This window comes from uncultured Sanguibacteroides sp., from assembly GCF_900543425.1.
In the GTDB taxonomy this organism is placed as follows: domain Bacteria; phylum Bacteroidota; class Bacteroidia; order Bacteroidales; family Marinifilaceae; genus Gabonibacter.
In genome coordinates this window covers 57,672-115,342 of sequence record NZ_UQRQ01000008.1, presented here as the reverse complement: position 1 = coordinate 115,342, position 57,671 = coordinate 57,672, and the positions used below count along the sequence as shown (strand labels likewise).

Sequence of the window (57,671 nt, the reverse complement as noted above, 5' to 3'; positions counted from 1 at the left end):
AATCTGTCTCCACTTTTCGAATAATTAGATTTCTTTCTCCAACATTTTTGATTATAAAAGAGACCGGAATTTTTTTATTTTTGTTAGTATTATTAAAATTGAAAGTATCTTTATATATCTCTATTATAGGTGGATGTAGTTTTTCTTCTAAGGATATCGAATCAAAATTTTCTAAAATATATGCTTGCATCTTAAGAGGGACAAATAGTATTTCTTTATTTATCATGATATGTAATCCCTTCTCGTAATTACCTAATAAATTTGTATCGCAGGGTGTAAACGTAACAAGTAAGGTATCACCTGAATGTGGAGAAAGAATTGTTCCGATTGTTATATAATTTAAAGAATCGCTATTGAATTTTGTCACTTGAAATTCAGATAAATCTGTATATATTTTGAAAGAAACTTTTTGAGAAGTAGGGTTATATACCTTTATGGTTTGTTTGTATTCTTTTTTCAAATGTATTTCACCCCATTTAATGTTTATCTTATCGAAAAGCAATTTGTCTATCCTTTCGGTGCATTCTCCGTGTTGTTTGGAAGAACAAGAGATGAGATACAAAAAAATCAATATAAATAAAATTAATTTCATTTTGGATTGATGTTTTATTTTCAATAAGAATGTAATATTGGCAAATATATAAAAAAATGCATTAATTCAAAATCATGGGAGTTAATATTGTATTAATACCTTGCTAATATAGGTATATCGTATTCTAATTCTGTATTTCTCACTTTTTGAATTTGAGTATCAAGCTTATGTTCAACAAGAAGATGATGGAAAATACTTGGATGTTGATCAGAATCGTAGACTGTCGGATCAGGAAGTGATAGAGTTGTTGGAAAAAGAATTAAATGGAAAAAGATTAACGGAGCTTTCTGTTCGAGAGCGAAAACAGGTATTGAAAGAAATAAAGCAAAATCCGAACGTTAGTAATCGGCAGTTGGCCCGGGTTGCGGGAGTAGGATTGAATATTATTCGGCGGTTGTGAAATAGCACATTACACCCGTCCCTGTGGGTTATTTTAGAGGGACGATTTCGCCAAGGGCGGGGATGTGGATATTTACCTTGTGCTTCAGAGCTTCTTCGGCGAAAACTTTAGGAGGGTCGCTTAACGGTTCGTCGGATAAATCAAAAGTTCCGTAATGCATGGGGATGGTTGTTTTAGCTCCCATTTCAGTAGCGGCCTTGATAGAGTCATGAGGTGAGATGTGGTTGGGTTGCATAAACCAACGGGGTTTATAGGCTCCGATTCCCAGTAACGCGTAATCCGGAGAACCGAAAAGTTCCTTGATTTCGGAAAAGTGTTTGGCATAGCCCGTGTCTCCGCTATAATATAGTGAAAGTCCGTCTTTTTCCAGCATAAAGGCTCCCCATAAGCGTTGTCCTCCGTCGGCAAAAGAGCGTTTGCCCCAATGCTGGGCGGGAAGGAAGGTGATTTTAAGTCCGTCGTCTTCTATTTGCTGGTACCATCCGGCTTCGATAACCTGAATGGAAGGGAACCAGGACTGAAGAAGTTCACCCACGCCCAAGCCGCAAAATACCTTCATTTGGGGATTATTTGCATACAGAAGGGTGATACTTTTTTTATCCAGGTGGTCGAAATGGTCGTGGCTTAACAGAAGATAATCGATATTTTTAAAGATTTGGGGATTAACCGGCAGATTGCTTCGCCTGCGAACAAAAGGAATATGACCGAAAACGGGATCGAACAGGAGCTTTTTTCCTCCAAACTGCATGAAAAATGAGTTGTGTCCCAACCAGACCAGAGCGTCTCCTTTTATGTTTTCCAAAGAGTGAAGAAACTTCACTTCGGGATTCCAGTTTTCTCTTCGTTTTTCTTTCCTCTGCGGATTAGGAGAGAGTCTCCATTTCAAAACACTACCTATTCCGTGTTTTACATGGTGTTGCTGGTTGATAAATTTTCCTTTGACGACGGGATTTCCTTTCCATTCTTGCTTAATAGTAGCTAATGCTTCATTCCGACGAAAAGAGATAGGTTGACTCATAATTTCATTCGATATTCTGTTACAAAGATACGTTTATCGAGGAAAAGAGAAGGAAATTTTCTGCTAAAAAATCTATTGGCAATGTTATGGTTATGTTAATTTGGTAATAAAAAGTAACGTAAGGAGACGAAGAAGGAGGAGAGCGTGATGATACATGGGAAAGGTAAGGTAAAAGCATGTGGATCGTGTTCTCTCTTCGTTTTTTTTATACCTTTGCAGGTGTAAAATCAATAAATATGTTTTTGGAAAGCGCTAATCGGGCAGGATGGATAGAGGTAATTTGCGGATCAATGTTTTCGGGGAAGACAGAGGAGTTGATTCGTCGGTTGAAGCGGGCTAAATTCGCGAACCAACGGGTAGAGATTTTTAAACCTCAATTGGATGTTCGATACTCCATGGAAGATGTCGTGTCTCACGATGCTAATACGATTCGGTCTACGCCCGTGGACTCTTCCGGTAATATTCTTTTGTTGACGGGTGATGTGGATGTAGTGGGAATCGATGAAGCTCAGTTTTTTGATGCTAATATCGTGTCCGTGTGTAAGGAGTTAGCGGATCATGGCGTGAGGGTGATCGTTGCCGGATTGGATATGGATTTTCAAGGTAATCCTTTCGGCCCTATGCCTCAACTAATGGCTATTGCTGAATATGTAACAAAAGTACATGCCATATGTGTCCGGTGTGGAAATTTGGCAAATCATTCTCATCGATTGACTTCAAATGATAGTTTGGTGATGTTGGGAGAACAGGATACTTATGAGCCTATTTGTCGGCATTGCTTTAATAAAATCATGGAAGAAGAGAAGAAAATGAAAGGATGAAGCCTATTATTTGGCTTATATGGGCTTTATATTATTAAATAATATTTATATTTGAAAGAAAAATACAAATAGTGTGTGATGCTTTTATTTATTAATCTTAATCTGTGAAATAATGGAAATAATCAGAAGAATTACCGTTTTTGGTGTAATCCAAGAGGGTATCGGTATCGGTTTAAAGAATACTTTATCTCTAATTGCCGCTGTACTTTTGTGGATTTTAACCATTTGGATTCCTTATTTGAATGTCGGAACAACCATTGCTATTATGACCATCCCTGTCGCCTTGAGTAAAGGAGAGATGATTTCTCCCCTTTTTATTTTTGAGGCCAAATACCGGAGGTATATGGGCGAATTCTTTACGTTAATCGGTTTGATGTCGCTTGCTATCATTCCGGCTCTCTTCTTCGTTATTATTCCGGGCATTGTTATTTCCATCGGCTGGTCTCTTGCAGTCTATATCTTGTTGGATAAGGGAGTTGCTCCGGGAGAGGCAATGATAGGTAGTAATCAGGCAACTTATGGCTATAAATGGACTATATTCGGAGTTCGTTTTGTTCTGGGGCTTGCGTTCTATATACTCTTTGCTATTTTTGCTTTTATTCCTTTCTTGGGGGGAATTCTGATATTTGTTCTTCTTTTAGTCTATATGGTAGCTTCATTAGGATGTACTGCCGTGATATATAGAAATTTGACGACAGAGGGACCGATTGTAACCCCTAAAGTTCCGGCGGAAGGGGTAAAAACTGAAACTCCGGCAGAGTAAAATCGCCTTGGTATCAAGATTGACTTGAATTATCTGTGTATTTAAGAGAGGAGTGGTGATAAAATTTATCATCACTCCTCTTTTTTATTTTTTTTGCCTTATAAATAAGATTAAAGTCAGGTCCAGGATATACATATCCGATAAATTTGTTAATTTTGACGAGTTTTATGGGGGATAGGAAGTTGGAGTATTTCCGGGCTTCCGGGGGGAGAGGTTCTTATCGATGATTGTATCTATAATTAAGATTTTTTTACCTAAATGGCATGAAAACAATTTTTTTATTGTTTTGTTTTGGTATGGCGTTTGCCTATATCCCGTACTGTGAAGAGAAAATTTAATTATATAAAATATAATATATGAAAATGCAGAGATTAATGACTATTTTTTCCCGACAGGTTATTTTAATGATGTTGGGAATAACTTTTTTTGCTTGTAATAATAAACAACAGTCAGGCCAACAGACCATACCGGATTATGCTGTTATGACCGTAGAGCCTCAGGAAGTTATGTTGACTTCTTCTTATCCGGCGATCATCCGGGGACGGCAAGACGTCGAGATTCGTCCGAATGTCAGTGGGTTTATTACGAAATTATGCGTGGATGAGGGAGCAAACGTACGAAAAGGGCAGACATTATTTATTATTGATCCCGTACAATATGAAGAAGCTGTAAATGTAGCTCGAGCGGCAGTAAAGGTGGCTGAAGCGGGTGTTGCGACAGCTCAGTTGACGGCCAATAATAAAAGGGAGTTGGCTAAGAAAAATATTATCAGTAGCTATGATTATCAGATGGCGGAAAACACATTGGCCTCGCAAAAAGCAGCATTAGCACAGGCTGAGGCTCAATTAGTCAATGCGGAAAAAAATCTTTCATACACGAACGTAGTAAGTCCCGTCGATGGTGTTATGGGGAGTATCCCTTTTCGGGTGGGAGCTTTGGTAAGTCCCAGTTCGGCTACTCCTTTAACGACGGTTTCGGATATTTCGGAAATGTATGTATATTTTTCGATGACGGAAAAAGAGCTGTTAAATCTGATTCGACAAGACGGTTCATCTAAGGGAATTTTGGAACGGATGCCATTGGTTTCTTTAAATCTGGCAGACGGTTCTCTCTATTCCGAACAAGGAAAGATCGAGACAATCAGCGGGGTAATAGATCAGACGACGGGTGCGGTGAGTGTACGTGCAACTTTTCGTAATCCTCAGCATTTGTTGAGAAGCGGAGGTACTGGTTCGGTAATTATTCCTTCGGATCTGAAGAATGCACTTGTTATTCCTCAAAAAGCGACTTATGAAATTCAGGATAAGAGATTCGTGTATGTTTTGCAGGAAGACGCTAAGTTGAAGAATACGGAGATAGAAGTATTTAAATTAAATGACGGAAAAAATTTTGTTGTAACTTCCGGTTTAAATCCCGGTGATAAGATTGTGGCTGAAGGTGTCGGAACATTAAGAGACGGTATGCAAATCAAACCGATTACTTTGGAAGAATCGGCCGCAAAATTGAAAGCTATGACTCGACCGAAACAAAATTAGGGAGTTAAAATTAATCTGTAATAAACAAAAAGATGAAGTTAGATAAATTTATAAACCGCCCTGTGCTTTCGACGGTTATTTCCATTTTGATCGTTATTCTGGGGGTATTGGGTTTGGTATCTCTGCCTGTTTCCCAGTATCCGGATATTGCTCCTCCTACTATTCGGGTAAATACATCCTATACGGGTGCGAATGCTCAGACCGTTTTGAATAGTGTTATTGCTCCGTTGGAAGAACAAATCAACGGTGTGGAAGATATGATGTATATGACCTCTACCGCAACCAATACCGGAGATGCTTCGATTGAGGTCTATTTTAAGCAGGGAACGAATCCGGACATGGCAGCTGTAAATGTTCAGAACCGTGTTACCAAAGCTCAAGGATTCTTGCCTTCCGAGGTTACTAAAGTCGGAGTCGTCACGCAAAAGCGCCAGACCAGTATGTTGTTGGGTTTTGCTTTTTATAGTTCCGATGATCAGTACGATAATGAATTTCTGGAAAATTATATGAATATCAATATTATTCCGGAGGTTAAACGTATTCCCGGAGTGGGTGACGCCATGGTGATGGGTACGGATTATTCTATGCGTATCTGGTTGAAACCGGAGGTGATGGCTCAATATAAATTAATGCCTGCCGACATCTCTGCGGCTTTGGCGGAACAAAACATTGAGGCGGCACCCGGACAATTCGGAGAACGAGGAGATCAATCCTTTCAATATGTGATGAGGTATAAGGGACGTTTGCAGACGACGGAAGAATTCGGGGATATTGTTATACGTGCTACTTCCAACGGGGAAATTTTGAGGTTAAAAGACGTTGCTAATATCGAATTGGGGCGGTTGACATATGGTTTTAATAACAATGTAAACGGACATCCGGGAGTAACTGCTATTATTTTCCAAACGGCAGGTTCCAATGCCACGACTATTATCAATGATATAAAGGATTATCTGGGCAGGATAGATAAAACACTTCCTCCCGGGGTGAAAGTAGAAGTATTGTTGGATGCCAATGATTTCTTGTTTGCTTCTATTCGTGAGGTGCTTAAGACTTTAATAGAGGCTTTCGTGCTGGTATTTCTCGTGGTATATATTTTCTTACAGGACTTCCGTTCTACGTTGATTCCGGCTATTGCTATTCCCGTGGCCTTGATCGGAACCTTCTTCGGGCTTTATTTGATAGGATTTAGTGTTAATCTTTTGACATTATGTGCTATGCTCTTGGCTATCGCCATTGTCGTCGATGATGCCATTGTGGTGGTGGAAGGTGTACATGCCAAGCTGGACCAGGGATATAAATCCGCCCGTCTGGCTTCTATCGATGCGATGAGTGAATTGGGCGGGGCTATTGTTTCGATCACCTTGGTCATGATGTCCGTGTTTATTCCGGTGAGCTTTATGACGGGAACTTCCGGTACTTTTTATCGTCAGTTCGGTCTGACAATGGCTATAGCGATCGGGTTGTCTGCTATCAATGCCTTGACATTGAGTCCGGCTTTGTGTGCTATATTTTTGAAACCGCATGATAAGAACGGAAAAGAGAAGAAGGTCTCTTTGGTAGATCGTTTTCATTTAGCTTTTAATGCGGCTTATGATATTACCTTGAAAAAGTACGAAAAGGGAGTAAAATTTTTCATTCATCGGAAAGTGTTGTCATTTGGAGCGGTTATCGCATCTGTGGTCTTATTGATCTTTTTGATGAATATTACTCCGACGGGGTTGGTGCCGAATGAAGATACCGGTACGATATTTGCCGTTGTGGATATGGCTCCCGGTACGGCACAGGAGAGAACCTTGTACGCCATGCAGCAGGTCGACAGTCTGATTGCCGTTAATCCGGCCGTAAAAGGACGGACACAGATTACCGGTTATAGCTTTTTGGCAGGACAAGGTAATTCTTACGGGACATTTATTATAAAACTGAAAGATTGGGACGAGCGTACCAAAGGGCAGGATATCAATACGCTTATCGGAACATTTTATATGCAGGCAAAAGCGACCGTAAAGGATGCCCGGGTGCTTTTATTTGCTCCCCCGATGATTCCCGGATATAGTGTTACGAATGGTTTTGAATTTAACTTGCAGGATAAGACGGGAGGGGATTTGAATACTTTCTATTCCACGGCACAGGATTTTCTGGCTAAATTGATAGAACGGCCTGAAATAGCTACAGCCCAGACCTCTTTTAATCCAAGATTTCCCCAGTATATGATAGACATAGATGCGGCTAAATGTAAGCAAGCCGGTATCAGTCCGAACGATATTCTGGTTACTTTGCAGGGATATTACGGAGGTATTTATGCTTCGAACTTTAACCGTTTTGGAAAGTTATATCGCGTCATGATTCAGGCAGATCCGAAATATCGTATCAATCCGGAATCCTTACAAGGAGTGAAGGTACGTAACGGTAATGAAATGGCCCCGATTACTCAGTTTATGACTTTGAATAAGGTATATGGTCCGGATAATATCAAACGGTTCAATATGTTTACCTCTATGAGTGTGAACGGGGCTCCTGCTGACGGATACAGTTCGGGACAGGCTATTAAGGCTATTGAAGAGGTGGCTGCTCAAATGCTTCCTACGGGGTATGGATACGAATTTTCCGGTATGACGCGGGAAGAACAAAATAGTAGTAGCGGCACCACGGCTATGATCTTTATTTTGTGTTTTGTGTTCGTGTATTTGTTATTAAGTGCGCAGTACGAGAGTTACATATTGCCGTTAGTCGTATTGTTTTCCGTTCCGTCCGGTTTGATGGGTAGTTTTATTTTTGCCCACATGATGGGAGTAGAGAATAACATTTACATGCAGATTGCGTTGATTATGTTGATCGGTTTGTTGGCCAAGAATGCCATTCTGATCACAGAATTCGCACTTGATCGTCGTAAAACCGGAATGAGTATTGTGGATGCGGCTATATCCGGGGCTTCGGCTCGTTTACGTCCTATTTTGATGACCTCGTTGGCCATGGTAATCGGGTTGTTGCCGTTGATGTTTGCACACGGAGTAGGAGCTAACGGAAACAGTACGTTGGGTACGGGTGCAATCGGTGGTATGTTTATCGGTATGGTTTTCCAGATATTCATTGTACCTGCTTTATTTGTTGCTTTCGAATATTTGCAGGAAAAAATTAAGCCGATAGAGTGGCATGATTTGGATAACACGGAAATTGAATCTGAAATTGAACAGTATACGAAATAGTGAAATAAAATGAAAATACAGATCATAATCTATCCGTTATGTATTGCGGCTCTTTTAAGTAGTTGTAACATATACAAAAAATATAGTCGTCCCGAAGTGGATACTCGGGGTTTATACCGGGATCCTGTTGCCGTTAACGATACGTTGGTTTCCGATACGACGAATATGGGAAATTTGCCATGGGATCAGGTTTTTACCGATCCTCAATTACAAACCCTTATCCGTTTAGGGTTAGAGAGGAATACGGATTTACAAACGGCTATGCTGAAGGTGAAAGAGGCGGAGGCAAGTTTGATGACTTCTCGTTTGGCTTATTTTCCCTCTTTTGGTTTATCTCCGCAGGGAGGAGTGAGCAGTTTCGATAAGAATCGCGGTAACTGGACGTGGTCGTTACCGGCGACGGCAAGTTGGGAAATTGATCTTTTCGGGAAATTGCTTAATACGAAGCGTGCGGCTAAAGCGGCTCTTGTGCAGAGTGAAGCCTATAAACAAGCGGTACAGACCCAGGTTATTGCTGCCATCGCTAACTATTATTACATGTTGCTTATGCTTGATAAGCAATTGGCGATCACGGAGGAGACTGCTGTTTTATGGGAGAAGAATGTAGTGACTATGAAGGCCTTGAAGGAGGCTGCCGTGGTCAATGAGGCGGGAGTTGTTCAAAGTGAAGCTAATTATTACATGATCCTTGCTTCCGTAGCGGATTTAAAGAATCAAATTCGAGAAACGGAGAATTCTTTGTCTCTGTTATTGCGTCAGGCTCCTCAGTATATAGAACGGGGAAAAATGGATAACCAGCAACTACCGACTTTGCTGAATGCCGGTATTCCCATTCAGCTTTTATCCAATCGTCCTGATGTAAAAGCCGCAGAAATGGCTCTTGCGGGTACTTACTATAATCTTAATGAAGCTCGTTCCGCTTTTTATCCCCAACTATCCATTAGCGGGACTCTGGGTTGGACGAACCAGGCCGGAAGCGTAATTGTGAACCCGGGAAAAATGATTGCTTCTGCAATCGGTTCACTAACACAACCCTTGTTTTACCGGGGAGCTAATTTAGCCCGGTTAAGGATAGCCAAGGCTCAACAGGAAGAGGCAAAACTAAGCTTCGAACAAGCTATATTGAACGCGGGAAGCGAGGTGAGTGATGCGCTTAATTTATATGTGACGGCTGAACAAAAAATAGTTCAGCGAACCAAGCAGATCAATTCTCTCGAGAAATCGGTAGATTATACACAAGAATTACTAACGTTCGGAACTTCGACCTATTTGGAAGTGTTAACCGCTTTACAATCGTTATTGAATGCTCAACTTTCGGAGGTTTCCGATCAGTTTCAACGCATGCAGGCGGTCGTGAATCTTTATCATGCTTTGGGCGGAGGAAGAACAAACTAACTTAAAGATACATTATTATGATTAGTCCATTAGCTTATGTTGATCCGCACGCGAAAATCGGGAATGGTGTTACCATACATCCGTTTGCATACATAGATAAAAATGTAGAGATCGGTGATGGTTGTACCATTATGCCTTATGTTAGCGTTTTAAGCGGTACCCGTATGGGAACGAATAATATCGTGTACCAGGGGGCTATTATCGGTGCCACCCCTCAGGATTTTAAATTTAAGGGGGATGATACGATTTTAAAAATAGGAAATAATAACACGATTCGGGAAAAAGTGATTCTTAATCGAGGAACTTACCCGACGGATTGTACGATCGTCGGAGATGGAAATTTCCTTTTGGAAGGTGTACATCTGGCTCACGATACTCATATCGGAAACAATTGTATTCTGGGAAACGGCACGAAAACGGCAGGGAATTGTATTGTAGACGATTACGCTATATTGGGTAGCGGGGTTATTCTCAAGCACGGATGCCGTGTCGGAAGTTGGAGTCTTGTAAGAGACGGATGTCGTGCCAATAAGGATGTACCTCCTTATATTGTGGCAGCTCATAATCCGATTGCCTATTACGGTATCAATGCTATTCTGTTGGCAAAAGAGGGTAAATTGTCGGAGACGACTATCGATGATATTGCTAAAGCCTATCGTCAGATTTACCAATGCGGAACCAGTCTTGAGAATGCTTTGAATCAAATACGGAGAATGATAACGATCGGTCCGGAAATACAGTACGTATTAGATTTTATCGAACAATCTTCGAAAGGCATTATAGGGGCTACCTTATAAGTGCGGCGGATAAATTTTTATATTGTTGCAACTCCTCGACGTTTTCAATGCGTTAGGAGTTGCAACAATTTGTTTTCTCCTACAAAGAATCCCGTATGGTTTCGATCAGAACCATAATAGTCCGGCTTCCGGGTTCGGATCTCCCGTCTCTTTTTCGTGATGTGTATGGTTCGTTTTGTCGTCAGGTAGTTGCCGAAGACAGAAGATTTTCTTTTGCGCCGGGAACATTTTGAAAAATAGGACGAACGATCCGGCAATTATCCAATTCGTTACAGTCTCCGCAGGTATTGAACCCTTTTTCATATACACATTGGCGGATTTCGCAATAATCGCTGCAATACGTGAATTTTGCTCCGTCTGCACGACAACCCGTACAATTTATGGTTGCTGCCGTAATCTCCGGTGCATTGTTCATTACACTCCACTTTTGGGCGGTTTTTTCTCTTAACTCATTGTCATTTTCGACAGTAGCTATGCGGGCATCGCAACTTTCGCAATCTAATCCGCAACATGCGATTAATTGTTTCATCATTTGGTTATTTCACGATGATATGAACTCTGAAATTTTTGGCAGAGATAGTCTATTCCTTCTGCTGTAAAAGGACTAAGCAATTTGATCTATTTTTGATTCTGTCATGATATTGTTAATTTTCATATGTTTACAGAAATCCATGCAAAAGCAAGATAGATATTAGTCCCGTTTTAATCTTTTGGTAAAGATAATAAATATTTACAATGTAATACGGGTTGTAATGAACTATTTTTCAGTTTATTATATTTTCTGATCCCGCTTTCCGACGAAGCTGCAATAAAAACCAGTATCCGGGTGAACAGACCGTTCCGGCTACTTACATGAACAGAGAATATCCCACCCGTATTTTTCCGGATTAAATATGGTAAATAAAAATTAAGTCGGCAAATGGTTACGATCTCGATTATGGTATGATAGGCTGATCGGGTATGTCGACTTAAAACAATAAAAAATCCCACGGTAAACGAAAATTTATCGTGGGATTTTATTGATGCTAAGACTTTATTTAAGCTTTATTTCACTTCTTCGAAGTCTACGTCGGTTACTTCCTGATCTTTTCCGCCGTTGTTCGGGGCCTGTTGTTCCGTGTGAGGAGCATCTTGCTGTCCCTGAGCTCCGGCCTGTTGTTGTGCATTGTACATCTCTTGAGATGCAGCTTGGAATACATTGTTCAATTCATCTATAGAAGAATTGATAGCAGCGATATCCTGTGCTTTATGAGCATCTTTCAGTTTCTGCAATGCAGCCTCGATCGGTTGTTTCTTGTCAGCGGGTAGTTTATCACCAAACTCTTTCAATTGTTTTTCGGTTTGGAAGATCATACTATCGGCTTTATTGATGGTATCGATACGCTCTTTCTCTTTTTTATCCGCTTCTGCATTGGCTGCAGCTTCGTCCTTCATTTTCTTAATGTCGGTTTCGGACAAACCGGAGGAAGCTTCGATACGGATGGATTGCTCTTTTCCGGTAGCTTTGTCTTTGGCGGATACTTTCAATATACCGTTAGCATCGATATCGAAGCTGACTTCGATTTGAGGTATGCCGCGCGGGGCTGGTGGTAGTCCGTCCAAATGGAAACGACCGATTGTTTTATTGTCTTTCGCCATCGCACGTTCTCCTTGCAGTACATGTATCTCTACTGACGGTTGGTTATCGGCAGCCGTGGAGAATACTTCTGATTTTTTGGTCGGAATCGTGGTGTTGGCTTCGATCAATTTAGTCATCACTCCGCCTAAGGTTTCGATACCTAATGAAAGCGGGGTTACGTCCAACAACAATACATCTTTTACTTCTCCCGTTAACACTCCACCTTGGATGGCGGCACCTACGGCGACTACTTCGTCCGGGTTTACACCTTTGGACGGAGCCTTACCGAAGAAATCTTCCACCTTCTTCTGTACGGCGGGTATACGGGTTGAACCTCCGACTAAAATAACTTCGCTGATGTCGGATGCTGTCATGTTGGCATTTTTCAACGCCCTGCGACAAGGTTCAATGGTTGCTTGGATCAGGTGATCTGTCAATTGTTCGAATTGGGCTCTTGTCAAGGTTCTTACCAAGTGTTTTGGAATTCCGTCAACCGGAAATATATACGGCAAATTGATTTCCGTTGAAGTTGAACTTGATAATTCGATTTTTGCCTTTTCTGCAGCTTCTTTCAAACGTTGGTGTGCCATCGGATCTTTTCGGATGTCGACACCCTCGTCTTTTTTAAATTCATCGGCCAACCAGTTGATGATAACATCATCGAAATCATCACCACCCAAGTGAGTATCGCCATCGGTTGATTTTACTTCAAATACGCCGTCGCCCAATTCCAGAATAGAGATATCAAAAGTACCGCCTCCCAAGTCGAATACGGCAATCTTCATGTCTTTATCTTGTTTATCCAAACCATAAGCCAGGGCGGCAGCCGTCGGTTCGTTGATAATACGTCTCACGTTTAATCCGGCAATCTCTCCGGCTTCTTTCGTGGCTTGACGTTGGGCGTCGTTGAAGTAGGCCGGTACGGTAATAACCGCTTCATTTACTTCCTGACCTAAATAGTCTTCCGCCGTTTTTTTCATTTTTTGAAGAATCATCGCTGAAATTTCTTGCGGGGAGTATTTACGATCGCCGATTTCAACACGCGGCGTGTTGTTATCGCCTTTTACCACTTTATACGTGACACGTTTAATCTCTTTTTCTACCTGATCATAGGTTTCACCCATAAAACGTTTGATAGAATATATCGTTTTCGTCGGGTTTGTGATTGCCTGACGTTTTGCAGGATCTCCAACTTTTCTCTCTCCGTTGTCAACAAATGCCACAATAGAGGGAGTTGTTCTTCTACCTTCACTATTAGGTATTACCACCGGTTCATTACCTTCCATCACTGCAACGCAGGAGTTCGTGGTTCCTAAGTCTATACCAATTATCTTTCCCATAATTATAATATTATTAATGTTATTGTTTCGTATTTAGTTTATCGTATCTTCTCTTTGAATAGTTTCAAAGAACATTTATCTTTTATCAAACGTTGTGCCATCTTCTAAAAGTCACTTTTTTTCATAAAATTGTTTCCTTAATTTTATTTTATATGTCATATTTCCTGACATAAAGTCATTTTAAAAACTCGGGTCGAGACATTTTGTTCCCGATTTCACTAAAAATTTGACACGATTCGACGATTTCATTTTTATTATTTATCATATAATCGGGAAAAATTGAAAAAAGTGGTATTTATACCCTATTTTGAAGTATCGAAATGCTTTAATTTTGTACACGGAAAGAAATGTACTAATTCATGGGTAAAAAACTATGACACGATATCAATTGGAATCAGCATGCTGCGGGACAACGTTTGAAGACAAACAATGGGAGTTGGATTGTCCGCATAAAGACGGGGCTGCTTTAATTTTTGCTAATTATGCAAAGAATCAGTTAGAGGTGAGGAATGATTTACCGGGCATCTATAAATACGCTAATTGGTTACCGATTTGTCGGACCTTGGATGGTTCCGGAGCTCCCGTAACCTATCGGAGTGAAGGATTGGCCAAATATTTAGGGTTATCGAATCTTTACATTACATTTAACGGTTATTGGCCGGAAAAAGGGGCACAGATGAATACCGGTTCTTTTAAGGAGTGTGAGGCTTATGCTGTTTGTGCTCGTACGAATCGGAATGGGGGGAAGGTGATGGTTGTGGCTTCTGCCGGAAATACGGCTCGTGCTTTTGGGCGGGTGTGTTCCGATAACCATATTCCTTTGCTTTTGTGTGTACCCGAGGATAATTTGGATTCTATTTGGTCGGATAAACCGTGGAATGATTGCGTAAAATTGATTTGCACGGAGTCGGGAAGTGATTATTTCGATTCGATACGTCTCTCTAATATTGTTTGTGAGTTGGAGGATTTTTATCCGGAAGGAGGTGCTAAGAATGTGGCTCGTCGCGACGGCATGGGAACTACGGTACTCTCTGCCGTGTTGGAGATCGGAAAAATTCCCGATTATTATTTTCAGGCGGTAGGTAGCGGAACCGGTGCTATTGCTGCCTGGGAGGCGAACAAAAGATTTATAAAAGACGGTCGTTTCGGAAAAAATCTGATGAAATTGATGGTTTCCCAGAACATTCCGTTCACTCCCATATATGACGCTTGGAGGGCCGATTCCCGGGAGATGTTGCCTTTGGATGAAAATATGGCTCGTCGACAGGTGGAGGAGATGTGTGCCAAAGTACTTTCCAATCGGAAACCTCCTTATTCTTTAAAGGGTGGTTTATATGATGCATTGAAAGCGACAGGCGGAGACGTGTTATTGGCATCCAATGAAGAAGCCCTTGAGGCGAAGGCTATTTTTGAGAAGCTGGAGGGAATTGATATCGAACCTGCAGCAGCCGTGGCTACGGCTACCCTAATACAAGCCGTGCGTGACAAAAAGGTTGAAAGTGAAGCTATTGTTATGTTAAATATTACGGGAGGAGGAATCGGACGTTATAAGCAAGAGCATACGATTGTTTTACAAAAACCGGATATCGTTTTCCCGATTGATGCGGATGCTTCCGACGTGAAAAAGAGAGTGTCCGAGTTACTGTTTTAAGGAAAGAAGAGATTGTTTATTGATAATAAAGGATATTCAAAAAAGCCCTTTTTTGAATATCTTTTTTTTTATAATTTTGAAAATTATAAAGTGGTCAGAAGGAACAAGCAGATATATAAGATATGAATCAGGTAAAAATTGACGATTGGAGGAGAAAGGTAAGAAAGATCATCCGTAATTTTGAAAATTTATCGGATCTTGATCATCATTATGCCGTGTTGAGACGGGATCGTCAGCATCGGTTTATTATCGTGGAGTTGTTACAAAAATCTTTGTCCGTATTGATTGTCTCCATCAATCGGTTTTTGAAGGATGCTTGTAACGTATCGGCTTCCGCGTTGACTTTTTATTCTATTCTTTCTTTTATTCCGATTGTTGCTTTGGCTTTTGCAATTGCCAAAGGGTTTGGAGTAGGGACTTCGCTGGAAGAATTGATTAAAGGACAGTTCCCTAATAATGCGGATCTGGCTTCTACGATAGTGGAGTATGCCAATAGTGCCATTGCCAATGCCAAAGGAGGGGTCGTTACGGGTTTTGGAATCGTTATCCTGCTCTGGGCGGTTATTAAGGTATTAAATAGTACGGAGCTGACCATGAATCGGATATGGGGGATTCGTAAAGGAAGAAGTATACGCCGGATGTTTACGGATTACCTGTCTATTATTTTTATTGTTCCGATTTTGATCATTTTAATCAGTAGTTTGAATGTTTTTATGGGAACCGACTTGAAATCGGAATTTCCTGTTTTAGGCGATTATTTGTTGCGCTTGTTTAAGTTTCTACCTTATCTGTTGGTGTGGATGTTATTTATATTTTTGTACATGTTTATGCCAGCGGCTCCCGTAAAGTTTAAGCATGCTTTTATTGCCGGAATGGTAGCGGGGACCGTTTATCAGATAGTTCAATGGTTTTATATTCGCTTTCAGATAGGAGTAACTTCTTATAATGCCATATATGGAAGTTTGGCAGCATTACCCTTATTGCTGGTGTGGTTGCAGTTAAGCTGGTGTGTTGTCCTGTGGGGAACGGAGTTGTGTTATATCTTGCGGAATCGGCATTTTATGTATAAAAACGAGTTGATCGGGGATTCCGGTTGGATGGAGACTATGGAACATGCTATCCGGGTCGTAAAGTACGTGGCAAAAGTATACGTGAACAATGAGGGGGGCCCCAGCCTGACGATGATTAACAAAGAGATGAGGATGAATACCGGAAAATTGAGATTGGTATTGGAGGAGTTGATAGATCGCCATATTCTTGTAGTTGCCAAGGAAGACGACGATTACTATTATTATCCCGCTTCAGATTTTCATAGGCTTTCCGTGGCGGAAATTATCCTGAATCTTTCAAGGGTAGAAGAGAGTAAAGACCAAGAGTGGAAAGAACAATTTTCAAAAGCGATACGTGCGGAGTTCTCCGCGAATAAATTAGCATGAATTTGTATATGTGGTAAAATTTGTATATATTGTCGGTCAAATATATATTCAGATATGAGGAAAAAAGTCGAATTAGAGTATCTTTTCTCATCATCGGTAAAGGTTTTATTCTCTCGTCTCAGTACCGCTGCAGGGTTATCCGAGTGGTTTTCCGATGATGTGAAATATAAAGGTGATCTCTTTACATTTGTGTGGGATGGTGTTGAAAGACAAGCTAAGTTGGTGGATATGAAGAAAAATGTATTTGTAAGGTTCGTGTGGGAAGATGCGGAAGAACCTGATGAATACCTCGAGTTTTCACTTCATGTGGAGCCTCTGACGGAAGAAGTGGCTTTAATTATTACTGATTTCGTGGATAATGATGAGGAAGCGGATGAGGTCGAGTTATGGAATAAACAAATCGAAATGCTCCATCGTACGATTGGGGCCTGACAGGTGATAAAAGGAAAAATAGAAAAGTGAAGGGGATGGACAGTTATTTTTTTATCTTTGTGAATCCTTTAGGGGAGTATCGGATAGAAAAGTAAATGAATCAAAATAAGGTGCTAAAGATGAAGAAGCTACACCTGTTCGTGTTAAAAAGTTATATCGGTCCGTTTGTGGCCACCTTTTTCATCAGTATGTTCGTACTGATCATGCAGTTTTTATGGCGGTATATTGATGATCTTGTGGGGAAAGGCTTGGAGTGGAGTGTTATTGCTCACTTGTTGTTTTATGTCTCTATGACTTTAGTCCCGATGGGATTGCCATTGGCTGTTTTATTGGCCTCTATTATGACTTTCGGGAGTTTAGGTGAAAATTACGAGTTGACGGCTTTAAAAGCTGCAGGAATCTCTTTGTACCGGATCATGCAACCTTTGATTGTATTGATTGTCATCTTAACCATTGCGGCTTTTTTCTTTTCGAATAACGTTTTACCATATGCTAATCTGAAAGCAGGAAGTCTTTTATATGATATCAAACGGCAGAAGCCGGAATTGTCGCTAAAAGAGGGGGTATTTATAAACGATATCGAGAATTACAGCATTAAGGTGGATAAGATAGATAAAGAGACGGGAATGATGTATAAAATGATGATTTACAATCATACCGGTTTGTCTAAAAATTACGAGGTAACCATTGCCGATTCCGGACGAATGGAGGCCAGTCCCGATGGAACTTATATGGAAGTGGAACTTTTCCATGGCAATACAAGTACCGATGAGGGGTTGAAATCGAATAACCGGGCTACATTTCCTTTTCGACGCGTAGAGTTTGATAAACAGTATTTTTCTATTCCTTTATCGGGGAATGAGTTTTCGCGGACAAATGAAGATAATTTTAGGGGTGGATATAATATGTTGAGTATAAGGCAGCTCGAAGGAACTATAGATTCGTTGCAAACGAGTTTGAAACTTCGTAAGAAGACGGATGCCAACGGTATGTTGTCTAATAGTTATATAAAAGAACGGGTAAGAAGTGCTAAGCGGGACAGTATTTTGCGGGAGGAAACGGAAGGTAAGATGCAGAGTCTGGATAGCTTATATGCTTCTTTCGATGTGAAAGAGCAGAAAAGAATGCTGGATCGTGCTTTAGAGTATGCCCGTGCTGCCAAACAGTATCATTGGAATGATTTGAATTATATTTCCGCCCGGGAAGAATCGATCCGGAGACACCAGATCGAATGGCATAGGAAATTTACTCTTTCGTTTGCCTGTTTTATCTTTTTCTTCATAGGGGCTCCTTTGGGAGGAATTATCCGTAAAGGGGGATTGGGAATGCCGGTCGTGGTTTCTATTTTCTTGTTTATCGTCTATTACATCATCTGGATGATGGGTGAACGGGCGGCCAGAGAGGGAGTATTGGAGCCTTGGCAAGGGATGTGGATCTCTTCTTTGATCCTTTTACCGTTAGGTGCATTCCTGACTTATACGGCGATGACCGATTCTGCGGTAATGAGTACGGAGGCTTATGCGAATTTTGTAAAGAAAATCGTAGGATTTTTTAAAAAGAAGAAGAATGCATAAGATGAGAATTGTATATATGGGAACTCCTGATTTTGCAGTTCTTCCCTTGAAAAGATTAATGGAAGCGGGACACCAGATTGTCGGGGTCGTAACCAACCCGGACAAACCAGCCGGACGAGGACAAAAACTTCAGGAATCGGCTGTAAAGAAATATGCTGTGGCTCATCGTTTACCGGTATTGCAACCGGAGCGTTTTCGAGATCCGTCTTTTTTAGAACAATTGCAGAGCTTGAGGGCTGATTTGCAGTTTGTGGTGGCCTTTAAAATGTTACCTGAGGTCGTATGGAATATGCCTCCACTCGGAACGGTGAATTTACATGCTTCCCTGTTGCCGGATTATCGCGGTGCTGCCCCGATCAATTGGGCTATCATGAACGGAGAACATTATAGCGGAGTATCTACCTTTTTGTTGAAACATGAAGTAGATACGGGATGTATCATTTTTCAGCAAAAAGTGGAAATCGATGAGAAGATGACAGCCGGGGAGTTACACGACCGTTTGATGGAGGCAGGTGCGGATCTGCTTTTAAAGACTGCCGATGCCATAGCCGAAGGTCATTATCCCTTAACGGATCAGGCGACTTTGTTGCAGGGGCGCGAACCCAAACAGGCTCCGAAAATTTTTAAAGAAGATATGAGAATAAATTGGTACTGGGAAGTGGATCGGATTTATAATCATATACGGGGACTCTCTCCTTTTCCTGCCGCATGGACGGAATTGCGTCATAAGGTGACGGGCGAGGTGATATCGGTAAAATTATTCGAGGTGGAACGGAAATTGCTGGAACATGATTCTCCGGTAAGTCTTGATACGGATGGTAAAAATTTTATTCGGTTCTATGTGAAGGGGGGGTATATAGAAGTGAAAGAGCTGCAACTTTCCGGGAAGAAACGAATGGCGACCGAAGAATTCTTGCGGGGATTCCGCATAGCAGATTATCTATTATAAATTAGATCGATGGGACCGGTTAGGTGTGGCAATGAGACGAATAATACAAAGCCGGAAGTTATTTCGAAAAGCGTGGATACCTATTGTCGTGATAGGAGGAGTATTTGTTGCTTTTTGGTATTTATTATTACCCGCTCCGTTGTTTACAGTTCCATACTCCACGATGGTCTTGGATCGGGAAGGAAAGGTGATGGGGATTACCGTTGCGGATGACGGCCAGTACCGGATACCGGGGAAAAATATCATTTCCGAAAAATATGTGACGGCTCTGTTAAGTTTTGAAGATAAATATTTTTTGTTGCATCGGGGTGTCGATCCGTTTGCGATCGTTCGGGCTTTATGGTTGAACGTAAAGAACGGTTCTATCGTGAGCGGAGGGAGTACCTTAACCATGCAGGTTGTCCGTTTGGCCCGTCGTAATCCTCCTCGTACGATTCCTGAAAAGATCATTGAGATGTTGTTGGCTGTTCGTTTAGAACAAAGTTGTACGAAATGGGAAATACTGAATTTATACGCGGCACACGCTCCTTTCGGAAGTAATATCGTGGGTTTGGAAGCAGCAGCTTTGAAATATTTCAATCGCAAACCTAACGAGTTAAGTTGGGGTGAGGCCTGTTTGTTGGCTGTATTACCTAATGCTCCGGCTTTAATCTTTCCTGGAAAGAATACGACTCTTTTGAAAAAGAAAAGAGATGATTTGTTACGTAGACTATACCGGGAGGGAAGGTTTAGCGGGGAGGATCTGGAGTTGGCGATAGCGGAACCTTTACCTGGAAAAATATATAACACGGAGTGTATAGCTCCTCATGTATTAACAAAAGCTTATAAATACCGTCGGGGAGAGATCGGTCGAACGACAATTGACGCGGAATTGCAAGGTCAGGTGAATGAGATCGTTAAACGGCATATTGACATACTGAAACACAATCATATTTATAATGCGGCAGTATTGGTGGGACATATACCGTCGGGAGAAGTCAGAGCTTACGTGGGGAATAGTCCCAAGGTGAGAGAAAATGGTGGTAATCAGGTGGATATTATTACTTCTAACCGAAGTTCAGGGAGTATATTGAAGCCCGCTCTATATGCTTTGATGCAATATTCGGGTGATATTTTACCAAAGACTTTATTGTCTGATATTCCTTCTCGTTTTGGAGGGTACGTGCCGTCTAATTTTAACAAAGAATTTCAAGGGGTAGTGCCTGCCGATCAGGCTTTGTCCATGTCTTTGAATATTCCGTTCGTGCGTTTACTTCAGAAGTATGGGGTCGAACACTTTTATGATAATCTGAAACGAATGGGCATCACGACACTAACCCGGAAATCGGATAATTACGGCTTAAGTTTAATCTTGGGAGGGGCCGAATGTTCTTTATGGGATATATGTAATTTATACGGGGGAATGGCTTCCATCCTGCATCATTATAATACGAACGACGGTAGCTATTACACGGGAGAGTTTGCTCGATTACACCTGTGGGCAGACGGACCTTTGGTGCAGAAAGAGGGGAGATGTGAAGTTTTGAATGCGGCTTCTGTCTGGTTGACATTTCAGGCATTACAGAATGTAGAGAGACCGGATATGGAGATAGGTTGGAAAAATTTTGCTTCATCAATGGCATTATCCTGGAAAACGGGTACCAGTTTTGGTTTCCGCGATGCTTGGGCGGTAGGTGTAACTCCGGATTATGTTATTGGGGTTTGGGTCGGAAATGCCGACGGGGAAGGTCGTGCAGGTTTGATCGGTGTACGAGCCGCCGCTCCCGTGTTATTCGAGGTTGCCGCCTTGTTGCGGAATACGGCCCGATTTTATAAGCCGCAGGAGGAGATGATACCGGTTGTTACGTGTCGTAAGAGTGGTTACCGGGCCTCCGATATATGTCCGGAGGTTGATACCCTGTGGATCGACGAAAGCGGTATGAAAACGGTATTATGCCCCTACCATCGATTGATTCACCTGGATCGAAGCGGCTCCTTTCGGGTGGATGCTGATTGTGAACCTGCTTATCGAATTAAAACGGTACCCTGGTTCGTGCTTTCTCCGGCTCAGGAATGGTATTATTCCCAGACTCATGCGGACTATCTCCGGATGCCTCCCAAGCGGGAGGATTGTAAGTCGGAAGATGAGGTAATGGAGATGATCTATCCGCAAAGAGGATTAAGAGTTTTTATTCCTAAAGACTTGGGTGGAAAATCCAAAGGGGTTGTTTTTGAGATAGCTCACCGGGAGCCTTCGATGAAGGTGTATTGGCATATTGATGACGAATACGTCGGAATGACTCGTAACCAACACCAGATAGAAATTAACGTGACTTCCGGTTATCACGTACTTTATTTGGTAGATGCGGTAGGAAACACATTGCGTCAACCTTTTTATGTTGTAAAAGGTGATGAAAATTTATGATGTCGTAAAAAATAAAACGGGCTATGCCGGGAAAGGCAATCCCGTTTTATTTTACAGGGATAATAATTATTTTCTGTTTACATCCCTGGAATTAGCCTGAGCGGTAGGCATAATTAAAATGTCGTTCAGGCATACGTGAGCGGGGCGCGTAACTGCAAATACGATTGTCTCCGCGATATCCTCTCCTGTCAAAGGAGTCATCCCGTTATATACGTTTTGGGCTGCTTTTTCGTCTCCTTTGTAACGTACGATGGAAAACTCCGTTTCCACCATTCCCGGTGCTATATTGGTTACTTTGATATTGTATTTCAACATATCGGTTCGCATAGCCCTGGATAAAGCGTCTACGGCATGTTTGGTGGCACAATATACATTACCTCCGGGATATACTTCTTTTCCCGCAATAGAGGCCAAATTTACGATATGTCCTTTTTGATTCTTTATCATAAGGGGAGCGACTTCGCGGGTTACATAAAGCAGACCTTTTACATTCGTGTCGATCATTCTTTCCCAATCCTCCACCAGACCGTCTTGAATGGGGCTGGTCCCTACTGCAAGTCCGGCATTATTCACGAGTACATCTATGTTTTTCCATGCTTCCGGTAGGGAGGAGATGGCTTGTTTTACTTCCGCCTGATTCCGGACATCGAAGTGAAGGGCTATTACCTGAACTCCTTTCTTTTGTAGTTCGTTTTCTAAAGTGTGCAGACGATCGCCTCTTCGTCCCGTAATGATAAGGTCAAAATCGGCTTCAGCTAATTTTATGGCTGTTGCTTTTCCAATCCCGGAAGTAGCTCCGGTGATTAATGCTATTTTATTCATGATATATTGTATATATTTGGTTTTATTATGCGAAGGTATGATTTTTTTAAAGTTTTGTGAAAGTTTCTCGTTATAAAATATCTATTTTCGTGCCTTTAGTGTTTGGGTAATTTATAAAATGATTTATGTATAAAGAGGTAGAATTGAGAGTAACACCGGAAGAGGCTCACGACAGGGAAAAGATACTCTATTTGTTGGTAAGCATGTTGCAGGTGGAGAGAGGGCGGATCAAGCATACGGAGGTGATTAAAAAGTCTATCGATGCCCGGCAGAAGCGAGTGATGATGCAGTTAAAACTGGGAGTTTTTATCGATGAAGTAGAGCAGCGGGAGCGACAGTTTATGCCGATGTATAAGGATGTGTCGAAAGCTCGTCCTGTTGTTGTGGTGGGAGCCGGTCCTGCCGGTCTTTTTGCTGCTTTGCGGCTGATTGAAAAAGGCATGCGTCCGATTGTGTTGGAGAGGGGAAAAAGTGTGGAGGAACGGAAAAAGGATTTGAATCAACTTTATAAAACAGGATCGGTAAATATTGATTCGAACTATGGATTTGGAGAAGGAGGTGCCGGAACTTTTTCGGATGGTAAATTATTCACTCGTTCCAAGAAACGGGGAAATGTAAACCGTATATTGGAGATTTTAGTATATCATGGTGCTTCCGAGTCCATATTGATTGACGCTCATCCTCATATAGGAACGGATAAATTGCCCGGCGTTATAGTTAATATCCGTAAGACTATTGAACGTTACGGCGGAGAAGTGCGTTTTAATAGCCGCGTAAAGGATATTTTGATTGAAAGGAATAAGGTGAAGGGAGTGTCGGTTGACGAGGGAGAGGTATTGGCCGACCAAGTTATTTTGGCAACTGGACATTCTGCCCGGGATGTATATGGCATGTTGCAGGCTCGTTCTGTTTTAATGCTTGCCAAAGAATTTGCCGTCGGACTTCGTTTGGAACATCCTCAAGAGGTCATTGACCGGATTCAATATCATAATCCTGCCGGACGCGGTGATTTCTTGCCGGCTGCAGAGTATAGTTTCGTGGCTAATATCAACGGTCGGGGAGTATACTCTTTTTGCATGTGTCCCGGCGGTGTTGTTGTTCCTGCTTGTACGGGGCCGGAGCAGCAGGTTGTGAACGGAATGTCTTCTTCGGGTCGGAATACAGCTTGGGCGAACTCTGCCATTGTGACTTCCATTGGGGAAGAAGAGTTGAAAGAGTTACGGTATACCGGTCTTTTTGGTGGTATGGAGTTTCAAAAAGACTTGGAATATCGGGCTTGGAGAGAGGGTGGGGGAAAATTAGTAGCTCCTGCTCAGCGATTGATTCATTTTATGACGAATAAAGAGAGTACATCGTTTCCTAAATCTTCTTATAAACCCGGATTGAGACCGACTTTATTCGGAGAATGGCTTCCTCGGTTGATATACCAACGTCTGCTTGCAGGTTTGGAACAATTTGGACGAAAATCCCGGGGATTTATTCATGAAGATGCTCTTCTTTTGGGAGTAGAAACCAGAACATCGGCTCCGGTGAGGATTCCCAGGTTAACAGAGCGGATGGTCCATCCGGAGATTGAAGGTCTTTATCCCTGTGGGGAGGGAGCGGGTTATGCCGGGGGAATTGTATCTGCGGCCATGGACGGAGAGGGGTGTGCGGAGGTAATTACTCTCTAAATGGGGTGATTTTAGTATATATTAACATGCTCGTGCTAAAAGTCTTTTGTTTTTTTATCAGAAAATTTGTATTCCTGCAGAAATTCCCTACATTTGTCAAAGCATAAAGATTATATTATTATTCTAATCCTAAAATTTTTTGTTATGAACAAAGCTCAGTTAATAGATGCGATTGCAGTAAAAGCAGGTTTAAGTAAAGCAGATTCCAAAAAAGCTTTGGAAGCTTTTGTTGAAACAGTTGGTCAATCTTTGAAAAAAGACGAGAAGGTTGCATTAGTAGGTTTCGGTTCATTCTCTGTATCAGAGAGAAGTGCCCGGAGTGGAAGAAATCCTCAGACTGGTAAAACGATTCAGATTCCTGCAAAGAAGGTGGTAAGATTTAAAGCTGGTGCAGAATTGGCAGAAGGCTTATAATTATTGAGAACCATAAAAAGAAGGGTGTTGGATTCAGCACCCTTCTTTTGTTTTAGAGTAGACCATATGCATACGATCAAAGAACAAGTAGAGTATTTAAGCCAGTTTGTAACAGATTATCGAAATGATTTATTCCGGCGTTTAAGTATGGAGCGGACGAGCTACATGACGGTTGTTTTGGAGAATTTGTATCAGCAACACAATTGTAGTGCTGTTTTGCGTTCGTGCGATTGTTTTGGAGTCCAGAATATTCATGTGATTGAAAATGAGAATAAATTTGAGGATAATTCCGAGATTTCTATGGGAGCGATGGAATGGTTGACGTTGCATCGTCACCGCAATACGGAGGATAATACGATGTCGGCTATCCGGACATTGAGGGAACAAGGCTATCGGATTGTGGCTACGACGCCTCACGAGAAAGATCAGTTGATTGATGATCTGGATCTGCATAAAGGAAAAATGGCCTTTTTCTTTGGAACGGAATTGACGGGTTTATCCGATAAGGTATTGGCTGAAGCGGATGAGTTTGTAAAGGTACCTATTTACGGTTTTACGGAAAGTTATAACGTTAGTGTGTGTGCGGCTTTACTGATGTATAGTGTTGTACAAAGGCTTAGAAAAAGTGATATCGAATGGCATTTGCCGGAAGAGGAGCGTTACCGGGTGTTGTTTACCTGGTATAAACATGCTGTTAAAGCTTCCGTTCAAATCTTGGAACGTTTTAATTTTCAATAATAGATAGAAAAGTAAAAATATACCAACAAAAAACAGAGACGGGCGTATATTTATAATTCATTATTAAGTAAGGTGACATGAAAGAATTTGAATTTTTTTCCGAGCAATTCGACGATATAAAGATATTACGTTATCAGGTTCCTGCCTTTGAAACATTATCTCTGGAGGAGAAATTATTTGTCTATTACTTGAGTCAAGCGGCTATTGCCGGTCGCGATATTTTATGGGATCAGAATAATAAATACAATCTTCGGATTCGAAAAGTATTGGAGAAAATATTAACGGAGTACCAGGGAGATCGATCTTGTCAGGAGTATCAATCTTTTGTGATTTATGCCAAGAAGGTTTTTTTTGCCAATGGTATTCACCATCACTATTCCATGGAGAAGTTTATTCCTCCTTTTTCCGAATCCTATTTCCGGTTGTTATTGGAAGATATTGGTTTGGAAAATGAATTTCAGGGATTGCAACGAATTATGTTTGATCCTGCCTACATGTCGAAGCGGGTTGTGTTGGATGAAGGAAAAGATTTAATTCAAGCGTCAGCTAATCATTATTACGAGGGAGTGACCCAGGAAGAGGTTGAACATTTTTATGGAAAAATGAAGGGGGCGGAAAAACATCCGGTGAGTTACGGTTTAAACTCGACGCTGGTAAAAAACAGTAGGGGGGAATTGGAAGAAGAAGTTTGGTATGCAGGTGGAAAATACGGGAAAAATATCGGGCGCATTGTCGAATATCTACAAAAAGCTTTAGCATATACCGGTAATGAACAACAATATAAGGTCGTTGAAAAGTTGATAGAATTTTATCAAACGGGAGATCTGGCTACTTTTGATGTTTATTCCATCGAATGGCTCAAAGAACATCGGGCTCGAATAGATTTTATTAACGGTTTTATCGAGGTTTACGGAGATCCGTTGGCCTATAAAGCCAGTTGGGAGTCTGTCGTACAGATCGTGGATGAGGAGGCTTGCGAACGGACGCGTAAATTGGCCGAACATGCTCTCTGGTTTGAACAGCATGCACCCGTTGACGAACGTTTTAAGAAAACGGAGGTTTCTGGTATCATAGCTCGGGTAATGCAGGTGGCGATGTTAGGGGGAGATTGCCATCCGGCTACTCCTATCGGGATTAATCTTCCGAATGCCGAGTGGATTCGCGAGCGGTACGGTAGTAAATCCGTCACGTTGGATAATATTACTTATGCCTACCACATGGCTTCTTTGGGATCAGGGGTCGTGGATGAATTCACCTGTTCCGAAGAGGAAAAAATATTGGCTAAAGAATACGGTTACCAAGGGAGTAACGTACATACGGATTTGCATGAATGTTTAGGACACGGTTCCGGTAAAATGCTACCGGGAGTCGGGCAGGAGGCTTTGAAAAATTATTACTCTACGATAGAAGAGACGCGAGCCGATTTATTCGCTCTTTATTATATTATGGATCCCAAATTGGTCGAGTTAGGAATTATCCCTTCGCTGGAAGTGGCAAAAAGCGAGTATTGCAGTTATATTCGTAACGGCTTGCTTGTACAATTGACCCGGGTAAAGTTAGGGAGTAATCTGGAAGAGTCGCATATGCGTAATCGTCAATTAATTGCTTCGTGGGCGTATGAACAGGGAAAAGCCGATGGGGTGATCGAAAAGGTGAAAAAGGAAGAGAAAACTTATTTTGTGATCCGGGATTTCGATGCTTTGCGTCTTCTGTTCGGTAAGTTGTTGGCAGAGATACAACGGGTAAAATCGGAAGGGGATTACGAGGGGGCGAAGTATCTTGTGGAGAGGTACGGGGTCGTCATTGATCGGGATTTGCATCGGGAGGTGGTGGAGCGTTACCGAAAATTGAATGTGGCTCCTTATGCCGGTTTTATCAATCCGGAATATACATTGGTAGAGGAAGAGGGAAAGATCGTGGATGTAACTATTGATTATCCGGATGATTTTCTGTCTCAAATGTTAAGATACGGTATGAACGAATAAAAAGCGCTGTCCTGAGAAGTAAGAGACAGCGCTTCGATAGAAAGGTTTGGGTGTTTAATCGATAACTTTAGCTTTATTTGTGAATTCAATCGTTGCGTAAGCCGTTGCTACTTTTACTTTGGCTTTCGGATTTTTTGTTTTTCCTATATATCCTGTAATCTGTGGGGTATAGGGATTTTGGGAATTATTGCTCTGTGTGGGATTATTTATTTCTAATTCGTTTAGAACGATTTTTCCGTGGGGTGTGGACAGATCGATTTGTGCATTGTGTTCTTGATTGATGCCCAGAGTCACATTAGAATACATCCCATCTATGTCTATGGATGAGAAGTTGGGAGAAATCGTATCAATTGAGATCGTACAATACTGCAATCTGGTACCTTCGAATTTTTGTTCAAGTTGTTGAATGTTGATCGTCGCCCATAGGTTGCTGGAACCGAAATTTACGGCGTTAACTTTTCCCAGTTTGAATCGGCTGTATTTTGTTGACGTTGCCTGAAGATTGTTAATCATATTTGAAAATAGAGAAATATATTCACCGGTTATTTTTAGGTCGGGTAATTGGTCAATGTGAACCTCACCTCCTTTCATGTTCAGCTCCATGCTTCCGGATTTCAGAATCTTTATAACTCCGTAGCCTATACTGATTTTATTGTTATCTCCTTCCAGACGGTAGGCGGTTATGCTCCCGTGCTCAAGTTCGATCTCTATGGGCTTTGAAACATAATCTAAGTTTATATCCCCGTATTTATTTTTTAAGTGAAGGTATGTTGATGTGGGAACCTTGACTATGTAATGTACGCTAGTGAAACACCCTTTGCACTTCTCGTTCGGACTTGTAGCGAAATTTGTTGTAGCGAAGATCTTATCATCAGATTGTTCGAATTTTACACTGGCCCGTTTGACCATCTCTTCTGCCGTTTTTTGATTCTTGCCCCTACCGGTGATTCCTATTCCAATTTCTATTTCATTTTTATCCCATTCCTGGATGCCAATAATGCCGTATTTGTTATCGATATACAGATGGGTCTTCCCGTTTGTTTTGAATACTTTGTGGATCTCTTGGTGTACAGCTCTATCCCTGGCGCTTACAGAGCCGATGGAGAATAACAGTATAAACCCTGTCAGTAAAATAAATTTTGTTTTCATAATGATAACGGTTAATATTTGTTTTAATTCATGACCTTTGAAAGAATCTCCTGTATGGATTGCAATGATTCTATTTGAAAGTTGTAGCATTGAACGATTCGTGCAATGTGTTCCTTGTGAGACATAAGAGTGACCTCCTTTTCCAATTTATCGGATTCTTTTTCCATTTCTTGGATGTCCTCTAACAAATGTTTTCGTTCGGATTCGTCCATATTGCTTGTCTGTTGTTCAATTTTTTTCTTTTCTTTTTCCAATTGTTGACGATAATAAGCCGCTACTTCAGCAATGGATTTCTGGGAATCATCGGTTGTCTGGAAAAGATCAAGGAAATGCGCTGAAAAAAACAGGATCATACAGGCTGCAACCGTACTTATGGTTATCCATTTGGTACGAAGTTTCCTTTTGTTTTTCCGGTGAAGCACCAAACGTTGCTCGAAACGTTCGAAATGTCCGGGAGAAGGCAGGGCTCCGTCGAGGTTTTCTTTAAGTTTTTTTATCTGTTCATCTAACGAATGACTCATAGCAATAATTTTTTTTAATCAATTCAATTAATTTCTGTTTTGCTCTGACAAACTGAGAGCGGATTGTGGAAGGAGAGAGTTCCAATTGTTTTGCAATCTCGTTGTAATCGAACCCCTCGATAAGATGCAAGTTGAGTATCATCCGATACCCTTGGGGAAGTTGCTGCATCATTCGGTGGATGGCTTCCAATTGTAATTCTTCTTCTTCATTCTCTGCTTCCTCTTCGCAACAGTCTGTTGTTTCCGTTATTTCTACGAACCGGATTTTTCGTTTCCGGCATAAGTCAATGGCATGATTGATTGCAATTCGTTTGAGGATTCTTTCCATGTTCTCCGCTTCTCCTTCGTAGCGCTCTATTTTGTCGAGAACTTTTAGAAAGGTCTCCTGCATGACCTCTTCCGAGTCTTGCGGGTTTCCCAGGATACGAAAACAACTGTTGTAAACACTTTTGTAAAATAACGAGTAAAACTCCAGTTGGGCTCTTTTTTCCCGTTTTCGACAGTTTTGTAATATTGTTTTGTAATTACTCATATCATGCTCTTCTGTCTGTATGACGTTAAAGAGTGGGATTTGCTGCATCAGAATTGAATTTTCTTGTAAAAAAAATCTGTGCTTTTTCGAAAAGCACAGATTTATAAGAGTCAAATATCTTAAGATTAATGTCTTGCACGGGATTTAATGATTTCAAAGAAATCGGAAGCTTTCAGAGAAGCACCTCCAATTAATCCTCCGTCGACATCAGGTTGAGAGAAAATCTCATCTGCATTCTTCGGGTTGCAACTGCCCCCGTAAAGAATGGAGGTCTCGTCGGCAATGTGTTCTCCGTATTTTTCCTTGATGACGGAACGGATAAAGGCATGCATTTCCTGAGCTTGTTCCGGGGAGGCCGTTTTTCCGGTTCCGATGGCCCATACCGGCTCGTATGCTATAACTACATGTGCGAATTGTTCCGGGGAGAGATTGAATAATCCGTCGGTTAATTGCTGTTTTACGACCTCGAAATGCTTGTTGCTTTCCCTCTCTTCGAGTACTTCTCCGACACAGAAAATAATATTCAATTTGCTATCCAAGGCTTGCGCCACTTTTTTCACCAATACAGGACTGGTTTCACCGTAATAGCATCTTCTTTCGGAATGTCCCAGGATAACATGTTTGGCTCCTGTCGAAGCAACCATGTCGGCAGATATTTCACCCGTGTATGCTCCGGCTTTTTCCGTAGCGCAATTTTGAGCCGAAACAGAAATGCTGGGTTCGGTCAGATTATTGGCCACCTTTGCCAGGTGAATGAAAGGAGTACCTAAAATGACAGTTACACCTTCTGCGCCCTCTTTGAAACGTACATAGTCGTTTACCTCTCTTGCCAATTCGATACCTTCGGCAAAGGTTTTGTTCATTTTCCAGTTGCCTGCTACAATTTTCTTTCTCATATCTTTAATTTAATATTTTGAAATGTGTATGATCTGCCTTTTTTCTTTTTTTTCCGAGAAATAGGAAATACACTACAAAGAAAAGAAGGATTAAGGAGTAAACCAAATATTTGGACTTTAATTCTTGTTGCTCATGGACACAGAATGCTGTCAGATCTTTGTTTTTTAATTCATTGACCCGGGGAATATTATTTTTTGACCATTTACCTAAAATAGTTCCTTTGTTTAATAAAATAAGCCCCGGGTTAGACCGGATCATCGTTTTTAACTGGATCTCATCGGCCGCACAAAAGTCATAGGGAACCTGATAACGGTTTTTGTAGGCTCGGATCTCTTCCTGGGAAGATGAGGTTAAGCCGTAGAAACGGTATCCTTTGGCTTGAGCATAACGGGCTAATTCGTTGATAGCCTCTTGATGTTTCGTGGAACTCAGGTTTATGTTGTAGTTGACGACTAAAAAGGTGTAGTTGTTGTCTTTTAAAATCTCTTCCGTGATGTCTCCTGAATCGGGATGATCAATAAGCAGATCGTGGATGGGAGGAGTATAGCCTTTTTTTATCAAACGCTCGGAGGAGCTATGGTATTCCCAGGTAAGGGTATCCTGCCACGGATAATTTTGTTCCGTAAACGATTTGACCTCGCCTGTTTGTTTATTCTTGTATTTTAGAATAACTTCGTATTGATTCGGTTCAGCTCCTTCTGGTAACAACATGCCTTCCGCTATGTTTTTTCCGATGGCGTAAGGACGGAAATCCAGAATGGGGAGATGCAGGTAACAGTACAAGGAAAGAAAGAGCATGATTCCTCCTGTTAGTAGAAGAAGAGAGATTTGCCGAAACCAATGAAGCGAAGAGTGAAATTGCTTCCTGTTTAGGAATAGCGTAAGTGTCAAAAGGAGAAGAAGGATGTTTTTCCAGAACGTTTCCCAATTGCTTAATACCAGGGCATCTCCAAAACAACCACAGTCGCTAACCGGATTTGTTAAAGCCAGAACGAGTGTTAACGGAGTGAATATCCCCATGAAAATAAGAGCACCTTTTATGGCCAATCGAGTACATGCATTGAATAGCAATGCCGTGCCGACTAAAAATTCCGCGAGAGATAAAACAAAAGAGAGAAAAAGAGAGAATGTACTTGCCCATCCGATTCCGAAAGCATTAAAATAGTCCGTGAATTTGTACATCGACCCTAAAGGGTCAATACCTTTTACAAATCCGGAATAGATAAATACAATTCCGACGATGATTCTACAGCAGTTTCGAATAATTTTCATATCTCTTTTTCAACAACAAGGCGAATCAGGCCGAATACGGCGTAGTTGATCATATCGTAATAATTGGCGTCTATTCCTTCCGAGATAATAGTATTTCCCTGATGATCTTCAATTTGTTTCGTGCGGTTTATTTTCATCAGGATTAAATCGGTATAGGAACTGATGCGCATCGCTCTCCAGGCTTCGTCATAATCATGATTTTTGTCCAGCATTAATGCTTTCGCCTTTTGAAAATAGGAGTGATACAGCCGGAGTATTTCTTCCTGAGAGGTGCCGTTACCCGGTCCTAATTCCAACTGAATAAGTCCCATGACAGCATAATTTATAATACCGATGAATTCGGGTACAATTCCCTCGTTTACTTTTGAGATCCCTTTCTGTTCGATACTACGAATCCGGTTGGCCTTAATATAAATTTGATCTGTGATGGAGGTAGGCCTGAGAATTCTCCAGGCCGTTCCATAGTCCTGCATTTTTTTTACAAAAATATCTTGACAGGTATCTATCACTTTATCATATTGTTGGGCTGTGTCCGACATGTTCTTGCTATTTTTGAAATTATGATATTAAAAAAACTAATTGTTATTTTGATGTGTAAAAATAGGGACAATAGTTGAAAGTTGAAAACGGAAAGCTGAAAATTAGCAGGATCATGAGAAAATTAATTGATATCGGCGATCAGAAATTGGATTTGACAAAGCCTGTGGTTATGGGGATTTTGAATGTGACTCCCGATTCTTTTTATGATGGGGGAAAATACCTTAGCGAACTACAGGTGATCGAACGGATAAATACGATTGTAGAAGAGGGTGCGGCAATTATTGACGTGGGTGCTTATTCTACTCGCCCGGGGGCTGCTTTCGTGGACGAGAAAGAGGAGTTGTCCCGGTTGAGTTTTGCTGTAGAGTTAATTCGTAAGTACCATCCGGAAATTCCTGTTTCCATTGATACTTTTCGGGCGAATGTGGCCGAGGAGATCTTTCATTGTTTGGGACCGATTATCGTGAATGATATTTCCGGAGGTACGATGGATAATCGTATGTTCGAGGCAGTTGCAGGGATGAATGTGCCTTATATTTTAATGCACATTCAGGGAACGCCTCAGGATATGCAAAAGAATCCTCATTACGAGGATGTAGTTCGGGAGGTTTACGATTTTTTTGTCGAGCGGATTAAGCGATTGAATGATTTGGGGTTTGATAAGATTATACTGGATCAGGGTTTCGGTTTCGGAAAAACGGTGGCTCACAATTATCAATTAATGAATAAAATGGAGATTTTTTTGGAGTTGGGATATCCGTTATTAGTAGGTGTTTCCCGTAAGTCAATGATATGGCGCTTATTGGATATTACACCACAAGAGGCTTTAACCGGGACGACCGTGTTGAATACGATCTCTTTGTTGAAAGGGGCGAACATCCTCCGTGTTCACGATGTACGGGAAGCCGTAGAAACCGTTCGTGTGGTAGATGCAATGCATTGTCAGTAAGTTAGTTAAAAATATTCAAATCTACCGGTAAATACAAAATTCTTATTTCTCAATCAAAATAGAGGATAGGATGCGGGATTATTTTTTTAGTTCCTTAAATAAGGGATGAATAACTTCCCATAATACAATTCCGGCAGAAACGGAAATGTTGAATGAGTGTTTGGTGCCGAATTGGGGAATCTCGAGGCATTGATCGGAGAGATCAACGACCTCCTGCTGTACACCTTTCACTTCATTGCCGAATATGAAAGCGTATTTTCGCTCTCTGGAAATGGTATAGTCTTCCAGTGACAAACTATTTTCTGTTTGTTCCACGGAGACAATGATAAATCCTTCTTCTTTCAGTTGATGTATGATTTCCGTTGTTTCTTCAAAATATTCCCAGGCGACACTCTCTTCCGCTCCTAAGGCTGTTTTATGAATTTCACGGTGTGGCGGTGTTGCCGTGATACCGCAAAGGTATATCTTTTCCAGTCGGAAGGCATCGGATGTACGAAACACCGATCCGATATTATTTAAGCTGCGCACGTTATCCAAAACGACTACGATGGGTAGTTTTCGAGCGTTTTTGTACTCTTCTGCCGATAGACGGTTTAATTCTTCATTTAATAGTTTCCGGTGTTCCATAGGATTATTTATTTTCTAACGCTTCTCCCATAAGGGTAGCCGAGGTGCATTCTTTTACCCTGACCTGTATTAAGTCTCCGATTTTAGCACCGTTGTCGGGAAATACGATGACTTTATTCTGGCTGCTTCGTCCGAATAATTCGTCTGCTTTTTTCTTGGATGTTCCTTCGATCAGAACTTCAAATACTTTTCCTATATCTTTCCGATTACTGGCAAGAGAAAGACGGGTCTGTAAATCGATAAGTTCCTGAAGACGACGTCCTTTTGTCGTTTCATCCACGTTATCCGGCATATGTTTTGACGCTAAGGTTCCGGGACGTTCCGAATATTTAAACATGTAGGCAAGATCGAATTCAACCTCTTGCATAAGAGTAAGGGTTTCCAGGTAATCTTCTTCACTTTCGTTATGGAAGCCGACGAATACGTCTGTCGATATTCCGCACTGGGGAACAATCTCGCGTATCGCCCGGATTCGGTCGAGATACCATTCTCTCGTGTATTTCCGGTTCATATTTTTCAGTACGGCATTGCTTCCGGATTGGACTGGAAGATGGATGTGTTTGCAAATATTATCATGAGATGCGATGGCATGTAATATTTCGTCGCTCATGTCTTTCGGGTGAGAAGTGGCGAAACGGACACGCATATCGGGTACCGTAGCGGCAACCTTGGCTAATAATGTAGGGAAGTTAACTTCGATACCGTCTCCTTTCCAAAGATATGAATTGACATTTTGTCCCAGTAGGGTAACTTCCTTGTATCCTTTCGCGTGCAGGTCAAGAACTTCATTTAGGATACTATGCGGGCTTCGGCTTCTTTCGCGGCCGCGGGTATAAGGAACGATACAATACGTACAGAAGTTGTTACATCCGCGCATAATGGATACGAATCCCGATATTGCTGTTTCGTCAATCCGGGAGGGACAGATATCTTTATAGGTTTCTGTCGTGGATAGATGGATATTAATAGCTTTTTCCCCTTTTTCCGCTTGTTCGATTAAAAGGGGCAGATCCATATAAGCATCCGGTCCGACAACGATATTTACGTTTTTTTCCTGCTCGAAAAGAGCTTCACCAAGACGTTCCGCCATACAACCCATGATGCCTACCAGTACATCCGGATTTTTTTTCTTAATTTCAGAAAAACCTTGTACGCGTCCCCGTACCCGTTGTTCTGCATTTTCCCGTACGGAACAGGTATTTACCAGTATAACATCGGCTTCGTTTCTTTCGCTCGTGTGTTCAAGACCTTTACTTTTCAATATGGCTGCCACTACTTCACTATCCGCTACATTCATCTGACACCCATAGGTCTCGATATAAAATTTTTTTGCTTTCATCTACTCTTTTGTTTGGGAGGCAAAAATAATAAAAAAGGATGTAGTCCCGAGGAAAAAGAAGGTTATAATTACATATCGGAACATAATTGTTTTTGATACTACACGACGAATAGCGTTCTCTGTTGTAAAAAAAGCAGGCTCTGTCCGAATGATGGCTTATTCATATAAAAAATCGGTCGAAAGTTAAAGTTTCGACCGATTGACTGTTTCAGAATCGTATCCCGACGGTTAACCGGAATTGATTATCCTGGTATTTTGTTTGTATGACGGGGGACTCTATCTCTTTGTAAGCGTAAAAGAGACTTTGTTCTCTTGAGTATTTACGCATATATGCTAAATCCACGTATAAGGAATTAAAGTTAAATCCTAAACCACCGGAAATGGTTTGTATGTCGTTTTTTTCGTTTAATTCTCCTTTTTTATAAGGGGAGGCCGTGTAGGAGTAGCCACCTCGCAAACTCAATACGCTGGAAACCCTGAATTCCGCTCCGGCCCTGAGATTATTGGTATTCCGATATACATATTTGATCATGTCGTTAGCTCCTGGGATATAATCGCCGTTTATATCTTCCGTTCCGTAATAATTTAGTCCGTCTCCACCGCTAAACTTAGCCGAGCTATAATCCACAAATTCGTAGTCCACGCTGAGGATAGCTCTTTGGCCGAGTACGGTGGCGATGCTCGCGATAAAACGCCACGGCGTTTTCAGATTATAATCGAAAGAGGCACTGGCATGATTTCCCCATTGGGTCTTTTCTTCTCCTGCTGGTGGTTCTATAAATTGTGAATAAGCCCCGTTTATCACCTTGTCGGTTAGACTGTAATAGGTAGGAGTATGTATGGCCAGTCCCAACCGGAGTTCGGGTATCGGCCGATAAATTGCTCCGACTTTAAAGTTAATACCTACTCCGCTGGTGGTATAATCCTGTACAAAATCGAACCACATTAATTTGGAATCAATCTCTTTTCCCTCGACGGTCTCCATGTAGGTGGAATAATGTTTATAATGGATATTTTGTATACCGAGAGTTGCTCCGAAATAGAATTTGTCGTCGTAGTTAGCTCCTACCGAGAGTGCGTATTCTCCCTGAAATCCTCTTTCCCGGATGTAGTTTGATTGTCTCATACTGTCTCCTGCAACAATGGGAATTTCATATTGGTTTTTGCTTTCCGGTTGTAATTTGATCAGGTAGGCGTCGTATGCCAGACTGGTGGTAAATTCATTCAAAGAGTTCCTGTCGAGTCCGTTTGCCTCCATCAGCCATACGTCCAATAACGAATTTTTATCATTGATATACCCTCCCTGGTAAATATTCCGGTTGAAATTATTCAGGTTGGTATAGTTGAAAGCAAAATTTATGTTTTTCCACTTTTCATGTATGGGATGAAAGGCAATGACAAATCCTAAGTTACCGATGAGATAAGGATTTTTTTCCATATCCCTGTTACCGGATTTGGAGTGAGTGAAATCAAGTACCGACGTGAAACTGATTTCTGAACTCCGGAAAACCCCGATTCCCCCGGGATTCATCGTTGCAACGGAGAGATCCCCTCCCAGGGCTCCGAATGCTCCTCCCATAGCTGTAACTCTGGCACTTCCAAAAGGAAATATTCTGGAGTATCGTAAAGCGTCTGCTTCGGTTTGGGCCATAAGACCCGAGGTGCAGAGTAGTAACAGGATGGTATAATATAGTGTTTTCATATGACGGTTACTCTAAAATTATTTTCTACGTCCGGTTTCTTTATGTTCTCTCGTGCCCGTGTAGCCTCCGCTCCTTGTGGTGGAACTCTTTCCGTAGGAGTTGCTGTTGCTTCTCGAATAGCCGCTGTCGTGGCCGGAATTGGATGAAGAGGAGCCTTGATTGCGAGATCCCCAACTTTGGTTGTTGTTCCTGCCGTACGAAGAGTAACGACTGCTACGGGAGTAGGTGTTGTAACTTCGGGCATTCCGATTGTTCGTGTAGTGTGTTCTTGTCGCGTAATTCGGTCTGAGATTCGGCTTGGTAGTGTGTCCCCAATGAGGACGTCCTCCCGGATAATATGGATGCCAGTAACCGTAATCCCAATGATTATGCCAGTACCAGGGATTATACCGCCATCCGGGGTAGTATCCGTACCCCCAGTATGGAGAGTTATTCCATCCCCACGGATTGTACCAGCTGTTCCATCCCCAGTTATTTCCCCAGGAAGAGTAACTGAAGCCGAAACCGAAATTCCAGCGGGAATTCCAACGGTCCATGGCAAAACGGTCGAAACGAGGATCGTTCCACATGATTGTCCACGTAAAATCCGGATAAGTTCCGAAATGTAATTTAGAATACAATTCGATGTTGGTATTGGAGGGAAACCACCAGTAACGATTGTTAACCGTATAAACATTCCAATCCGAATCGAATGACAATCTCATGGCTATTTCGTGGGCATTCCCGAAAAAGGCAAATCCTTCCGGGTATTGGTTCATGATTCGGACACATTCATCCAAATCACGCTGATTCCCTTTGAACCCTCCGATCCAGTATCCCTGAGACTCTTCGTCGATAAGAATTGGAGTGCTGCTTTTAGCTTGGGCTTCTTCCACTTGTTTTTGCGTAGCGTAACGGGCCATCCCGATCGCCTTTGACCTTGGATTTACATTTCCGCTATTGGCTTCCGCTTGCTCTTTTGCCAGCACGGCCGGGTCTATTTCTTTGGATTTACGATATTCCTCCGTGGGATATAAGGCAAGAGTACTTCCCGTTTTCTTTTCGATTTCCTGTACCAACAGCGGTTGTTTGCCGGGTACGTAATAGATGTCATCTTCAGAAACACGGGTAAAATCTCGTGTTGTCGAACAGGCGCTTGCTAAAGCGACCAATGTCAGTATACATAGTATTGTTTTCATATTATTAGATTGACATGTTTCTTTTTTCTTATCAAAAAATATACCACATTTTCTATGTGTTATTGGGCGTTAATCAGTATCAGATATAAAAATAACCATTTCAAATCTGAATTCCTACTTTTTTGTTTAAATTTGCTGCGGTTTTATCAAAAAATAATGAGATGGCTAAGTTTTTAACAACAAGAGAAGAGAATTACTCGCAATGGTATAATGAATTGGTTGTAAAAGCCGGTTTGGCAGAGAATTCAGCAGTTCGAGGATGTATGGTGATTAAGCCTTACGGTTATGCCATATGGGAGAAGATGCAGCAACAATTGGATAAGATGTTTAAGGATACGGGACATTATAATGCTTATTTCCCGTTGTTGATTCCAAAATCATTTTTTTCAAAGGAGGCTGATCATGTAGAGGGATTTGCGAAAGAGTGTGCGGTTGTAACTCATTATCGTTTAAAGAACGACCCGGATGGGAATGGCATTGTTGTTGATCCGGATGCGAAGTTGGAGGAAGAATTTATTATTCGGCCGACTTCAGAGACCATTATATGGAATACTTATAAGAATTGGATACAATCTTACCGGGATCTTCCGATTTTATGTAATCAATGGGCTAACGTGATGCGTTGGGAGATGAGAACCCGAATGTTTTTGCGTACGGCTGAGTTTTTGTGGCAAGAAGGCCATACGGCTCACGCGACCAAAGAGGAAGCCATAGAGGAAGCAGATAAGATGGTTCGGGTATATGCTGAGTTTGCAGAAAAATGGATGGCTGTGCCCGTAATTATGGGACATAAGAGTGAGACGGAGCGTTTTGCAGGGGCTCTGGATACCTTAACCATTGAAGCCTTGATGCAGGATGGTAAGGCTTTGCAGGCGGGGACCTCTCATTTCCTGGGACAAAATTTTGCCAAAGCTTTTGATGTGACATTTGCTTCTAAAGAGGGCAAACAGGAGTATGTTTGGGCTACTTCCTGGGGAGTTTCCACTCGTTTGATGGGAGCTTTGATTATGTCTCATTCAGATGATAACGGATTGGTACTGCCTCCGAAATTAGCTCCTTTACAAGTTGTTATTGTTCCGATATACAAGGGAAAAGATGGTCTTGAAAAAATCCGGGAGAAGGTCAACGGTATAATTGACGAGCTCCGGCAATTAGGTATCAGTGTGAAATTCGATGATCGTGACACGCAGAAGCCGGGATGGAAATTTGCCGATTACGAGTTGAAGGGAGTTCCGGTACGTTTAGCCATGGGAGAAAGAGACTTGGAAAACGGAACTATCGAAGTGGCCCGTCGCGATACGTTAACCAAAGAGACTTTACCTATAGAGGGAATAGAACAACATATCGTTCGGTTATTGGAGGATATACAACAAAATATACATAAGAAAGCCTTGGATTTCCGAAGCAAGATGATCACGAAGGTGGATTCGTACGAGGAGTTTAAGACGCTTTTGGATGAGAAGGGTGGATTCTTCCTTTGTCATTGGGATGGAACTCCTGAAACGGAGGCTCGTATTAAGGACGAAACAAAGGCGACAATACGTTGTATTCCCTTCGATGCCGAAGAAGAAGAGGGGAAATGTATGGTGACGGGAAAACCTTCTCATCGTAGAGTATTAATTGCAAGAGCTTATTGATTTTAAATGGAAGATGCTGTGATCAACGATTGTGTGATTATTTATCGCAATAACCGAATCTATTCATTGAAAATCACGAAATCATAAATTGAATATATGTTGCCAGTTGTAGAGCGTTTTATTAGATACGCGAAAATACACACCCAGTCTGACCGGGAAACCGGATTGAATCCCAGCACACCGGGACAACTTGAATTTGCTTATCTCCTTTGTGATGAGATGAAAGAGATTGGTATGGAAAATGTGTCGGTAGATGAGAATGGCTATGTGATGGGATTTGTTCCTTCCAATATGGAGAAGGAGAGTGTTTCTATCGGGTTTATTGCCCATATGGATACGAGTCCGGATATGAGTGGCAAACACGTGAAACCACAGATCATAGAGAAGTATACCGGTGTGGATATCCTGCTAAGCAAAGAGAAAGGATATACCTTGTCTCCGGATGATTTTCCGGAACTTGCAAATTACGTGGGAAGCGATCTGATCGTGACGGATGGAAATACATTGTTGGGAGCAGACGATAAGGCCGGTATAGCCGAAATATTGACGGCTATGGAATATTTGATCCAGCACCCGGAGGTAAAACACGGGACCATTGCTGTTTGTTTTACTCCGGACGAAGAGATCGGCGAGGGGCCGGATCATTTCGATTTGAAGAAATTCGGGGCAAAATTTGCCTACACTCTGGATGGAGGGGAGGTAGGTGAGTTGGAATATGAAAATTTCAATGCCGCAATAGTTAGATTGGTTTTTAAGGGAAGGAATTTCCATCCCGGATACGCCAAAAATAAGATGGTCAATTCAATGAAAGTTGCCTATGAATTCATATCCAGTTTGCCCAAACGGGAAGTTCCGGAGTTGACATCGGGTTACGAAGGCTTTTTCCATCTCTATTCTATAAAAGGAACGGTAGAAGAGACGACGGTCGAGATTTTAATACGCGACTTTGATCGGGAAAATTTCGAATGGAGAAAAGGGGTAATAGAAAATGGTGTACGTGATTTTTCCCGAAAATATGAATTACCGATTCTATTGGAATTAAAGGATCAATACGCGAATATGCGGGAAAAATTGGAACCGCTTCACTACATTGTGGATATTGCCAAACAAGCCATGAACGAGTTGGAAATAAAGCCTTTGATTGTTCCGATTCGGGGAGGAACAAACGGCTCCCGCTTGTCTTTCATGGGGTTGCCGACCCCGAACCTTTCCAATGGTGCTCATAATTCGCATGGACGTTACGAGTATATTCCCGTCTCTTCCATGACAAAAGTGGTGAGTCTAATTGTCAGGATAGCAGAACTCTGTACAAAAATTTGAGATTAATATATCTGATGTGGAAGTTAGTCGAGATTATTCTCGATAAATTTCCACATTATTTATAACTATTTGTCCTATTTTTTCGTTTTACAAGGAAATAATTACTTTTGTAAAAAAATAAATACTTGTAAGTACAAATAATAAAAAATTAAAAAATGGTAAAAAGATATGTATTTGTGATTCTCTTGTTGTTAGTAGGAGGATCTTTGTATGCAGCCGAGGGGCCTGTTCGTGATTCTTCATGGAAGAAGGCCGGTTTTTTGGGACTGAAAATGACACAGGTCAGTTTAAGTAACTGGGCGGCCGGAGGTGAATCTGCATTGGCTTTTGATGCCCAGTTTACGTATAATGCGGATTATAAAAAGGATCGGAATTTGTGGCAGAATCGATTGGAGTTAGGATACGGATTAACTAAAAATGATGGGAAAAGTGCCAGAAAAACGAATGATAAAATTTATTTGGCTTCAACCTATGGTTATCAGTTGTACAAAACATTATATTGGAGTATGTTATTGAATTTTAATACTCAATTTGCTAAAGGATATGATTATTCCAACGAGGAATCAAGTTTTATTTCTAAATTTATGGCTCCTGCCTACATCGTGGTCGGTACCGGTTTGACTTGGACGCCAAAATCTTATTTTACGGCCACGTTGACTCCGGTTTCATGGAGAGGAACTGTCGTTGCCGATTCTCGCTTATCCGATGAGGGGGCATTTGGTGTAAAGGAGGGAAAGCATCTTTTATCGGAATTTGGTGCTAATTTAAGGGCTGAAGTAACTTACGAGTTTTGGGAGAATATGAAAATATATTCTCGTTTGGAGCTGTTTTCCGATTATTTGAGAAAACCGCAAAATGTAGATGTACGCTGGGAGGTTCAATTGAATATGACCGTTAATAAATGGATTTCGGCTACTGTTTCAACCAATATGCTATATGATGACGATGTGAAAGTTGCTCAAAAAGACGGTACGGCTGGTCCTCGATTGCAATTTAAGGAGGTGTTGGGTGTCGGATTGCAATTTAGTTTTTGATGTAAATGGGGAGTGATTTGCTCTTAATCATAAATTAAAAAGAACGAGACTTTAAAGTCTCGTTCTTTTTTTAATCTTGAATCAAATAACAGTCGTATTCGTATACTTGTTTATCGTAATCAATCGTTGCCACTACTTTTATGCTCACGGGACGATCAGAGATTCTGGCCGGTTCCCATTGGGTATCTTTATGAAACAAACCGCCAGCAGAGGAATGATTCCGGTAAAAAAGGGCATAATCGACCGGGTACAAGTTTTGCTTTTCCCCGAGAAGGGTAAAGTGTCCGGTTTTATCAATGATAAAACTTAATTCAAGTTTTCCTTGAATACTATCGTTCTTGGGCGAGTTGAGAGCGGTAGCTATATCGTAAATATAATGGGAGATAGTAGCACCTTTCCCTGAATTGTTTCGAGGGATAGCCTTATAATATAAAGGTTCTTTATCTAATTTTACAGGGTTTCCTTTTAATTCGAAAATAAGGGTAGTTCTGATACGGGTATTCACTTTACGTTTGTCGTGGTATCCTACGTTCCATTTGGGGGACAGGCTTAAAACCTTAACGACCTCTTCTTCGAGAATAGGAAGGTTTGTTTTTTCGACTTCTATATCGCCTACCTTTCCGTTACTCTTTACTGTGAATACAACATCTATTTTATGGTATATTTGCGAGGAATCACTAAAAATAAAAAAATGATACGGAGAAGATCCTTCCGAAGGTTTGTATTGGAAAGGTATCTCTTTATGATTGATCTTATTTACTATCCATTGTGAAAATGAGGTGTGTCGGTCGATTCTTAATGTCGGTTTCACGTCGACCTCTTTATAAGAAAATAAATTGTTTTTGGAAAACTCCTGTGAAAAAAGGGGTTGGGTAAAACTTATTATAAATACAAACGAGGAGGTTAGTAACCATTTAAATAACATGTTGCTTTGTGCCATATATTGCCTTACTTATTTAAGTAACAACCATGTAAATCATTTAATGGTTTACATGGTTGTTGTGATTGAATTTCATTGCCAAATATAGTGAAAGCCGAGAACAATTGAAGGAAAATCTGCTTTTCGGACAATTGTCGAGGCGTATCCCATATTCCACAAATATAGCTAACATTTTGTGAATATTATGCTGAGCTTATATGAAAAATTAATTTGAATTGGAATTTTATAGGGGTTTAGTGGGTTGTTGACTGAGAAAAGACATTGATGATGACGACTCCGGCAATAATCAAAGCTAATCCGATAATGGCGGGTAAATCAAGAGATTGTTTAAAAAAGAAGTATCCGATGAATGAAATGATGATGATGCCGATCCCTGACCACAGGGCGTAGGCGATACCGACGGGAATGGATTTTAGAGTTAAACTTAAAAAATAAAAAGCTCCGATATAGGCAATGATCGTTAAGAGGGTCGGGAATAATTTAGAGAATTGTTCACTCATTTTCAGCATGGAAGTTCCGACCGTTTCGAGTAAGATCGCAATAAATAAAAAAGCAAGGTATTTCATATGACTTCATTTTTTATTGCAAATGTAGCGGCTGATTGTAATGAAATAGTTATCCTATGATAATTAATCAGGAAATGTGAGCTCTTATACGGCTTAATGTTTGTGGAGTAATGTTTAGATAAGAGGCGATCTCTTTCAATGAAACACGTTGTAATAATTGAGGGTATTCTTTTATGAGTTTTAAGTATTGAGTTTTTTTATCTGTCCAAAAATAGTCCAGAAAGTAATGTTCGTATTCGAGTAAGTTTTTTTCGACTAACAAACGCCCCCAATTGGCCAGTTCAATGGAGTGAGAAAAAAGAAGTGCCATTTCTTTTCTGGGGATTTTCATTAAAACGCTGTTTTCAAGCGTTTCGAGGGTTCGTTTGGAGATTGTGTTATTCGAATATCCGGGTACTGTTGCGGCCATATCTCCTTCGAAAGCAAATGATAATGTTACCTGTTTCCCGTTCCGGAATGAATACCCCCGGACGGAACCTTGTTCAACGAAATAGATATAATGATCTCTTTCTCCTTCCCGGACGACAATCTCTTTTTTGAGATAGGTTATCCTTTCCATTTTTTCCAGGATAAGTTGAAGGCTTGTGTCCGATAATTGGTAATTTTCCCGTAATCTGCTTTTTATTTCCATACTGCCTTTTATTTGGGTTGTATAAAAAAAGCGAGGCTTCATAACCTCGCTTTTTTGTTATAAGGTAAAAATTAGTTTTCTTTTTGTTTGGCAGCAGCCTCTGCAGCGGCTAATTGTTCCTCTGATTCGCGGGTTACTTTTTCAAGACGTCCCATGATAGAGAAGATAAAGATTGCAGAGATAGCGCAACAACCGATAAGAATACCCCAAAGGGCAACCAAACTTACTTTTTCCCAGAAGTATCCGATGATACCTACTAAATAGTTACCGATAGCAGTAGCGGCAAACCATCCTCCCTGCATTAAACCTTTGTACTTGGGAGGAGCAACTTTTGACACAAAAGAGATTCCCATCGGGCTTAAGAATAATTCGGCACAGGTTAAAACAAGGTAAGTATTGATCAACCAGTAAGGAGAAACCATATCGCTTTCAGACATCGGATTGGCTTGTAGATCGGCAGGAGCAGTTAATCCGAACGAGCCGAACAGAAGTACAAGGAAGCCTAACGCGGCAATGATCATACCGATCCCGATTTTACGCGGGGCAGACGGTTCTTTTTTCTTGCTGTTTAACCAACCGAATAGACCCACGAACACGGGGGTTAATATGATGATGAACATCGGATTGAATTGCTGGAAGATTTGCGGTGTGATCGGTGTTACGACATCTGCAAATTTTGTCTGGTAAACAAAATAGAGTACTAAAATGAACACGACAGACATGATTCCGCCAATAGGTTTCACTTTTTTCTCCCCGGTAATAACCATAAACAGCCCATAGAATAATAGTATGATAGGTACCAAGCCATAAAGAGAAAACAGAAGACTGGAGTAACCTGTTACGTGAGAAACCGTGTAGTCACGAGCAAAGAGCGTCATGGTCAAACCGTTCTGGTGGAATGACATCCAAAAGAAAATAACCACGGCAAAAACCAATCCTAAAGCAATCAAACGCTCTTTGGTTTGTTTGGGGGTCAATTCAATGACAACAGCATCTTTAGCTCCTTTACCTTGAGCTTTTTCCTTTTCGGTAGCATCGGCGGATTTGTAAAATTTGCGGAAGCCTAAAAATATGGCTAACGATACGATCAAACTAATACAAGCTACACCGAAACCGTAATTGTAGGATTGGCATAGAACGTCGATGTAATTTTGAGCAAAGGCCTTTAATCCATCGAGGCTGCTAATGGTTTGTCCCTGAGATGCGGCGAAGTTAACCAATTCGGTATACCCGGCAGAGGCCTGGTTAATGGTTCCGTCGATTAGCTGATGTGCTAATGCCGGTATTTTTCCGGAATATTCCAGACCGGATTTTCCCATGATGGAGTTTGTGATGGCTTCTGCCATACTGGGAGCGAAGAAGGCACCGATATTAATACACATGTAGAAAATACTGAATGCCAAATCCCGGTTTTTGCTGTATTTGGGCGAATCGTAAAGATTACCCACCAATACTTGTAAGTTTCCCTTAAAAAATCCGGTACCCAGGGCAATAAGGCCTAATGATATAAACATACTGGCCAGACCGCTTCCGAATGCAAGTAAAGCATAACCGAAAAACATGATGACAGTACCGAGTGTAATTGTTTTACCGTAGCCTAAATATTTATCGGCGATAAAACCCCCGAATACGGGTAAGAAATAAACAGCAGCGAGGAAACCACCAAAAACTTGTCCTGTGGCTGCAGATGTCCAACCATAGCGGGCTTGAAGATACAGTGTAAAGATGGCCAACATGGTATAGTAACCGAAACGTTCTCCCATGTTAGCAAACGCCAATACAAATAATCCTCTTGGATGATCTTTTAACATACAACGTTATTTTAAAATTAATATTATAGGTTTGCTGTCGCAAAGATATAAAAAAAGCGAGGCTTTCACCTCGCTTTTGAAATATTATGCTTTATTTATTTTGCTACTCTTTCAAGCCATTTTACCATGGAAAGCATGACAATCATGGAAGCTGCGGTGGCACAAACAAATACCAGCCAACAAGCCCAAATGGGTACGGAGGTGTAAAGGAGTCCCCCGATAAATAGTAAGGCGTTTCCTACGGCCGTTGCCGCTAACCAACAACCTTGCATTAGACCTTGTAAGTGCGGAGGTGCCACTTTGGAAACGAAAGACAATCCGAGAGGAGAAATAAACAGTTCGGCAACGGTAAGGATGAAATAAAGTCCTACCATGACCCAGGGGGTGATACGAATGGCACTGATTTGTGCTTCCGTCATCGTGCTTAATGTCTCTTTTGCCGGTAACACGAAAGAGAAAATCATCAGGAATATATAGGCAAGAGCCGCAATTCCCATACCAATGGCAATTTTCATCGGCGTTGAAGGTTCTTTTCTTTGTCTCTTTAAATACCCGAACAACCACATGATCAGCGGAGTCAGCGTTACAACAAAGAAGGGATTTACTGCCTGGAATATTTCAGCTCCTTTAATTCGCGTAAATCCTAAATTAATATCTATTACATTTAAATTCACGTAATCGCGGGCAAAATAGGTTAAGGAATAACCGTTTTGGTGGAAGGAGAGCCAGAAGAAAATAACAACCCCGAATACGGCGAATAAAGCGTATATACGTTGCCTGATCTCTTGAGCGTTCATGCTAATCTCTTCTTTGCTTATTTGAGGAGTGTTTTTGGTGGGCGATACTGCTTTTTTAGCTGGATCGGGGAATTTGTGCTTGTTAACCAAATAGATTACTAAAGAGATTAACATGGCTCCGATCGCAGCCATAAAGGCGTATTGGAAGCCACGATTGAAAACGTCTAAATAGCTGTTTACAAAAGTAGGTAAATCCGTCATCGAGCCTTCCAAATAGGCAGCATTGGCATATTCTGTCAAACGGGTTACAGATTCTGCCGGCATGGAGGAGCCTTGAGCAAGGTATTGGTGGCATAACTCCGGTAACCCGGCGTTGTAATCAAAATTGTTTACTTTTAACCACCAGTTTCTAACACCGATTGCGATCCACGGGGCAAAAAAACCGCCGATATTGATAAACATATAAAATATTTGGAACCCGGAATCTCTTCTTTCGGAATATTCATTGTTATCATACATTTGGCCGACTAAAGCCTGAAGATTTCCTTTAAATAAACCGTTACCAAAAGCAATAACCAAAAGTCCCACACAGGTAATGGTTAAATAGAGTCCCATGCTGGGAACGGGTGTCGGGGTCGGTATGGCAATGATCAGATAACCGACAGCCATCAGAATCAAACCGATAAGTATAGTACCTTTATAATTTTTCGTTTTATCGGCAATAACTCCTCCTACTAATGCCAGTAGGTAAATGGAAGCATAAAAAGCCGAGTAAACGTATCCGGTTGTGGTCTCGGATAAACCGAATTTTGCAGAGATGAACAATGTAAGAATTGCCATCATAATGTAAAAACCGAAGCGTTCTCCCATATTAGCAAGGGCAGCCGCCAATAGTCCTTTGGGGTGTTTTTTAAACATAGTTTTGATATTTATAAATTAATAATGATTTAACTTTATTCGCACTCCAACCTCGCAAATATAGGATAATTTTTTATCTTTAAAACACGAAAACGTTTGAACTTGGAACCTATGAAAAAGTATAATAAGATTTTTGAAACATCTGATTTAAAAGAAATTGATAGATATACCATTGAGCATGAGCCAATAAGTTCATCACTATTAATGAAGAGAGCGGCTGAAGTTTTTACCTCCCGGCTTTTGAAAATTTTTCCGAATAATTCTATTTTTAACATAGTTTCGGGAGTAGGGAATAATGGGGGAGATGGTTTTGCTGTTGCCGGAATCTTATTGGAAAAAGGGTACGAAGTCATAGTGTATCAGGTTTGGACTGGAGCGTGTTTATCTATCGATTGTAAGAAGTATCGGGAGGATTATCTGGCCCGTTCCGGAAGGTGTTTCGATATTCGAGAGATTACCGATTTCGATATGGAACCCCAGCAGGGAATATGGATCGATGCCCTGTTCGGAGCCGGATTGAATCGTCCGGTAACAGGATGGTGTGCCGGAGTAATAGATAAGATAAATCACTCCGCTTTGCCGGTTGTTGCAGTAGATGTACCTTCCGGCTTATTGGGGGAGGATAATGCAAAGAATACGGGAAGTATAGTGGCAGCCGATTATACGCTTACCTTTCAATTTCCCAAATTGGCTTTTATGTTTCCCGAAAATTATCGCTATGTAGGAGATTTTGAGGTTTTGAATATAGGCTTGCATCCGGAGGTCTTACAGGATCTGTTTTCTCCCTATTATTATTTGACGGCGGATGTACTTGCTTCCCGTTTGCCGAAAGTAGGGAAATTCGTGCATAAAGGAGAAATGGGACATGCTTTAATGATAGCCGGGTCTTATAGAATGATGGGAGCTGCGATATTGGCTGCCGAGGGGGCTTTGCATTCGGGTGTAGGTCTGTTAACCCTTCATCTTCCTCGTTCCTTAAAAAAGATTTTGCATCTTGCCGTACCGGAAACCTTAATTGAAGAAGATGTTGATGAGGACTGTTTTACTCGTGTTTCGGATTTGTCAAAATACCGGGTCGTGGGTATTGGACCGGGAATAGGGATATCGACAGAAACGGCTCTCGGGTTGGAGTGTTTGTTGAAAGATTGGAAAGGGAGGATGGTTTTGGATGCGGATGCCCTGAATTTACTTGCCGCTGATTCCCGTTTGTTAAAATTATTGCCCGAAGGTGCAGTTTTGACGCCTCATCCCAAAGAATTTGAAAGATTAGCAGGAAAAAGTGAAAATGATTTTGATAGATTAAATAAATTGAGCATTTTTGCAGGAAAATATAATGTGTATGTTGTATTAAAAGGTGCTCATTCTGTGGTCGCTACACCGGAGGGAAAATGTTATTTTAATGCAACTGGAAATTCCGGAATGGCCAAAGGTGGATCGGGAGATGTGTTGACAGGGATTATTACAGGACTGTTGGCAAGTGGTATGCCTATATTGGATGCGACTTTGACAGGAGTTTTTATTCATGGAATGGCTGGAGATCTGGCGAGAGAGGAGATGGGAATACGCGGAATGAAATCGGGAGATATTGTCGCTTTTCTTGGAAAAGCATGGAGAAAATTGGAAACGTTAGTTTAAGGAATAGAAAAAAAGCGTGTAAGGATTCTTTTTTAAATAATAAGGAGAGAGATCATGAAAAAGATTTGTTTTATATGGGTATTGATCGGGTTCGTTTCTTTGTCGGTTTTAGGACAGAAGAAGAGAGAGTTGTCCACCCCTGTCTCGGTGAGTTATATGCTTCCTAAAGTGAGTTTTAAGGTGGAAGTGACCATGGAACGAGTGAAATTAATACCTGGTCCTTTCCGTCATTATGCCGAACAGCAGTTGGGGGTTAGGCCTGATATAGATGTGGCAGGGGAAGAGTGGGAACTTAAGGATATACGGATAACCCCGCAAGTCCTTCCCGATACTAAAAATATTTATTCCGTGACGACTACGGGAGAATACACCGGAATCTGTTTAAACCTGACACCGGAAGGTTTTTTGTCTGGAGTGAACGGTAATCAGGCCAATATGGAGTCGGAAAAAGAGGTGTTCTATATTGTACCTAAAGAAAATAAGGATCAGAAGATCGAATACGTTCGTTTTGGAGTACGTTCTACATTGAAGGAGGTTCTGGATTCTAATTTTTCCGTGATAGAGGTAGAGGGAGAGATGCGTAGGGTATGGGACCCGATTGAACGATACGTACTGAAAGAGGAGAAGGATTACGTAAAGGAAATTACAGACGAAATTTTCGATATCCGTAAAAAAAGATTGGATTTATTGTCCGGAGCAAGTAGTTCCGGACCTGCCACCCGGGAGGCATTGGGAAAGTTAGATGCTTTGGAAAAAGATTACCTGAGCCTTTTTATGGGTAAAAGGGTAAAAGAGCAGGTGAGACGGGAGTTTGTTTATATGCCGCAAAAAGCGGATGAATCGGTAACCCTCTTCCGTTTTTCGAAAACAAGCGGTATTGCCGCTAAAAATAACGTGTCGGCCGAACCCTATATAATTGAAGTGCAGAATGTGATTTTACCTCCGAAGGAGAATGATTCTGCCCATAAGCCTGTGATAGGGGTGACTTATCGAGTTCCGGCCGTTGCTAATCTGGTTTTAACTTGTGGTAATAAAAATCTGGTTACGAAACAATGTGTTATTCCGCAATTAGGGTATACAAAGATATTTCCTTTGGATGTGATTAATAACGAGGGAATGAGTCTTGAATTTTACCCCGAATACGGTTCGTTAAAGAGTGTGAAGAAGAACCGATAAAAGGAATTAGAAATATGGTTGAGTCAACTGGCGAGAAGGGGTTTCTTGGGAAATTTTTAATGTGGCGTGTGCGTAATATCAAGGAGAAGCAATTTATCGTGATATTAAGTATACTGGTAGGGGTCGTAACGGGACTTGCCGGAGTTTTGTTGAAAAATATGGTGCATTACACGCATATATTTTTTACGGAGAGAATGCAGGTCGATAGCGGTAGTCTCCTTTTTTTTGTCTACCCTTTTATCGGTATATTGTTGACCACCTTGTTCGTGAAGTATTTTGTCAAGGAGGATATCAGTCACGGGGTAACTAAAGTTTTGTATGCCATATCCCGGAGGAATAGCATGATTAAACCTCATAATAACTATTCTTCGATGATAGCGAGTACGTTGACCATTGGCTTTGGTGGTTCGGTGGGAACGGAGGCCACGATTGTTTTAACGGGAGCTTCCATTGGTTCGAATCTGGCTCGTCTTTTCCGTATGAACTATAAGGTTATGACGTTAATGGTCGGATGTGGTGCCGCGGGAGCCATTGCGGGAATCTTTAAAGCTCCTATTGCCGGTATCGTTTTCACGATGGAGGTATTGATGCTGGATTTGACGATGGCTTCGCTCGTTCCCCTGATGTTTACGGCTATTACTTCTTACGTGATCGCTTTCTTTTTTATGGGAGACGGTTTTCTGTTTTCATACCAGATTACGGATAAGTTTGCCATGGGAAATTTTCCTTATTACGTATTATTAGGAGTATGTACGGGACTTCTTTCCGTCTATTTTATCCGGATGAATCTTCGGGTGGAGCATTTTCTGAATAAGATCAAACATCCGTTTAAGAAGATGGCGATCGGAGGAGCGTTGTTGGGTGTCATTATTTTTGTTTTTCCTCCGTTATACGGTGAGGGATATACGGCCTTGGATACGATGATGGGGGGACAGCCGGATAAGTTGTTGAATAATACATACTTCTTTGATTTTCGGGATAAAATATGGATACTGCCGCTTTTTGTTATCGGTATGGTGTTCATAAAAGTTATAGCCACGGCATTGACTAATGGTAGTGGGGGGGTCGGTGGTGTTTTTGCTCCGAGTCTGTTTACGGGAGGAGTTGCAGGTTATCTGTTAGCTATGCTAATTAACCTGAGCGGTATTCGTGAGGTTCCGGAGAGTCATTTTGTTTTGGCGGGAATGGCCGGGGTGATGTCCGGAGTAATGAATGCCCCCTTGACGGCCATGTTCCTGATCGCTGAAATATCGGGCGGTTATGCGTTACTTCTACCTTTGATGTTGACTTCGGTTATGTCCTATCTGACGAGCCGCGGGATGGAACCTTATTCTATCTATGCCCGTCGATTAGCGATGCAAGGTGATTTGTTGACTCATAATAAAGATAAGGCCGTTCTGACTTTGATGAAATTGAATAAGGTGGTGGAGACGGATTTTCAGACCATCGGAATTGATGCTACCTTAGGTGATTTGGTCAAGATTGTTTCCAAGTCGAGTCGTAATCTTTTTCCCGTGTTGGATGCTGACGGACATTTGTTGGGAATTGTTTTGTTGGATGATATCCGTAAGGTAATGTTCAATCAGGAGATGTACTCCAAAACTTATGTTCGTGACTTTATGACGGCTCCTTCCGTCGTTATAGATATCGAGGATTCGATGGAGAAGGTGATGAAAAAATTCGAGGAGTCTGGAGCCTGGAATCTGCCTGTTATTCAGGAATATAAATATATAGGGTTCGTATCTAAGGCGAAGATATTTAATACTTATCGTAAAGTATTGATTCATTTCTCGGATGATGAGTAACAGGGCATGAAACTTTTGCGCTATTTTATTATGGATGAGGAGTCTATTATTTATATTTATTCTAAATAATATCTTGTAGCACGAATAGAGTTGTATTATTAGAAATAAAACATATATTCGCGGCAAAATATAGAAAATTACTCTAAAACGATATATCATGTATTGGACACTGGAACTTGCCTCTAAATTGGAAGATGCACCTTGGCCTGCATCAAAAGATGAGTTGATAGACTATGCCATTCGTTCGGGGGCGCCTATGGAAGTTATTGAAAATCTTCAGGATATTGAAGACGATGAAGAGATATTCGAAAGCATCGAGGATATTTGGCCGGATTATCCCAGTAAAGATGATTTTTTCTTTAACGAGGATGAGTATTGAAATTGTGTTGTAAAAAATAGAGAGAGCTATCTGAAAAGATAGCTTTTTTTGTTCCTACCCGAATAATTTATGCAGTCACTGGATCTTAATTTTTCTGTTGCATAGCTGTAACATTGTTGCTCTTTTTTTGTGCGAACAAAAAAAAATAAACCATGAACAAGTTATTATTATTTAAGGAACATGTATTTGTTAGAACATGTGCTGTTTTGTGTGCGTTAACGATGCTCGTAATCACGTCTTGTGAAGATGATGGTTCAACAGGGCCGGTTAATACGAAGACTTCTTTTACCATTGCTGTAATTCCGGATGCTCAAAACATGACGGACTTTAAACATCAGAAATCGAAGGGATTTGCGTTGGATTGTTCGGAATTATTCATTCAACAGATGCAATACATTGCGGATCATTCGGAGTCAAAGGGTGGAGATATCGTGTTTGCCATTTCAGTAGGTGATTTGTGGCAACATCAAACACTCGATATGGATCCGGAACATGCGGCAAGAGGGTTCAAAGCCATTTCCAATCCCTATTTTTCGACAGAGATAGAGGTTTCACCGGAAGGAGTGTATAACGTGGAATTGCCGATAGCAAAAAAAGGATTGGATATTTTGCATCAGGCATCGGTCCCTTTCGGTGCGGTTCCCGGAAATCATGACTACGATGCTATGTGGAGTGATTCGAAATGGATTCCCGTGAGCGATCCTTCTCAAATATTGGGGAATCTACCGGAATACATCGGTATGTTGCATATCGGAGGTTTGTCTAATTTCAATGCTCTTCTGGGGTGCGATACAAAGTATTTTGCGCAAAAGGATTGGTATCTTGATTCATACAACGGCGGGGCAAATTCTGTGCAAATGATTCGTGCCGGAGGATATACATTTATTCATCTGGGTTTGGAAATGTCCCCCTCGAATGATGTGCTCGCGTGGGCTCAATCTGTGTTGGACAAATACAAAGATTATCCGACCATCTTAACGACTCACGATTACCTCGATACCAAAGGACAACGTAAAGCTAATCCGATTGTCGATTTGAAACTGGCGGATTCCGATCATCATAATAATGCCGAAGAGCTATGGAGTAAATTTATTTCGAAAAATGCTCAAATCTTTCTGGTACTTTGCGGACACGAACATGGACAAAACAGGAGAATGGATAAAAACGACAAAGGGGGAGAAGTATATCAAATCTTGGCCGACTATCAGGAAAGAGGTGAAGTGGGAGTGGAGCACGGACAACCATTGAATCCTTATTTCAATACCCCGTACGGAATAGGCGACGGTTGGTTGCGTAAACTTGAATTCGAAATGGGAAGTAATGTCCCCACTTTACACGTGAGAACTTATTCTACCTATTACAAGAAATTCTCTACCGAAATAGCGGATTATGCGGCTCGCTATAAATCGATAGAGCATAAAGGTGAAAATATCAGTGATGCGGAATTTGTCGCCATGGACGATTTCGTGATTGAACTGAAAGATTTCAGAACCCGATTTGGTTTGCCTAAATAATACATTTATTTTATCGAAAACAAAGATATCTCCCCAAAATAAGGTTTTATTACTGAAATTCAGCTGATAAAACCTTATTTTTTTGGGGGGAAAGAAAGAAAACGAGATCTCTTAAAGAAATCTCGTTTTGCCTATTCAGATCTGTCTTTGTCGGACAGTCTCTTCTTATACAAAAATTTTATTGACTTTGTCTATAAATAAAATATTAGAGAGAATATGATTAATAAACTATTTTGATTTTGTAATGGATATATTTAAATTAGTCTTCTTTCCTGTAAATGAGTAGTGTTCCTTGATTTACGATAGGAGTCTTGGATAAATAAGAAAAACAACTTTTACTTTTGCCTCCTAATCCTTCTCCGCTCTGTACTTCGATTTTTAGAGGATCACTTTCTCTTGCTTCAACATTTTCCGATACTGGGCCTGGGCCTCCTGGTCCTATTACATTTTCGGCCATTACCCTAAAAACATACTTCTCTCCTTCTTCTAATTCTTTAACTTGATACTCTTGTTCAACATACTTACCGTTGATTTTTTTTACCTCAGGTCTTTCTTTTATTTCCTCCCAACGTATTTCCTGAAATTTTCTATATTCAATACGATAGCGTTTCAAAGCTCCTCCTCCCTCATTTTTCGGTGGTTTGATTCTCAAAAGCACTTTACCGTTGCCTGAGGCAAATACAATATTTGATACTAACATCAGTATCAATATAATAAAAAACTTATTTGCTTTCATATCTTTTTTATTTTATCTCTCTAATATTTATTTTTTTATAATTGGATTCCAATATTTTTCTGACCGTTAGAAATTTGATGATAAGCTTAAATGTGATTGTAATCTCTTTACCTTTTGTTCCAGAGAATATAAATACGATTATTTAATTTTAACCCATTTTACCGCATCTGCATACATGTATTGATAGCGATTGGCACCTTGTCCGGACAAAGTAATCTTTGTCTTCCCGGCATGAAATTGATATGTCCCGAGCGATACCCAACCGTGTTCTGCCTCCAACAGGGCGACTTCAACTTCTTCTTTTCCTTTGTCATGGACAAAACGATATTTTTGTATCCAAGTTTCTCTTTCTTTTCTTTTTCTAAGGTAATTTTTACTTTTTTCAAGAGGATTATAAATAAACAACTCATACTTTCCAGATTCCGGTAAATTTACTTCCCACTCGATTTCCGAATTCCCTTTTGCTGCTTTTCTGAAAAAAGTTTTGGAAACTTCTCCATAGGCATTTTCGTTGTCTAACCAATACCAACGAGTCTTGTGACTTTTGCGTAATTTCTCTATAGACCGACGATGCTCTACAATACGACACCCCGGATCCTCGTTGTCCACGATATATACGTTTGGTTCCGGGGCAAAAGCAAGGGTGTCTGTTTCAAAGATTCCATCTACAGGTTTTTCGATTATTCCTTTTTCAGGGAATTCGTTAAAAGTATAGTATGAAGGAAGATTCTGAGAATCATTCGTATATAATATAATCGTGTAACTATCCCGATCTCCCTCGAAATATATTTTGATTTCTTTACAACTTCCTTTCGGGATAAAATACTCTCTTTTCTCTATGTCATCCACATGTTTAAAAGAAAGAATTCCATTTCGTTTTCCCTTATTCCATACTTTAATACTGAACACATATCCTAGCTTTCCGTCCACAGTTTCCACGTCGTCCACTTGCGCATCTTTAAAATGGAAAGCCGGGAAACCATTTTCGTTATATAGATTCCGGGTTAGCTCCAAAAGGGGTATCCCAAATTGATTTTCAAATTCCTCACAGTATTTTTCATAACTGAAACTCTGAAAAGCGTGACTTTGGATAAAGTTGGAGTTAAAGCGTTCGAACTCCTCCGGGGAAACAGGGCGATATAAAATATACTTGAGAAAATAATATCCCCTGGCATATATTGCCTTATCCACTTCTTTTTCATCGTTTGGTTCACCTAATACTTCTGCAAGATTCCGGTCCCTAAGATTTTTCCCTATATAATAAACATTCACTCCATCATTGAAGTTTGTATAAAAACCTTGTTGCATGTAATGAAACAAACGATTTATTCCGGTAAACTCGGGAGAGGAAGAATACACGTTGTAGTGATCTTTTTGTTGTAGGAAATAAATATCACTTTCATTTTTTATTTTTTTTGTATTGTAATTTCCGGTTAAGCGGTTAAAAAACATATTCCCCATGGGAAAATCTCTTGTACCAGAAGCAAGGTAATTCATGTACCAGTCCAAGAACTGATTTTCTTGGTTACTTTTTATACTAAATGTCCAAGGAAGTAACGCTTCTCTTTCCGGACGGAGTATGATTTCCGGTTGCACTTGCTCGCTATTATTTTTCCAGTTTCTGCTGTAGGCGCAAAAATGAATAGGGGTCTCTACCAGGTTTAATTTAGTAAAAACGTATGCTTTGTCGTTATATCCGAACATCCTTTTCCAACTTTTTATAGCTTCCTCCGGAGTGATCTCCTCAGGGATAAGGTATTCATGGTCCCTGAACAAGAATATTTCATATAATATCCCATTTTTTTGTAAACTTTTTCGGGTATAGTCGCCCATGCAAAGGGTTAACCCGGGTAAGGCGATTTTATTCATAAAACGGGTGTTTTCTCCTTCTCTCGTTTCTTCTCCCTGGGATATTGCCGTTCTGGAAGGTTCTCCCTTTACCAGTAATGTGAAACGGGTGTAATCCTGGTCCGTGGAGAGGGGTAAATTGACGTTAACATTGGGTTTGCTCGTGGGATACCACAAGCATTCGGGGGTCAGTAGGGTATAGTCCGGTTGGAGGTAATAATAATTTTGTCCCATGTTGTACTGGTAATAGAGGCGGTTTTTCGCGAGAGAATCTATATCGACGATTTCCGGGTAACAAACGACGGAGGAGATCGATCCCCCATACTCTATCTCGATTTGTTTTGTTTCTCCCGGTTTCATTGATAGGGGAAGGGTTAAAACCTGATGTTCCCGTCTAAAGGGGATAGCCTTTCCTCTATATGTTAATTTTAACACTTTTAGCCCGGAGTTCAGGTATAAGATAACGGAATCTATCTTTTGATTATTTGTATTCAGTAAATTTAGCCTACTGGATGCCGAGTAGGTATATCCTTCCTGTTTAAACTCAATATTGTGATCTGTGATGCTGACTTTAGGCGTGGGTTGATATTTGGCCAATGTTTCACGGATCGTCTTTCGTTCATGATCACGCCGGATAAAACTTTCCGTGTAAAATCCGGAAAAGATTAGGCCCAGTACCACGAACCACACACCTTGTCGCCCGATTGAGAAATT

48 protein-coding genes (2 of these 48 cut by a window edge) are annotated in these 57,671 nt (G+C 41.1%); 26 read left to right on the top strand and 22 right to left on the bottom strand.

Annotated features, from left to right (window positions below):
• Window positions 1-592, bottom strand: partial view of a DUF1573 domain-containing protein gene (locus QZR76_RS06220; RefSeq protein WP_294141397.1) — the 5' portion only. The gene continues 182 nt to the left of window position 1, outside the view; only the first 592 of its 774 coding nucleotides appear in the window; the start codon lies at window positions 590-592; the stop codon falls past the left edge of the window.
• Window positions 593-788: 196 nt separating this feature from the next.
• Here QZR76_RS06220 and QZR76_RS06215 point away from each other — a divergent pair, with 196 nt between their 5' ends.
• On the top strand, window positions 789-992 hold the full coding sequence (locus QZR76_RS06215; RefSeq protein WP_294141395.1) for a hypothetical protein: 204 nt from the start codon (window positions 789-791) through the stop codon (window positions 990-992).
• A 28-nt stretch (window positions 993-1,020) separates the two neighbouring features.
• On the opposite strand, the gene QZR76_RS06210 is transcribed toward QZR76_RS06215, so the two are convergent.
• Window positions 1,021-2,010 (bottom strand): MBL fold metallo-hydrolase, encoded by a 990-nt coding sequence (locus QZR76_RS06210; RefSeq protein ID WP_294141393.1) that lies wholly within the window; start codon window positions 2,008-2,010, stop codon window positions 1,021-1,023.
• 236 nt (window positions 2,011-2,246) lie between these two features.
• On the opposite strand from QZR76_RS06210, the gene QZR76_RS06205 reads away from it, so the two are divergent.
• From QZR76_RS06205 to lpxA, 6 genes are all read left to right on the top strand, one after another.
• On the top strand, window positions 2,247-2,831 hold the full coding sequence (locus tag QZR76_RS06205) for a thymidine kinase (protein WP_294141391.1): 585 nt from the start codon (window positions 2,247-2,249) through the stop codon (window positions 2,829-2,831).
• A 112-nt stretch (window positions 2,832-2,943) separates the two neighbouring features.
• The gene (locus QZR76_RS06200; RefSeq protein WP_294141390.1) at window positions 2,944-3,594 is read left to right on the top strand and encodes a hypothetical protein; all 651 of its coding nucleotides are present in this window, start codon (window positions 2,944-2,946) and stop codon (window positions 3,592-3,594) included.
• Between the two features lie 407 nt (window positions 3,595-4,001).
• Window positions 4,002-5,129 carry an efflux RND transporter periplasmic adaptor subunit gene (locus tag QZR76_RS06195; protein ID WP_294141476.1) on the top strand — a complete coding sequence of 376 codons (1,128 nt, stop codon included), beginning with the start codon at window positions 4,002-4,004 and terminating at the stop codon, window positions 5,127-5,129.
• Between the two features lie 32 nt (window positions 5,130-5,161).
• Entirely contained in the window at window positions 5,162-8,335 is a 3,174-nt protein-coding gene (locus QZR76_RS06190) for an efflux RND transporter permease subunit (protein WP_294141388.1), read from the top strand.
• A 9-nt stretch (window positions 8,336-8,344) separates the two neighbouring features.
• Window positions 8,345-9,730, top strand: coding sequence for a TolC family protein (locus QZR76_RS06185; RefSeq protein ID WP_294141387.1), 1,386 nt, complete (start codon window positions 8,345-8,347; stop codon window positions 9,728-9,730).
• A gap of 17 nt (window positions 9,731-9,747) precedes the next feature.
• Window positions 9,748-10,527 carry an acyl-ACP--UDP-N-acetylglucosamine O-acyltransferase gene (gene lpxA / locus QZR76_RS06180; protein WP_294141385.1) on the top strand — a complete coding sequence of 260 codons (780 nt, stop codon included), beginning with the start codon at window positions 9,748-9,750 and terminating at the stop codon, window positions 10,525-10,527.
• A gap of 181 nt (window positions 10,528-10,708) precedes the next feature.
• On the opposite strand, the gene QZR76_RS06175 is transcribed toward lpxA, so the two are convergent.
• A complete protein-coding gene (locus QZR76_RS06175) occupies window positions 10,709-11,056 on the bottom strand; it encodes a DUF3795 domain-containing protein (RefSeq protein WP_294141383.1) in 348 nt (115 codons plus the stop codon).
• Window positions 11,057-11,571: 515 nt separating this feature from the next.
• Window positions 11,572-13,485: a molecular chaperone DnaK gene (gene dnaK / locus QZR76_RS06170; RefSeq protein ID WP_294141382.1), complete on the bottom strand. Its 1,914-nt coding sequence runs from the start codon at window positions 13,483-13,485 to the stop codon at window positions 11,572-11,574.
• A 373-nt stretch (window positions 13,486-13,858) separates the two neighbouring features.
• On the opposite strand from dnaK, the gene QZR76_RS06165 reads away from it, so the two are divergent.
• The 6 genes from QZR76_RS06165 (at window position 13,859) to pbpC (ending at window position 21,931) form a co-directional block, all read left to right on the top strand.
• Complete coding sequence (locus QZR76_RS06165) at window positions 13,859-15,136, top strand: cysteate synthase (RefSeq protein ID WP_294141380.1); 1,278 nt, start codon at window positions 13,859-13,861, stop codon at window positions 15,134-15,136.
• Window positions 15,137-15,258: 122 nt separating this feature from the next.
• Window positions 15,259-16,572: a YihY/virulence factor BrkB family protein gene (locus QZR76_RS06160; protein ID WP_294141378.1), complete on the top strand. Its 1,314-nt coding sequence runs from the start codon at window positions 15,259-15,261 to the stop codon at window positions 16,570-16,572.
• Window positions 16,573-16,626: 54 nt separating this feature from the next.
• Window positions 16,627-17,004 (top strand): START-like domain-containing protein, encoded by a 378-nt coding sequence (locus QZR76_RS06155; protein ID WP_294141376.1) that lies wholly within the window; start codon window positions 16,627-16,629, stop codon window positions 17,002-17,004.
• A gap of 119 nt (window positions 17,005-17,123) precedes the next feature.
• On the top strand, window positions 17,124-18,578 hold the full coding sequence (locus QZR76_RS06150) for an LptF/LptG family permease (RefSeq protein ID WP_294141374.1): 1,455 nt from the start codon (window positions 17,124-17,126) through the stop codon (window positions 18,576-18,578).
• Complete coding sequence (gene fmt, locus QZR76_RS06145) at window positions 18,571-19,527, top strand: methionyl-tRNA formyltransferase (protein WP_294141372.1); 957 nt, start codon at window positions 18,571-18,573, stop codon at window positions 19,525-19,527. Before QZR76_RS06150 ends, fmt begins: the two co-directional genes overlap by 8 nt.
• A gap of 31 nt (window positions 19,528-19,558) precedes the next feature.
• Complete coding sequence (gene pbpC, locus QZR76_RS06140; protein WP_294141370.1) at window positions 19,559-21,931, top strand: penicillin-binding protein 1C; 2,373 nt, start codon at window positions 19,559-19,561, stop codon at window positions 21,929-21,931.
• 66 nt (window positions 21,932-21,997) lie between these two features.
• Here pbpC and QZR76_RS06135 read toward each other — a convergent pair whose 3' ends face one another.
• A complete protein-coding gene (locus QZR76_RS06135; protein WP_294141366.1) occupies window positions 21,998-22,753 on the bottom strand; it encodes an SDR family NAD(P)-dependent oxidoreductase in 756 nt (251 codons plus the stop codon).
• Window positions 22,754-22,878: 125 nt separating this feature from the next.
• Here QZR76_RS06135 and QZR76_RS06130 point away from each other — a divergent pair, with 125 nt between their 5' ends.
• From QZR76_RS06130 to QZR76_RS06115, 4 genes are all read left to right on the top strand, one after another.
• Window positions 22,879-24,426, top strand: a complete 1,548-nt coding sequence (locus tag QZR76_RS06130; RefSeq protein WP_294141364.1) for an FAD-dependent oxidoreductase — start codon at window positions 22,879-22,881, stop codon at window positions 24,424-24,426.
• Between the two features lie 144 nt (window positions 24,427-24,570).
• Window positions 24,571-24,840 carry an HU family DNA-binding protein gene (locus QZR76_RS06125; RefSeq protein WP_294141362.1) on the top strand — a complete coding sequence of 90 codons (270 nt, stop codon included), beginning with the start codon at window positions 24,571-24,573 and terminating at the stop codon, window positions 24,838-24,840.
• A 66-nt stretch (window positions 24,841-24,906) separates the two neighbouring features.
• Window positions 24,907-25,578: an RNA methyltransferase gene (locus tag QZR76_RS06120; RefSeq protein WP_294141360.1), complete on the top strand. Its 672-nt coding sequence runs from the start codon at window positions 24,907-24,909 to the stop codon at window positions 25,576-25,578.
• A 77-nt stretch (window positions 25,579-25,655) separates the two neighbouring features.
• On the top strand, window positions 25,656-27,563 hold the full coding sequence (locus tag QZR76_RS06115) for a dihydrofolate reductase (protein WP_294141358.1): 1,908 nt from the start codon (window positions 25,656-25,658) through the stop codon (window positions 27,561-27,563).
• Window positions 27,564-27,617: 54 nt separating this feature from the next.
• On the opposite strand, the gene QZR76_RS06110 is transcribed toward QZR76_RS06115, so the two are convergent.
• The 6 genes from QZR76_RS06110 to QZR76_RS06085 form a co-directional block, all read right to left on the bottom strand.
• On the bottom strand, window positions 27,618-28,712 hold the full coding sequence (locus QZR76_RS06110; RefSeq protein ID WP_294141356.1) for a hypothetical protein: 1,095 nt from the start codon (window positions 28,710-28,712) through the stop codon (window positions 27,618-27,620).
• 23 nt (window positions 28,713-28,735) lie between these two features.
• Window positions 28,736-29,233 carry a hypothetical protein gene (locus QZR76_RS06105; protein WP_294141354.1) on the bottom strand — a complete coding sequence of 166 codons (498 nt, stop codon included), beginning with the start codon at window positions 29,231-29,233 and terminating at the stop codon, window positions 28,736-28,738.
• Complete coding sequence (locus QZR76_RS06100) at window positions 29,214-29,813, bottom strand: RNA polymerase sigma factor (protein WP_294141351.1); 600 nt, start codon at window positions 29,811-29,813, stop codon at window positions 29,214-29,216. Before QZR76_RS06100 ends, QZR76_RS06105 begins: the two co-directional genes overlap by 20 nt.
• A 77-nt stretch (window positions 29,814-29,890) precedes the next feature.
• A complete protein-coding gene (gene tpiA / locus QZR76_RS06095; protein WP_294141350.1) occupies window positions 29,891-30,661 on the bottom strand; it encodes a triose-phosphate isomerase in 771 nt (256 codons plus the stop codon).
• Window positions 30,662-30,665: 4 nt separating this feature from the next.
• Complete coding sequence (locus QZR76_RS06090; protein WP_294141348.1) at window positions 30,666-31,934, bottom strand: BT_3928 family protein; 1,269 nt, start codon at window positions 31,932-31,934, stop codon at window positions 30,666-30,668.
• Window positions 31,931-32,473 carry a DUF1599 domain-containing protein gene (locus QZR76_RS06085; protein ID WP_294141347.1) on the bottom strand — a complete coding sequence of 181 codons (543 nt, stop codon included), beginning with the start codon at window positions 32,471-32,473 and terminating at the stop codon, window positions 31,931-31,933. The genes QZR76_RS06090 and QZR76_RS06085 overlap by 4 nt, the downstream gene beginning before the upstream one ends.
• Window positions 32,474-32,586: 113 nt before the next feature.
• On the opposite strand from QZR76_RS06085, the gene folP reads away from it, so the two are divergent.
• Window positions 32,587-33,423, top strand: a complete 837-nt coding sequence (gene folP / locus QZR76_RS06080) for a dihydropteroate synthase (RefSeq protein WP_294141346.1) — start codon at window positions 32,587-32,589, stop codon at window positions 33,421-33,423.
• A 78-nt stretch (window positions 33,424-33,501) separates the two neighbouring features.
• On the opposite strand, the gene QZR76_RS06075 is transcribed toward folP, so the two are convergent.
• The 4 genes from QZR76_RS06075 to QZR76_RS06060 form a co-directional block, all read right to left on the bottom strand.
• Window positions 33,502-34,050, bottom strand: coding sequence for an RNA methyltransferase (locus QZR76_RS06075; RefSeq protein WP_294141344.1), 549 nt, complete (start codon window positions 34,048-34,050; stop codon window positions 33,502-33,504).
• Between the two features lie 4 nt (window positions 34,051-34,054).
• Complete coding sequence (gene miaB, locus QZR76_RS06070) at window positions 34,055-35,389, bottom strand: tRNA (N6-isopentenyl adenosine(37)-C2)-methylthiotransferase MiaB (protein WP_294141342.1); 1,335 nt, start codon at window positions 35,387-35,389, stop codon at window positions 34,055-34,057.
• Between the two features lie 208 nt (window positions 35,390-35,597).
• The gene (locus QZR76_RS06065; protein ID WP_294141340.1) at window positions 35,598-37,091 is read right to left on the bottom strand and encodes an outer membrane protein transport protein; all 1,494 of its coding nucleotides are present in this window, start codon (window positions 37,089-37,091) and stop codon (window positions 35,598-35,600) included.
• An 18-nt stretch (window positions 37,092-37,109) separates the two neighbouring features.
• Window positions 37,110-38,270, bottom strand: coding sequence for a hypothetical protein (locus QZR76_RS06060; RefSeq protein ID WP_294141338.1), 1,161 nt, complete (start codon window positions 38,268-38,270; stop codon window positions 37,110-37,112).
• A gap of 161 nt (window positions 38,271-38,431) precedes the next feature.
• Between QZR76_RS06060 and proS the strand changes: the two genes are divergently transcribed.
• From proS to QZR76_RS06045, 3 genes are all read left to right on the top strand, one after another.
• Window positions 38,432-39,907, top strand: coding sequence for a proline--tRNA ligase (proS, locus tag QZR76_RS06055; RefSeq protein WP_294141336.1), 1,476 nt, complete (start codon window positions 38,432-38,434; stop codon window positions 39,905-39,907).
• Window positions 39,908-40,006: 99 nt separating this feature from the next.
• The gene (pepT, locus tag QZR76_RS06050; protein WP_294141474.1) at window positions 40,007-41,227 is read left to right on the top strand and encodes a peptidase T; all 1,221 of its coding nucleotides are present in this window, start codon (window positions 40,007-40,009) and stop codon (window positions 41,225-41,227) included.
• 155 nt (window positions 41,228-41,382) lie between these two features.
• The gene (locus QZR76_RS06045; protein ID WP_294141334.1) at window positions 41,383-42,261 is read left to right on the top strand and encodes a DUF3078 domain-containing protein; all 879 of its coding nucleotides are present in this window, start codon (window positions 41,383-41,385) and stop codon (window positions 42,259-42,261) included.
• A 70-nt stretch (window positions 42,262-42,331) separates the two neighbouring features.
• Here the strand turns inward: QZR76_RS06045 and QZR76_RS06040 are convergent, their stop codons facing one another.
• The 5 genes from QZR76_RS06040 to QZR76_RS06020 all read right to left on the bottom strand — a co-directional run bounded on the left by QZR76_RS06040 (window position 42,332) and on the right by QZR76_RS06020 (window position 47,864).
• Entirely contained in the window at window positions 42,332-43,201 is an 870-nt protein-coding gene (locus QZR76_RS06040) for a hypothetical protein (protein WP_294141332.1), read from the bottom strand.
• A 233-nt stretch (window positions 43,202-43,434) separates the two neighbouring features.
• The gene (locus QZR76_RS06035) at window positions 43,435-43,767 is read right to left on the bottom strand and encodes an SMR family transporter (protein WP_294141330.1); all 333 of its coding nucleotides are present in this window, start codon (window positions 43,765-43,767) and stop codon (window positions 43,435-43,437) included.
• Window positions 43,768-43,834: 67 nt separating this feature from the next.
• Entirely contained in the window at window positions 43,835-44,398 is a 564-nt protein-coding gene (locus QZR76_RS06030; protein WP_294141329.1) for a cyclic nucleotide-binding domain-containing protein, read from the bottom strand.
• A gap of 71 nt (window positions 44,399-44,469) precedes the next feature.
• A complete protein-coding gene (locus QZR76_RS06025; protein ID WP_294141327.1) occupies window positions 44,470-46,209 on the bottom strand; it encodes a peptide MFS transporter in 1,740 nt (579 codons plus the stop codon).
• Between the two features lie 95 nt (window positions 46,210-46,304).
• Complete coding sequence (locus QZR76_RS06020) at window positions 46,305-47,864, bottom strand: peptide MFS transporter (RefSeq protein ID WP_294141325.1); 1,560 nt, start codon at window positions 47,862-47,864, stop codon at window positions 46,305-46,307.
• 111 nt (window positions 47,865-47,975) lie between these two features.
• Here QZR76_RS06020 and QZR76_RS06015 point away from each other — a divergent pair, with 111 nt between their 5' ends.
• The 5 genes from QZR76_RS06015 (at window position 47,976) to QZR76_RS05995 (ending at window position 54,373) form a co-directional block, all read left to right on the top strand.
• Entirely contained in the window at window positions 47,976-49,499 is a 1,524-nt protein-coding gene (locus QZR76_RS06015; RefSeq protein WP_294141324.1) for an NAD(P)H-hydrate dehydratase, read from the top strand.
• 54 nt (window positions 49,500-49,553) lie between these two features.
• Window positions 49,554-50,675, top strand: coding sequence for a DUF4831 family protein (locus QZR76_RS06010; protein ID WP_294141322.1), 1,122 nt, complete (start codon window positions 49,554-49,556; stop codon window positions 50,673-50,675).
• Between the two features lie 14 nt (window positions 50,676-50,689).
• Entirely contained in the window at window positions 50,690-52,480 is a 1,791-nt protein-coding gene (locus tag QZR76_RS06005; protein WP_294141320.1) for a chloride channel protein, read from the top strand.
• A 157-nt stretch (window positions 52,481-52,637) separates the two neighbouring features.
• Complete coding sequence (locus QZR76_RS06000; protein ID WP_009135471.1) at window positions 52,638-52,859, top strand: DUF2795 domain-containing protein; 222 nt, start codon at window positions 52,638-52,640, stop codon at window positions 52,857-52,859.
• Between the two features lie 152 nt (window positions 52,860-53,011).
• Entirely contained in the window at window positions 53,012-54,373 is a 1,362-nt protein-coding gene (locus QZR76_RS05995; protein ID WP_294141319.1) for a hypothetical protein, read from the top strand.
• A 259-nt stretch (window positions 54,374-54,632) separates the two neighbouring features.
• Here QZR76_RS05995 and QZR76_RS05990 read toward each other — a convergent pair whose 3' ends face one another.
• Both QZR76_RS05990 and QZR76_RS05985 read right to left on the bottom strand, forming a co-directional pair.
• The gene (locus QZR76_RS05990) at window positions 54,633-55,109 is read right to left on the bottom strand and encodes a fibronectin type III domain-containing protein (RefSeq protein ID WP_294141318.1); all 477 of its coding nucleotides are present in this window, start codon (window positions 55,107-55,109) and stop codon (window positions 54,633-54,635) included.
• A 138-nt stretch (window positions 55,110-55,247) separates the two neighbouring features.
• Window positions 55,248-57,671, bottom strand: partial view of a hypothetical protein gene (locus QZR76_RS05985; RefSeq protein ID WP_294141317.1) — the 3' portion only. The gene runs 762 nt beyond the window's last position; 2,424 of the gene's 3,186 nt are visible here — the last part of the coding sequence; its start codon lies beyond the right edge, outside the window; the stop codon is at window positions 55,248-55,250.

What these genes read in the sequence shown, in the direction of transcription:
- QZR76_RS06210 (WP_294141393.1), bottom strand. Translation starts at nt 2,010, where the DNA reads ATGAGTCAACCTATCTCTTTTCGTCGGAATGAAGCATTAGCTACTATT.
- QZR76_RS06205 (WP_294141391.1), top strand. Translation starts at nt 2,247, where the DNA reads ATGTTTTTGGAAAGCGCTAATCGGGCAGGATGGATAGAGGTAATTTGC.
- QZR76_RS06200 (WP_294141390.1), top strand. Translation starts at nt 2,944, where the DNA reads ATGGAAATAATCAGAAGAATTACCGTTTTTGGTGTAATCCAAGAGGGT.
- QZR76_RS06195 (WP_294141476.1), top strand. Translation starts at nt 4,002, where the DNA reads ATGTTGGGAATAACTTTTTTTGCTTGTAATAATAAACAACAGTCAGGC.
- QZR76_RS06190 (WP_294141388.1), top strand. Translation starts at nt 5,162, where the DNA reads ATGAAGTTAGATAAATTTATAAACCGCCCTGTGCTTTCGACGGTTATT.
- QZR76_RS06185 (WP_294141387.1), top strand. Translation starts at nt 8,345, where the DNA reads ATGAAAATACAGATCATAATCTATCCGTTATGTATTGCGGCTCTTTTA.
- lpxA (WP_294141385.1), top strand. Translation starts at nt 9,748, where the DNA reads ATGATTAGTCCATTAGCTTATGTTGATCCGCACGCGAAAATCGGGAAT.
- QZR76_RS06175 (WP_294141383.1), bottom strand. Translation starts at nt 11,056, where the DNA reads ATGAAACAATTAATCGCATGTTGCGGATTAGATTGCGAAAGTTGCGAT.
- dnaK (WP_294141382.1), bottom strand. Translation starts at nt 13,485, where the DNA reads ATGGGAAAGATAATTGGTATAGACTTAGGAACCACGAACTCCTGCGTT.
- QZR76_RS06165 (WP_294141380.1), top strand. Translation starts at nt 13,859, where the DNA reads ATGACACGATATCAATTGGAATCAGCATGCTGCGGGACAACGTTTGAA.
- QZR76_RS06160 (WP_294141378.1), top strand. Translation starts at nt 15,259, where the DNA reads ATGAATCAGGTAAAAATTGACGATTGGAGGAGAAAGGTAAGAAAGATC.
- QZR76_RS06155 (WP_294141376.1), top strand. Translation starts at nt 16,627, where the DNA reads ATGAGGAAAAAAGTCGAATTAGAGTATCTTTTCTCATCATCGGTAAAG.
- QZR76_RS06150 (WP_294141374.1), top strand. Translation starts at nt 17,124, where the DNA reads ATGAAGAAGCTACACCTGTTCGTGTTAAAAAGTTATATCGGTCCGTTT.
- fmt (WP_294141372.1), top strand. Translation starts at nt 18,571, where the DNA reads ATGCATAAGATGAGAATTGTATATATGGGAACTCCTGATTTTGCAGTT.
- pbpC (WP_294141370.1), top strand. Translation starts at nt 19,559, where the DNA reads ATGAGACGAATAATACAAAGCCGGAAGTTATTTCGAAAAGCGTGGATA.
- QZR76_RS06135 (WP_294141366.1), bottom strand. Translation starts at nt 22,753, where the DNA reads ATGAATAAAATAGCATTAATCACCGGAGCTACTTCCGGGATTGGAAAA.
- QZR76_RS06130 (WP_294141364.1), top strand. Translation starts at nt 22,879, where the DNA reads ATGTATAAAGAGGTAGAATTGAGAGTAACACCGGAAGAGGCTCACGAC.
- QZR76_RS06125 (WP_294141362.1), top strand. Translation starts at nt 24,571, where the DNA reads ATGAACAAAGCTCAGTTAATAGATGCGATTGCAGTAAAAGCAGGTTTA.
- QZR76_RS06120 (WP_294141360.1), top strand. Translation starts at nt 24,907, where the DNA reads ATGCATACGATCAAAGAACAAGTAGAGTATTTAAGCCAGTTTGTAACA.
- QZR76_RS06115 (WP_294141358.1), top strand. Translation starts at nt 25,656, where the DNA reads ATGAAAGAATTTGAATTTTTTTCCGAGCAATTCGACGATATAAAGATA.
- QZR76_RS06110 (WP_294141356.1), bottom strand. Translation starts at nt 28,712, where the DNA reads ATGAAAACAAAATTTATTTTACTGACAGGGTTTATACTGTTATTCTCC.
- QZR76_RS06105 (WP_294141354.1), bottom strand. Translation starts at nt 29,233, where the DNA reads ATGAGTCATTCGTTAGATGAACAGATAAAAAAACTTAAAGAAAACCTC.
- QZR76_RS06100 (WP_294141351.1), bottom strand. Translation starts at nt 29,813, where the DNA reads ATGCAGCAAATCCCACTCTTTAACGTCATACAGACAGAAGAGCATGAT.
- tpiA (WP_294141350.1), bottom strand. Translation starts at nt 30,661, where the DNA reads ATGAGAAAGAAAATTGTAGCAGGCAACTGGAAAATGAACAAAACCTTT.
- QZR76_RS06090 (WP_294141348.1), bottom strand. Translation starts at nt 31,934, where the DNA reads ATGAAAATTATTCGAAACTGCTGTAGAATCATCGTCGGAATTGTATTT.
- QZR76_RS06085 (WP_294141347.1), bottom strand. Translation starts at nt 32,473, where the DNA reads ATGTCGGACACAGCCCAACAATATGATAAAGTGATAGATACCTGTCAA.
- folP (WP_294141346.1), top strand. Translation starts at nt 32,587, where the DNA reads ATGAGAAAATTAATTGATATCGGCGATCAGAAATTGGATTTGACAAAG.
- QZR76_RS06075 (WP_294141344.1), bottom strand. Translation starts at nt 34,050, where the DNA reads ATGGAACACCGGAAACTATTAAATGAAGAATTAAACCGTCTATCGGCA.
- miaB (WP_294141342.1), bottom strand. Translation starts at nt 35,389, where the DNA reads ATGAAAGCAAAAAAATTTTATATCGAGACCTATGGGTGTCAGATGAAT.
- QZR76_RS06065 (WP_294141340.1), bottom strand. Translation starts at nt 37,091, where the DNA reads ATGAAAACACTATATTATACCATCCTGTTACTACTCTGCACCTCGGGT.
- QZR76_RS06060 (WP_294141338.1), bottom strand. Translation starts at nt 38,270, where the DNA reads ATGAAAACAATACTATGTATACTGACATTGGTCGCTTTAGCAAGCGCC.
- proS (WP_294141336.1), top strand. Translation starts at nt 38,432, where the DNA reads ATGGCTAAGTTTTTAACAACAAGAGAAGAGAATTACTCGCAATGGTAT.
- QZR76_RS06045 (WP_294141334.1), top strand. Translation starts at nt 41,383, where the DNA reads ATGGTAAAAAGATATGTATTTGTGATTCTCTTGTTGTTAGTAGGAGGA.
- QZR76_RS06040 (WP_294141332.1), bottom strand. Translation starts at nt 43,201, where the DNA reads ATGGCACAAAGCAACATGTTATTTAAATGGTTACTAACCTCCTCGTTT.
- QZR76_RS06035 (WP_294141330.1), bottom strand. Translation starts at nt 43,767, where the DNA reads ATGAAATACCTTGCTTTTTTATTTATTGCGATCTTACTCGAAACGGTC.
- QZR76_RS06030 (WP_294141329.1), bottom strand. Translation starts at nt 44,398, where the DNA reads ATGGAAATAAAAAGCAGATTACGGGAAAATTACCAATTATCGGACACA.
- QZR76_RS06025 (WP_294141327.1), bottom strand. Translation starts at nt 46,209, where the DNA reads ATGTTAAAAGATCATCCAAGAGGATTATTTGTATTGGCGTTTGCTAAC.
- QZR76_RS06020 (WP_294141325.1), bottom strand. Translation starts at nt 47,864, where the DNA reads ATGTTTAAAAAACACCCCAAAGGACTATTGGCGGCTGCCCTTGCTAAT.
- QZR76_RS06015 (WP_294141324.1), top strand. Translation starts at nt 47,976, where the DNA reads ATGAAAAAGTATAATAAGATTTTTGAAACATCTGATTTAAAAGAAATT.
- QZR76_RS06010 (WP_294141322.1), top strand. Translation starts at nt 49,554, where the DNA reads ATGAAAAAGATTTGTTTTATATGGGTATTGATCGGGTTCGTTTCTTTG.
- QZR76_RS06005 (WP_294141320.1), top strand. Translation starts at nt 50,690, where the DNA reads ATGGTTGAGTCAACTGGCGAGAAGGGGTTTCTTGGGAAATTTTTAATG.
- QZR76_RS06000 (WP_009135471.1), top strand. Translation starts at nt 52,638, where the DNA reads ATGTATTGGACACTGGAACTTGCCTCTAAATTGGAAGATGCACCTTGG.
- QZR76_RS05995 (WP_294141319.1), top strand. Translation starts at nt 53,012, where the DNA reads ATGAACAAGTTATTATTATTTAAGGAACATGTATTTGTTAGAACATGT.
- QZR76_RS05990 (WP_294141318.1), bottom strand. Translation starts at nt 55,109, where the DNA reads ATGAAAGCAAATAAGTTTTTTATTATATTGATACTGATGTTAGTATCA.